Source organism: Pyramidobacter sp. C12-8, assembly GCF_002007215.1.
Classification (GTDB): Bacteria; Synergistota; Synergistia; order Synergistales; family Dethiosulfovibrionaceae; genus Pyramidobacter.
The window spans coordinates 1-47934 of record NZ_MUHX01000019.1; the positions used below are offsets into that span (position 1 = coordinate 1).

A 47934-nucleotide genomic window follows, 5' to 3' on the forward strand; every position below is an offset into this window, starting at 1 on the left:
AAAAATTTAACGGAAAATCTCCTGCAGAGATCTTTATCAACCTGTATGGCGAGGACGTATTGCATTTACTCGGACTCGAACTTATTCCGCCACAGGATATCTGTTTAAAGCGGACTCTTCTCGCCGGTAAATAACGGCTCCTTTTTAATTTCTTGATTGCATTAACTCTGAACTGAAAATTTTGCTTTCAGTTGAGGATCACTTTTGTATGCACTTTTTTCGGACAATTTCCTCGTAACAGCTTTTCATCCCCTTGAATTTGTTCCGTTAGCGCAATCTTGATCGTTATTATGTGTTCGTAATGACTGCTTGCTGCTTTTGTCCTGTCAAAGTAAATGCAACCCCGTCGCATTTACTTTGACGAGGTTGCATTTACTCTGAAAATTTACCCGCTGTGCATATTTGCCGGCCGTAATGTTCCACGTGGAGCTTTTTACTGCAATGTCCTGCAAAATCCGGGCTTTTCCCCTCGCGCAAAAATGCGGGCGCTGTCCGGGCCGGAAAAAAAGAGGCTGTCCCAAAAAGTCGATGGGAATGAAGACAACGGAGAGACGCACGTTGGAGCGATGGGAGCGTATTGATGAAGTGAAGGTCGTAAAGTCGAACTGACGAGTTTTAAGGGTTTCATCGGCGCGGAAAGCGGGGAGGAGCGATCATTGGAAAACGGTCCTAAGCTCTCGTTTTTGCCGTCGCGCCAGAAAATCTAATGAGGTTATCCTTGATGGATAGTAAGACGAGAAGTCTGTGATGCATGGGAATCTGAACTTGTTGATTTTGATTTTGACTAACATGTTAGCCAAAATCAAAATCAGAACTTTGCTTTGCGATTGTATTTGAATTATAATGATTTTATCCATGAAAGGGAGGTTATAGACTTATGATCAAGCGGGAGCGGTACATGGAGCGTATCCGGCCGTTCATCGGCAATGAGCTTATAAAGGTCTTGACTGGTTTGCGCCGTTCCGGCAAGTCCGTCATGCTTGAGCTGATTCAGGATGAGATCCTGAGAATGGGGGCTTCGCGAGAGCAATTTGTCTCAATCAACTTTGAACAAATGGACAACGCCGGACTCTGTACCGCCGAAGCGCTTCACGAGGAATTGAAACGCAGGATTTCCGGGATTCGCGGCAAGGCGTATCTGTTTCTGGACGAGATTCAGGAGGTCGAACGCTGGGAGAAATGCGTCAACTCCTGCCGCGTTGATTTCGATTGCGACATCTATATCACGGGCTCCAATGCAAAATTGCTTTCGGGGGAGTTGGCGACTTATCTCGCCGGTCGCTATGTCGAATTTGTCGTCTATCCTTTCTCGTTCGAGGAGTTTCTCGAGATGTCGCGGCAGAGAAATCCGGGACTGGGAGCTGCGGAAGCTTTTCGCAGTTATATCCAGCTCGGAGGCATGCCTTTCCTGACTCATCTGATCGAGAACAGAGAGGCGTGCGCTTAGTATCTTCGCGAACTCTACAACTCCGTGATTCTGAAAGACGTCGTGAGCCGCGTGCGAATTCGCGACGTGGATCTTCTGGAACGCATTGTCGCTTACGTTGTCGCCAACGTGGGACATCCTTTCAGCGCGTACGCTATTTCCAAATACTTCAAGAACGAGAAACGGGCCGCGGCTCACGATACGGTTCTGAACTATGTCAGAGCCTGCACGGATGCGTTCCTTTTCAACAGGATAAGCTGCGCGGACCTTATCGGTAAAAAAATTCTCTCGGTCAATGAAAAATATTACGTTGCCGATCATGGCATTCGCGAAGCTGTTTACGGTCAAAATATGAGAGACGTGGATCAAGTGCTGGAAAACATCGTCTGTACGGAAATGCTGCGCCGCGGCTACAGCGTCAACGTTGGCCGAAACGGTGCGAAAGAGATCGATTTTGTCGCCAGCAGGGGAGCCAGCAAGCTGTACGTGCAGGTCGCCTATCTGCTTGCCGGCAGGGAGACGGTCGAACGCGAGTTTGGCGCGTACAAAGGGATCCCCGACAATTTCCCCAAATATGTCGTTTCATCGGACGAGTTCGATATGGGGCGAGACGGCATCAAACACTTCAATATCCGTGACTTTTTGCTGATGAAAGAATGGGATTGAGCGCGTCGTCATAAAGGATCGCTTCGCGGCGAAAACGTCTGGAGGAGCGGAGAAGAACCGGTCGATGGCGCAAGCGCGAGGATGGGGCGCTGATTTCTTTCGGCGATCCGTTCTCGCGCTTTCATGTTTGCGGAGGCTGCCGACACATGTAGAACGGTGCGTCCCTGTCGCTGCGATCGGCGTGCATGGTTTTTCCTTATGGAGAGCCAAAGAGCGGGAGCAGACAGAATGCCGTGCTGATATGCGATCAGCAGATTTACTGTATCATTGGCGTTCAAAAACGAACGTATTTTTTGTGAACTTCTTCATAAAATATAAGAGGTCTCTCTTGATAAGAAAAAACAGTTCTGATAAAATAAAAAATAACTTATTGGGTTTATCGTTTCAATGAGGCTGAGAGTCGTGTTTAAGTGATGGGGAGGCCGGCGCGATGCGAAGCGGAAAACGCAGACGAAGAGGAATGACGCTTGTCGAGGTTCTGACGGCGCTTCCTCTTTTTGTTTTGCTGAGCGGCGGCGCCCTTTTCGTCATGCAGAATGCCGTCGAGTCCTTCCACCGCAGCGAGGATTATGTCTCAGGGGCCGGCTGGAGCAGCGCGGAACGCGTTTTCGCTTTTCTGGAAACTCCGGTGAAGCATTGCGGCGTCGGACTGCCCAAACGTTGGCAGGCGGATCTGTTTTCGCCCCCGCTGCCGCTGTACTCCATGCCGGCCTGGTCGCTCTGGCAAAAAAACGTTTCCGTCGGCGACTCCGTTGACGGATACGGTTTCCGCTCCGCCGGCGCCGGCTGGGGGAACACGCTCCGTCTCGTCTCCTGCATGCCGACGGGGAATGTCGTGCTGAAAGAGCTCCAGGCGGAAGCGAACGTTCCGGTGAAAAGTCTTTTTTCCGGCGCCGTCAAAGAGGAAAATACGACGGACGCCAGGCTGTCGGTCAGCTGGCTTTTGTTCCCGGGGACGGAGGTGCCGGTGCGGATCGTCCGCGAGGCGGCCGGCGAATCTCCGACGGTGACGGCGCGGGCACCCCTTGCCGTGCCGTGGGGAACGCCGGTCTGCCGGCTTCTGGCGATGAAGGTTTTCGTTAAAAATGGAACGGTCTATGTCGATTATCATGACGGCAGTCATGAACAGCCGATGTTTCATGGCGTGCAGGCGCTGGGGTTTCGCCTTGACGAAGAGCGGCGTCTGCTCGGCGTCAAAGTGCAGTTCGCCGCCGGAGAAAAGGCGCTGGAGGCCTCGCGGACATGGAAGCTCGGACTCTGAAGCGGCGGGGCAGCGCTCTGGCGGTCCTGCTGATCGTCGTCTCGGCCCTGGCCGGAATGCTGGCGCTGGAGTACGCGCGCTGGCGCGGGCTGCAGCGGAGCGTCGGCGATTCCATCCTGCAGGCGAAGCTTGACGCGGCGGCGCGGGACGCGCTTGAACGCGCCACGAGGTGGATTTTTCAGCGCAAACCGGAAAACCCGCGCGGAGGATACGGGATGATGCCGGTTTCACCTGCGGCCGGCCCGGAACAGCTGGAGATCGCCGTGCCGCCGGACATCGGACGGTTCTCCACGGCTGACGCGGAGGTGGAGAGTCGCGTTCAGTGGTGCCTTTTTACCGTTTCTCCCTCTTTGAATGTGAATTCAAGGGTCGCCGCGTATCCGCCCGCGGTGGGCGGGATGTGGCCGGACGGCGAGCCGCCGCTGTTTTTTCGCCAGTCGTACGCGCAGCTTCAGGCGAGGCAGGCGGGACGCCCGCTTTTTCAAAAAGGGGCCTGGCGCGTTGCGGTCACGGCGCGTCCTCGTTTACCGGCGGCGGACGCGCTTCATGCCGTGACGCTCGAGCGGGTTGTCCTGGTGGAACGATGATGCGGCCGGGATTTCTCGGATTTCTCGCGGTCCTGTTTTTGTTTTCGGCGGAAAGTCTGCGGGCCGAGGCGCCGGCGCTGCCGGTAAACCGGCGGGAACTTTCCAGTTTCTCGCGGAATTCGGAGTGGGAACTGACGGGGACGCCTTTGCTCTTCCGGGAGAACGGACGCCGCGGCGGTTACGTGCCGCTGCGGCGGGAACGCCCAAGTCCCTGCGGCGACGAGGGCAAGATACAAAAGCGTCTCTTCGGCGACGCGTTCGAAACGGAACGGATCATCTGGGAGTCGTCCGTCGGATCGCCGCGCCGGGTGCTCGTCGTGCCGTGCGGGCGCGACGGGCCGGCGGCGGGGGAGCTGCGCCCGCTTGGTGGGTACGACCCCGCGGCGGGAAATTACTTCGGCGTCGATGAAGCGCTCTGGGACGAGTGGCGCGCCCGGCTGCGGGACGCGTCGCCGGGCGCGCCGTTTCCGGCCGCCATGGTCGACGCGGAAAACTCTCTGTACGTCCAGACCGACGACGGGCTGATATGCGCCTTCGACGCGGCGACGGGAAAAGAACGCTGGGCTTTTGCGCCGCCGCAGCTCTGCTGGAAAACGCGGGCGGAGGCCCTGGCGCGGGCGAGGTCCCCGACGGAGCTGCCCTGGCTGACGGCCGGCGGTTTGACGGCGGAGCGGGTGACCGTTTCCTCGCGGGAACGGATTTTGCTGTGGGGCAGTTTGGGGCCGGGGGCCCGCGCCCTTTTCTGCCTCGACGTGACCGATCCCCTCGCGCCTTCTTTTCTTTGGGGGCGCGAGGATCTGGCAAACGGCGACTGTCTCTGCTGGGGCGGCGTCGAAGACGGCTGTTCGCCGCTCGGGTATGCCGCGGCGGCGCCGCTGGCGTTTCCCCTCGCCGGAAAATGGTCTCTGCTGGTGCCTTCCGGCGCCGGCGCGCGCGGGCGGCTGCTGAGCTACGACGCTTTGAGCGGGAAACTGACGGGGCAAAGCGAGGGCGACGGCGACGCGGAACTTTGCCTGCCGCCGCTGGCCCTGAACGATTCTTCCGGGCGCTTGCAGCGTGTGGCGCTCTGCGACAGCCGCGGCGGCGTGCAGATTTTTCTGCGCCAGGTGGAAGGTTTTCGTTTTTCCGAACGGATCGATCTGGAAAAGATAACGCTCTTCGATGAGTTGGATTTTTGTTTCGCGCCGATCCCCTGCCTTGTGCCCCGGGGGCTGTGGCTGGCTTTCGTCGGCGGGAACGGCGCGGACACTCTGGTCGCGGCCGCGCCGGCGGGGCTGAAAAGTCTGCGCTGGAGCGCGGCGCCCTGGCGCGGCAGCGGCTGGGGCTGGTGGCTGGAGCTCAAAGGTTTTCATGACGTCGTCAGCGCGCTTTTCTATGACGGGCTGCTCTACCTCTTGGGCCGGGAGGAGGAGCGCCGCGTTTTGCAGGTCGTCGATCTGACGCCCGGCAGGCTCGCGGCTGCGGAAACGCTCTCCGACAAGGCGGCCGCTCTGGCGGTCCGGGACGGCAAAGTCGTGGTGCTGGAAAACGGCGCGGACGGGCCGGCTGTCGTTCCCGTCTCGTCGGTTCTGCCGGCGCCGTCGTCGGGGATCTATTACACGCTCTACAGGTAAGGAGATGACGTCTATGACGCTTGGGGAAAGCGGCGCTCTGCCGCCGTCCCGCGTGGCGCTGGCCAGGCTGCATCCTGCGCCGGAGGCGCTGGGGCTGATCTCGTTCGAAACGGCGGCGCGGCTTTGCGTCCTGCCGCTGACGATCGCTGCCGACGGACATCTGCGCGTCATGGCGGAGGAGCCGCGGCGCCTGCCCTGTGCCGATGAACTGCAGACGCTGACGCGCCGGCGGGTGGAGCTGGTCCCCTCGACCGTTCCCGACCTCGCGGCCGAGATCCGCCGCGCCTATCAATTCTCGGGACGCATCGCCCGCCTCTCCGCGGATTATCTGCACGACGAGAGGAACGACGAAGCGGCGCCGGAACGTCTGGACGACGCTTCGCCGGTTTCCCGGATCGTGGAGAGCATGATCGCTCAGGCGATCGGCGAACGCGCCTCCGACATCCACGTCGAGCCGGGCGAAAAAGAGTCGCGGGTCCGTTTCCGCATCGACGGCCGGCTTGTGGACGCGGTCCGTTTTCCGGCGGCGATCCACCGGGCCGTGACGGCGCGCGTCAAGATCATGGCGGGGATGGACATCGCCGAAAGCCGTCTTCCTCAGGACGGCCGCATTTTACGGGACGTCGACGGGCGCAAAGTGGATCTTCGCATTTCCACGCTTCCCTCCGTCCACGGCGAGAAAACGGTCCTGCGCCTCCTCGACCGGGAGCGGGCGCTGCGCGGGCTCGAAGGACTGGGCTGCGAGGCCGCAGAGCTGGCGCGGATCAAGGATCTGCTGAAGGTCCCCAACGGCGTCATCCTCAACACCGGCCCCACCGGCAGCGGCAAGACCACGACGCTGTACGCCATGCTGGAGCGGCTGAACCTTGCCGAGTTCAACGCCGTGACCGTGGAAGATCCCGTGGAGTACGACATTTCCGGCGTCACTCAGGTGCAGGTCAACGAGCGCAGCGGGCTGACCTTCGCCGCGGCGCTGCGTTCCATCCTGCGCCAGGATCCCGACATCGTCATGCTGGGAGAGATCCGCGACGGCGAAACGGCGCTGCTCGCCGTCCGCGCCGCGCTGACCGGTCATGTCGTCTTGAGCACGCTGCACACCAACGACGCCGCCAGCGCGGCGCTGCGCCTGATCGACATGGGCGCGCCTGCCTTCCTCGTGGCCTCGGCGCTGCGCGGCGTGATGGCTCAGCGCCTGGTGCGCAAACTCTGCCCTCATTGCCGGCAGCCGTACGCGCTGCCCGAACGCGAATGCGAGCGCCTGGAGCTTCCGCGCGGCAGCGTGTTTTACCGGCCTGTCGGCTGCCCGCGATGCGACGGCCGGGGATATGCGGGACGGACGGTGATCTTTGAGGTCCTCGCCGTCGACGAAGAAATCTCCGCTCTGATCGCGCGCGAGGAAAGCGTCTCCAGGCTGCGCGAGGCGGCCGTCCGCAAGGGCATGAGGACGCTGGAGCGCGGCGGCATCGCCAAAGCGCTGGCCGGCGTGACGAGTTACGAAGAAGTTTTCGGCGCCATCGACGTGAGGTGATTGCCATGCCGGAACCTGATCTGTGGGCTTTGTTCGACGAAGCAGCGGAGCGCCGGGCCAGCGACGTTCATCTTTCCTGCGGCCGCGCGCCGTTGTTCCGCGTCGACGGCCGGCTCGAGGACGGCGGGCGCGCCGTGGTCGGCCGGGAATGGCTGCTGGCGTCCATCAGGCGGATGCTCTCCGCGGCGGAATGGGACGACTGGGAACTGAATAAAAGCGTCAGCGCCGCGCATGAATTCGGCGCTCCCTCCGCGCTGAGGCGATTCCGCCTCAGCTGCTTCTGGAGCATGGGCCAGCCCGCGGCGGCGATCCGGTTGATCCCCGCTCGAATCCCGGCGCCGGAACAGTGCGGTTTGCCGGCGGTTCTGAAAAGACTCTGCGCGAAAGGCCACGGCCTTTTGCTGTTCACCGGGCCGTCCGGGAGCGGTAAGAGCACGGCGCTGGCCTCTCTGGTCGACTGGCTCAACGGGACGTACCGCGTCCACATCGTGACGCTGGAAGATCCCGTTGAGTTCGTGCACGAGGGCAAACGGGCGCTGCTTCACCAGCGTCAGATCGGTCGCGATTGCCCGAGCTTCGCGGCCGGCCTGCGGGACGCTTTGAGGCAGGATCCCGACGTGATCGGGATCGGGGAAATGCGCGACGGCGAGACGATCTCCGCCGCCGTCACGGCCGCCGAAACCGGCCATCTGGTGCTGGCGACGTTGCACGCGCCGGACGCGTCCCAGGCCGTTGAACGCATCATCGACGTCTTTCCGGCGGCGCAGCAGGCGCAGATCCGCGCGCAGACGGCGCTTTCGCTGGCGGGCGTGTGCGCGATGCGGCTGGTCCCGCAGCGCGCGGGCGGCCGCTGCTTGGCCACGGAAATGCTCGTCGCCACGCCGGCGGTGCGGAGCGCGATCCGCGAGTCGCGCACGGCGCAGCTGAAGACGATGCTGCAAACGTCGCAGCGCGACGGCATGCACACGATGGAACAGTCTTTGCTGCGGCTCGTCGAGCAGGAGCGCATCGCGCCGGAAGCCGCCCTTGCCGGCGCGTTTGATGGCGAAGAGATGAAGCGTCTTCTGGACGGCCGGTCGATGACGTCATGAAATTCTCCTATCGGGCCCGGTCTTCCGCCGGAGAGCTGCGAACGGGCGTGGTCGAGGGCACGAACGCGCGGGAAGCGGCGCGGCTTTTGCGTCGGCAGAGCCTGCTGCCGCTTGCGATCGAAGCCGGCGCTTCGGAAAAAGCGGCGCGGCCCGCGGCGTCGCTCTGGCGTAAACTGCGCGCTATCGGCACGATCCCGCTGCTGCAGAAAGCGTTGTTTTTCCGGGAGCTGGCGCTCTTCACCGCGGCGGGAATCCCGCTGGGCGTTTCCCTGCAGCGGCTTGCGGAGACGAGCCGCTGCGTTCCGATGATCGAAAAGATCCGGCGGGTGTGCCGGGGAGTCAACGGCGGACAAGCCATGAGCCGGGCGATGAGAGACGGCCGTTTTGGCGAGCCGGTCGACCGGATGATGCTCTCCGTCGGCGAAGAGACCGGGCGGCTTTCCGAATCGCTGGAGCTTGTGGCGGAACGGTACGAGCGCCGTGAACGGCTGCGCTCCCAAATTTTTTCCGCGCTGACCTATCCGGCGCTGGTGTTGTTCTTCTCTCTTGCGGTGCTTTTGGTTATGTTCGTTTTCGTTCTGCCGAAGTTCCACGAGATTTTCGCGCGTCTGAAAATTCCCATGCCGGCGCTCACGGCTCGGCTTTTTTACGTGAGCGGACATCTTCCGCTGATCCTGTCTTTCCTGTTTGCCGGCTTGGCTGCCGCCGCCGGCGCGCTCTGGGGGCTGCGCCGGGTGCCCGGGGCGCGTTTGGCGATCGACCGTCTGCGGCTGAAGGTCCCCGTCGTCGGCGCGCTGCGGGCGAAAGCGGCGCTGGCGCGTTCGCTGCGCAGTCTGGGGCTGCTGCTGAAATCCGGCGTGCCGTTGCTGCGTTCGCTCGAGCTCAGCGCGGAAACTTCTCGCAACACCGCGATGGCCCGGACGCTGATGGAACTGCACGACGCCGCTTCCCGGGGAGTCGGCCTGGCGGCTCGGGCCCGGGAACTGGCTCTGCTGCAGCCGGTCACGGCGACTTTGATCGCGGCGGGGGAGCAGACTGGGAAAATGGACGAAATGTTGCTGCGGGCCGCAGAGTGGCATGAAAGAGCGCTCGACGAGGGGATCAAACGGCTGACGTCCGTCCTCGAACCGCTGTTGATCATCGCGGTCGGGCTGGCGGCCGCGGTCGTCGTCGCGGCGATCTTTCTGCCGATTTTGCAGGCGGTGCGGTCGTTCTCATGACGAGGGACGAGATGAGAAAAGGTTTTCTGCTGGTCGAGTGCCTGATCGCCGCGGCGCTCGCGGCTGTTTTTCTGCCTCTGCTGGCCTCCGCCTTTACGGAAAACCTGCACGCCGCCGTTGAGCTTCGCCGTCGTCAGGAAGCCTGGCGGGGGGCGCTTTCGTGCGTCGAGGAAGTGGAGGCGTTGGGGAAGGTCCCTTCGCCAGAGAAGCTGTTGGAAAATTTTTCCAGCGGCTTCGCTTCGTTTGACGTTTCTGTCGACCTGTCGCCTTCGACGGAGGGAAGGATCTGTACGGTCCTGGTGACCTGGCCGGGACGGGGAGAAACGCGCGAAGTCAGGCTGTCCAGGCGGATTCGCTGAAGCGGTGTGCTCGGGGAAGGAGCGGGACGATGCTGTGGAAACGGAGAACTGAACGCTGCGCGGGGGCGGCGCTGGCGCTGCGCGATCGCTGTGCGTGCTACGGCGAACTTTTGCGGGAAGGCGGACGGGCGCGGCTCGTCAACGCCGATAAAATCTCTCTTCCCGACGGGGTGGTCAGCCGCGGACATCTGGTGGACGGGGCGGCCCTGGGCGCGTTTCTGCGCAGAAAATTGGCGTTCCGCTGGGGCAGGCTCCCTTTCGCCGTAGGGATCCCGTCGGCCGACTGCATTTTTCAGCTGTTTTCCCTGCCGGCGGCCGATCTGGAAGAGGCGCGCGCCTCCATGGCGTGGTGTTTTTCCGATTATTTCCCGTTCGATTTCGGCGAAGCGCTGTTCGATCTCTGCGAGGCGGCCGCGCCGGCCGGCGCCCGGCTGAGCCTTGTGGGCGCGGCCTGTGCGAAGGCGCAGGTTGTGCCGTTTCTCGAAAGTCTGCGCGGCTCGCGGGGGCGCGTTTTCGCCGCGGAACCGCAGATCGTCGCCTCGACGCGCGCTTTCGCTTCCGTCATCGCCGCAGAGCGTTTCCTGCTGGTCATGGCACGCGAAGGTTCGCTGCACTGCGCGTTCGTCTCCGAGGGGAGCGGCTTGGTCTTCCGCAGCGTCGCCCTCCCGGCCGAAGAGTTTGCCTGGAATTCGCAGATGTGTTCGGAAATAAACAGGACCTTGGATTATGTTTCCGAAAACTTCGGCGGGACCGCGCCGCCGGTTTATATCGCAAAAGACGCCTCCGCGCCGGCCGCGCTCCCGTTCGGCAATCTGCGCGCGGCGGCGCGGGAGATCGATTTCGACGGAGTCTGTCCGGCGGCTCTCGTGCCTCCGGCCGATCCCGGCTGGTACGACGTCGTCGGTTTGCTGCTGAGGTTCGCTCATGAAGACTGAATTCAATTTGCTGCCGGCTTCCTATTTCGAGCCGGTCGAGCCGGGATGGAAGCGCTTTCTGCGCGAATACGGGGCATTTGCCGTGATGTTTTTGTGTTTTTTGCAGTTTTTTATCTGCGCGCTGACGCTGTGGCCGCGTCTGCAGTCGCAGTACGCCGCGGTTTTGGAAGCGGAGCGCGAAGCGGCGGCGGCCGCGGCGCGTCTGAGCGAAGTGTGCGGGGAGCTTGAAGCGCACGACGGTCAGCTCAGGGCCATGATCGAGCACGGGCAAAGCTCGGCGCCGGCGCTTGAAATCCTGACGGCGCTCGCCGGCGCCTTGCCGGAGACGGGGGAGCTGGAAGCCGTCGCGGCGGACCGGGAACGCTGTCGGATCGAGATCCTGTTCGCCGATCGCGAGAGCGTGGATCACGTCTTCGAAAAGCTTGCGCGTCTGCCCTACGCGCCGCTGCGAATCACGGAGCGCCGGCTTCTGAGCGGCGGAAGTCTGCTCCTGTGTCTGGAAGGAACGAGGCGGGGACGATGAAAAAACTCACGGTGACGGCGCCCGTTTTTCGCGGGCTGGCGGCCGTCGCGCTGATGCTTGCCGTGGTGTGGGCTCAGAGTCGGATCGTGTCCCGCATCGACGATCTGAAAACGCGCACGGTGGAGCTGCGGCTGCTCGCCGAGCGCCGCGGAGCCCGCGCAGAAACGCTGACGGCTCGGATCGCCGCTTTGCGGGAAGAGCGGGATCGTTTCGACAAACTGCCGATCGTTCCGGCAGACACGCCCGAAGATTTGAAGGCGGCGCTGGAACAGGGCGCGCTGGCGGCACAGGTCGAGTGCGCCGTGTCCCTGTCGCCGGATCCCGATCGGCTTGGGGCGGTGCGTCTCGAGGCGGCTTTGCGGGCGCGGGGGCAGGGCATCCGCGCCTTTTTGAGCGAACTGCTGGCGCGCCGCGAGTTTTTTTGCATCGACCGCGTGGAGGCGCGCCGTACCGGCGAGCGGTCGTTCGGCGTGGACATGACGCTGTCGGCCTTTTTGCGGAAGGGGGCGGCGTCGTGAGCGCGATTCCCGGCAAGATCAGGACGGCGGCCGGCGTTTTCTGTTGGGGCTGCGCGATCCTTTCGTTGATTTTCACCGTCTTCTGGCAGCGTCGGCTCTTTCGTCCCGCGAAAATCGCCGTCGCGGCGGCGGCGCCCGAGGAACCGGCGCCGGTCGCGCGGAGCACCGAACTGGAACGGATTCTGCAGCGGCGGCTCGACGTCCTGAAGCGGGCGGCGGCGTGGGACGAATCATGGGACGGCGGCGACGATGCTTCGCCGGATGGGATCCTGAATCGTCCCCTTTTGGCGCTGCGCGGCGTCGTTTCGTCCGGCGGCCGGCAGTGGGCAGCCGTGGCCGTCGAAGGGGCGGCGGGGACGGTCCTGGCCGTCCCCGGGCAATCGCTGAACGGCGTGAGGATCCTGACGATCGGGCAGACGGGCATGACCTGTCAGTGGCGCGGGCAAAAATTTTTCGTGCCGCTGGAATAGGAGGGGCGTATGAATCCGAAGAAGCATTGCGCGGCGCTTGCATTGTTCCTGTTTCCCCTTTTCCTGCCGGCGGAACTTGCGGCAGGAACGCGCGCGGAGCCCCGGCTCTGGGCGCTTCGCGTGGAACAGGCCGGGGATTCGCATATCGTGTTGTCCTTGGAGGGGCAGGCGTTGAAACGCCCAGAACTGGCTTACAGGAATGAAAATTCCCTGACGCTGGTGCTCGAAGGCGTGCGCTTCCCCGCGCTGAACTACGAGCGCGATCTCGATACGCCGCTGGTCCCTCATATCAAAGTGGAAGACTCCAACCGCAGCACGCTGATCACGCTTTTCTGCGAAGAGCCCTTGCAGCTCGGCGACGTCAGAGGGGCCGGGAGCGGCCGCATGCGGATCCGCTTCGCAAAAGGCGGGCGCGCCCGGGATCGGGAACAAACGCCGATTCTGCAGGAAGGCGGAGACGCCGGGCGCATTTCGTCGAAAAAGATCTCCATGAACCTGAAAGACTGCGATCTGGCGGACGTCTTCCGCCTCCTCGGCGCGATGGCGGACGTGAACATCGTCGTCGACGCCTCGGTGCCGCAGAACGCGAGGATGACGCTGGCCTTCAGGGAGGCCCCCTTCGCGGACGTGTTTCAGTTCGTGCTCCGTTCTCAGAATCTCGGCTTCAGCGTCGTTGGCCGGACCGTCGTCGTCGGCGCGAAAAATTCGCTGGGCCTGCTGACGGGGCGCCTGACGACCAAGAGTTATCACGTCGCCTATGCGGAGGCGCAGAAGACCGCGCCCCTGCTGAAAGACCTGGCGGAGCTCGCTTCGCCGGCCAACAGAGTGCTGGTCGACGAGCGCCAGAATCTGATCATCGTCACGGGAACGGCCTTTCAGCAGGAAAAAGTGCGGCGAACGCTCCGCCTGCTCGACGCGCCGGGACGGCAGGTGATGCTCAAGGCGCGCATCATCGAGGTGAACGACGACGCGAGCGACCAGCTCGAAACGGCCCTCAACGCCGTTTACGACTGGTGGTGGGGCAGTTACCAGAACGGCGCGCTCTCGGCGGGATTCGCGCAGAGCGGTCACAAGCCCGGCACGGCCGAGGGGCCGCTGGGGAATCTGGACACTTCCGCCAATCTTCCCGGCGAGATCGGCAGCGGCATCGTCCGGCTGGCCGGCACGGCGACGCGGATGCTGGATTTTCGCCTTCACACTCTGGTGGAACAGAAAAAAGCGCGCGTCCTGGCGGATCCTACGGTGACCGTGCTCGACGGCGAAAAAGCGACCGTGAAGCTCGTGGAAAAACTGAAATACGTGTCGCGGCGCGACGACGCGCAGAATCCGACCTACGACGACGAAGAAGTCGGCCCCAAACTGGAAGTGACGCCCCGGATCGGACGTGGCGGCATGATCACCGTCGGCGTCTCCCTGGCGACAGGCGAGGTGATCCAGTGGATCCGCGGCGGTCAGGGCGAACAGATCCCGCAGACGAACTCCCGCACCGTCGAAACGAAGATCCGCGTGCGCGACGGCGAGCCGTTCGTGATCGGCGGCCTGTTCAAGGAAAGCCGTTCGCGCACGCGCGCCGCCGTGCCGATTCTGAGCAGCATCCCGCTGATCGGCGAGCTTTTCAAAGCCAAACTCGATAAAAAAACGCGCAGCCAGGTCGTGATGATTTTGATCCCCTATATTCTTGAAATCCCCGACCTTGAAAAGAGCTTCTGAAAAAATGTCGCTGTGACCGTTCATTGAAAGAGCCGCTCGAAAGCTCCCGCGTCTTACTTTTCGGTCCGTTGCGCTGGGACTGCAGACCTGCCGGCGCGGCCGGAGCGCGTGCGCCTGACTGCGCGAATATAAAAGGCAATCCGGCCGCGCCGAGGCGCTGCGGACGGATTGCCATGTCCTTTTACAGGCGGCTTTTTCAGCAGGCGGGAGTCTTTGTGCTGTTTTTGAAAAGATTCAAAGTGGTTACAAAAGCCTAAAGCATCTGCAATTCTGTGAAAATGGACGCGGCGTGTATTTTTTTATGTGTGAAACGGCGGCTTTTCTGTTATACTTTTCGATGCGGATATATTTCGAAGGCGCCGCCGCGATCTTTTGAAAGCAGATCGCGAAAAAGGCGAAAATCGAAAGGACGATGACATGATGAGAATCGGAAAGAGAGCGAAAACCCTGACGTCGATACTTCTGATGTGCGCGCTGGCATTCTCGGGCTTTCCCGCGGCGGCCGTCGCGGCAGGCGCCGCGCCCGCGGCGAAGAGAGCCGCCCCTGCCGCGAAAAAAGCGCCGGCGGCGAAGAAATCCGCGAAGAAGAAAGACGCCGCGAAAACGAAGAAAAAAGCGCCGAAGAAAACCACCATTCCAAAGAAATACGCCGCGCAGATCCTGAGGGAACACGACGCGTACATCGAGGCGTTCATCAACGCGGAAATGGGCGCCAGGTATTACTGCAAACGGATCCACGACGCCATCTACCGGGGCAAAAAGACGCCTTCGCAGGAAGAACTGGACGCCATGGCGTACGAGGTGACGCGGCTGAGAAAGGAACTGAGTTCCGTGGCGAAGAGGTACGCCCTCAACATCCGCGTGGCGAAGAGGATGGCGGTGTCTTTCATGAACGAAGAGGAGCGGACGATGCTGGCCGAAGCGCTGAGCTTTCTGTTCGCGACTCCGGCCTATGCGGCGCCTTTCAACCTGTCCAGTCTCGACGGCATCGAGGCGGGACTCAACAGCATCGCGGACGGCACTCCGGATATCAACGTGCCGGCCGCCGAGATCGACAGGCTCCGCAAGGAGGAGAAGAAACGGCAGCGGGAAATGGAGGCCAAATATCCCCAGGCCCGAAAAGACCGGATAAAAGCAGAAATGGCGGACGCCCGGCTGGACGCGGCCATTTCTGGTACGCTTGGCTACGTCGCCAGAGCCGGCGAGGTGGCTGCGGCCGGAACCGCTGCTGTCGCAGGCCTCGCTCTTTTCTTTCTCAGCGCTCCGTCATTAGCACCCGCGGTGGCTGGAATGGTGGGTACTACTGCAGGCACGTATGGTGCAGTTTTTGTCGTTACCAGTGGGGTAGTGGGGAGTGGGTTAGCGGCGGGCGATTCGATTCTGGGTTTTGTCGATGTCGCGACTGATAAAGATCGCAGCACTGAACGGAAGGATTTTAAAAAGATAACCGTGGCAGTCAATGCCGTAAACGTGGTCCAAGGAGCGGTAACCATATCCTCGGAGACCGAGGCAATAAAAGCAGTCGTCGATGGTATAGGCTGGGTGCAAAGTTATGAGGACATGCTTGACGCTTGTGAGGATCCCAAGGCTCCCGGGCGCAAAGGGGCAAAAGCCGTCAAGCGCGCCGCGGAATCCGCCAGCGACGCGAAACGGGAAAACAAGGACAACGGCGGCCACGACGGCTGCGGGCACTGACCGACCACCGGCGGCTCTCGCCGCGGCGTTGTGTGGCGGCAGCCGGGTCTGATCGATCTCGCGTGCTGAAATAATGGGCGTGGGGCGCCGCGCGCAAAAAATTCCGCCGGCCGGTTTCGGGGCGAAGCCGCGCGGGCGCCGCCGCATCGATCTTGCCCGCCGACGCTTCCGGCACGAGTCGGTTCCTTTGACGCCGACGGGATTTGTTCCTGTGCGATATCGTTTTTTTGTTTTTCCATAACGCCGCGCCTTCATGGGCGCTCCCAAGCGGGCCTGCGCGCTTCCACGGGCCCGCTTCCCTTTTATGAACGGCCCCCGGTGCGTCCCGGCGGAATCGTCCGCCGTCGGAGCTTACGCGCGGCATTATCGTTGAACGACGACACACGCTCTTGCAAATGGAGTGAAAACACATTAGAATTAAACGTCATGGCTGTCTGCATTCGCGGCAGAGAAACAGATTCTCGGGAGGGTACGTAACAAATGGCTGATATCGTCGATACGAGTAAATTTTACCCTGGCATGAAACTGAAATGGCAGGGCGGTCTGTGGGAAGTGGTGGACTGTCAGCATCACATGAAGGGGCGCGGCGGCGCCGTGCTCAAATGCAAACTGCGCAATCTCGACACGGGCAGCATTTCCGAAAACAGCTTCGTGTCCGGCAACGATAAATTCGAACGCATCGTCTTTGACGAGAAACCCGCTCAGTACAGCTACAAAGACGGCGACCACTACGTCTTCATGGACATGGAAAGCTACGAGGAAGTCTATCTGACCAAGGAAGCTCTCGGTCCGGCGCTCAATTATCTGACGGACAATCTCGAAGTCAGTCTCGACATGTACGAGGGCAAGGTCATGGGGATCACGCTGCCCAACAGCGTGGTGCTGAAGATCGTCGACACGCAGCCGAACTTCAAGGGCGACACGGCCGCCGGCGGCGGCAAGCCGGCCACGATGGAGACGGGCTTGGTCATCACGGTGCCGATGTTCGTCATGAACGGCGAGAGCGTCGTCGTCGACACCCGCACCGGCGAATACGTCGAACGAGTGAAAAAATAATTGAAGTGTTCCACGTGGAACATTTTATATTTTATTTAAGAAGAACTGGAAACTGCGTCTTTCAGCCTGTACGGAAAGACTGTTTCGAACCTGTTTTTCACAAAGGAGAGATCCGCAATGAGCGCACGTGAAAAGATCGCCTATGTCAAGGGACTTCTCGACGCCGGCAAGCCGGAAGACAAGCTCGCGCTTTCTCTCTTTAATGCCGTCGTCGAGGCGCTGGAGGCGTTGGCGGACGAGAACGGCGAGCTGAAAAAACAGCTGGAGGAGCAGCGGAGCGCGGCTGACGACCTCTATTCGATCTGCGGCGAGCTCGACGCCGATCTGTCCGACGTCGAATCGCGTCTGGGCATCGACGAAGAACTCGACGAAGACGAAGCGTCTCTCGAAGACGATTACACGGAAGTCGCCTGTCCGTCCTGCGGCCTGCATTTTTACTGCCAAACGTCCATGCTTTCCCCCGACGATCACTGCGTTGAGTGTCCCGACTGCGGGGAAAAGGTCGACGTGGATTTAGAGGCGGAGGATCATGACGCCGATTGACGAGCTGGACCAGACGTCCGAGCCGCTCTACAAATCCGATTTCGACCTGGAACGCGCCGTAGAGGAAGCCCGCGAGGAGGACCCGAAGTCGACCGACGGCCTGCTCCACATCTCCGAAGACGTCGTTCAGGAAATCGCCCGTCGGGCGCTGGCGCGGGTTTCCTCGGTGGTGCCGGCGAACGCCGGCATGTCGGTGCTGGGACTGGGACGAAAAAATCCCGAGGGCGTGCGCGTTTCGCTCGAAGAAGGGACGCAGTCGCAGATCTCCGTCGACGCCTACGTCCTCGTTCGCTACGGGCTTCGTATTCCGGACGTGGCTTGGGATTTGCAGGAATTCCTGAAAAAGGAGCTGGAGAGTTCGACCGGCTACGAAGTCAAGGCCGTGAACATTTTTGTCCAGGGAGTTTATTTCGGCGAACAGGCCCCAAAAGAAGAGCAAGGAACGGGAGAAACTGGAGCAAAGGCAGCGGTGACCACTGCCGGAGAGTAACATAACAGCCGGCTCGTCTTCGGGCCGGCTGCTGTCGTAGAGAAAGGAGGCATGCGCGACGTATCAGGATTTTGGGCGTACGCCCTATGGATTTATCAAAGTGGATACGCAGGCGGTGCTCTCTCTCGTTTCCCGCCATCTTCCCCAGGGAGTCCAGTGCAGCGCGGTCAGACTGCGCGCGCACGATCGTTTGTGTCTTGTCGTGATCAACGACAAGCGCGAGTTCTGGAGCCGCGAGGACGATATGCGCCGCGCCAAGGCCATCACCGAGGACCTGCGCGCCATGGGGATGGAGCTGCCCAGATTGCAGTGGATCAGACAGAGCCGCTTTCTCGCCGAGTCGCCCTACCTGGAGCATTCTCTCTGCGGGCAGCCTGCGTTCTGGATCAACTGCGCCTGCGGCGTGTTTGCCTTTTTTGCCCTTTCGTGGGGAGGCTTTGCCGTTTACGTCGGTTTAGGATGCGGCACGTGGCTGCTTTCGTCGTGGCTTATTTCCGGCGGAGGCTGGGCCAAGCTGCAGAATCTTTTGCCCTTTTTGAAAAGAGGTCCCCAATGGTGACGAATAAAGACAACATACAGGAATCGCTTCATGCGGCGCGGGTGCGCCTTTTCCAAATTCTGTGCGCGCTGGATTCTCTGGGCGGAAAGAAGCTTGACCAGCGTGAGATCGAAGCGTTTCTGGAAGAGCTTTTCGTCGAGCCGGAAGCCGCGGCGGAAAACGGCGCTGAAGCTGAAAGCGGGGAAGCCGGCGCCGACGAGGAAATCGGGGTATCGCGGGTTCCCTTGGCGGCCTATCGCCGATCCTGCGAGCGCGCCTGTTCCGTGCGCGGCGCCCTTGCTGAGATCGACGCCTTGATCGGAACGTACTCGACCGAATGGAAGACCGAGCGCATGAGCCTGGTGGACCGCACGATCATCCGCCTGGCGCTGTACGAGGCCGTGATCGCGAAAAAAGTCCCGGTCGGCGTCGCGCTCAGCGAAGCCGTGCTGCTGGCCAAAGAGTACGGCAGCGACGATTCGCCTCGTTTCGTCAACGGCGTCCTGTCTCGTATCGTCAAGGGCCTTTCTCTGTTATGATCCGTTACGGTCCCGTTCGCGTCAAAAAAGACGCCGCGCCTCTGACCGTAGACGAGGTCGCTCTGCGGGTAAAAAATCTGCTCGACTACGACGAGACGCTCGCCCATCTCGTTGTCGAAGGCGAACTGACCGATTTCAAACGTCACGTCTCCGGGCACGTTTATTTCGTCCTGAAAGGGCAGAACGCTTCGATGCCCTGCGTGATGTTCCGCGGCGACGCGGCGGGGACGCTCCTCTGGCCGGCGGTCGGCGATCGCGTCGTGGTTTCGGGCAGCGTGCGGCTTTATGAGGCGCGCGGCGCCGTGCAGATCTATGCGCGTAAAATATATCCGCTCGGATTGGGCGCGGCCGCGAGAGCCAAAGAGGAGCTCCGTCTCAAACTGGAAAAGGAAGGGCTTTTCGCTCCCGCGCGCAAACGCTCCCTGCCGCGTTATCCGCGGCGCGCGGCCTGCGTCACCTCCGACACGGGGGCTGCCGTTCAGGACGTGATCCGGCAGTTCCGCACCCGTTTCCCCGCCGCCGAGCTGATCGTCGTTCCTTGTCTCGTGCAGGGCGTCCGTGCGGCCGAAAGCGCCGCCGCGGCGATGAGACGGGTTTCGGCTCTGGCGGGGGTAGAGGTCGTGCTTCTGGTGCGCGGCGGCGGCGCCAAGGAGGATCTCAATCCGTTCGACGACGAGGAGCTGGTGCGGGAAGTCGCCCGCTGTCCCGTCCCCGTCGTGTGCGGCGTGGGGCACGAAGTCGACTGGTCGCTGTGCGATCTGGCCGCCGACCGGCGCGAACCGACGCCGACGGCCGCCGCCGCGTCGGTGTTCCCCGATCGTATGCGGGAGTTGGGCGGCCTGGCGGAATGCGCGCGTCTTCTTCATATGCACGCAGACCACGGCCTGCGCAATGAAAGGCAGATGCTTGCCAGCCGTGAGGAAAACATGAGGAATTTTCTGGGGCGTCTGCTGGAAAACGCGGCGCAGCGTCTTGACGATCTCGACGAAAAAACGACGTTCCACGCGCGCGCCGAACTTCGACAGAGGCAAGGGCAGCTCGACGGATACGAGCGTTCTCTGAGGAATCTCTCGCCCGCGCTTCTGGCGCGTCGCGGCTACAGCCTGGTCATGAGCGGCGGCAGACCGCTGCTCTCCAGCGTCCAGGTGCGGTGCGGCGACGCCATCGTCGTGCAGACGCTCGACGGCGACGTGAAAGGGCGCGTGGATTCCGTGGAGCCGCGCGGCGTGAACGGAAAAGATGCGCATATACAGTGAAGGAGAATTCATGATGGATTATAAAATCGCCGATCGTTCTCTCGCTCCGGGCGGCCATGCCAAGATGGACTGGGCGTGGCGCTCCATGCCGGTGCTCAACGCCCTGAAATCGCGTTACGCCGCTTCGCAGCCGCTGAAAGGCGTGAAACTTTCAGCCTGTCTTCACCTGGAAGCGAAAACCGCCTGCCTGCTGCGGACGTTCAAAGAGCTGGGCGCCGAAGTCCGCGCGGCCGGCAGCAATCCGCTTTCCACGCAGGACGATATTTGCGCCGCTCTCGTCGATTCGGGCGTTTCCGTGTTCAGCCGCCACGCCATGAGCGGCGAAGAGTATCGCCGCTATCTGCGCGATACGCTGGCTTTCGGTCCCGCCGTCATCGCCGACGACGGCGCCGATCTGGTGGCGACGGTCCTTTCCGACATGAAGGATTTGATCCCCGCCGTCAAGGGCGCTTCCGAGGAAACGACCTCCGGCGTCAAGCGCCTGAAGGCCATGGAACGGCAGGGGATCCTGCCATTTCCGGTGATTTCCGTGAACGACGCTCACAGCAAATATCTTTTCGACAACCGCTACGGCACCGGGCAGTCGGTGTGGGACGGCTTCATGCGCACGACCAACATCCTCGTGGCGGGCAAGACCGTGGTCATCGCCGGTTACGGCTGGTGCGGCCGCGGCGCGGCCATGCGCGCCCGCGCGCTCGGCGCCCGCGTCGTCGTCACCGAGCTGGATCCGCACCGCGCGTTCGAAGCGGTCATGGACGGCAACGAGCTGATGACCATGGCCCAGGCGGCGCCGCTGGGAGATATTTTCCTCACGTTCACCGGCAACACGCACGTGATCAGGGCGGAACATTTCCGGCTCATGAAGGACAACGCGATCATGGGCAACGCCGGACATTTCGACGTCGAGATCGACAAGCAGGAGCTGGCGGCGCTGGCCGTCAGGCGCGAATCGGCGCGGACGAACATAGAGACTTTTACGATGCCCGACGGGCGCCGTCTCAATCTGCTCGGCGAAGGACGCCTGGTCAATCTGGCCTGCGGCGACGGACATCCGATCGAGATCATGGATCTCAGCTTCGCGCTCCAGCTCGAATCCGCTCTCTACGTGAACGAACACGGCCGCGCGCTCAAGGCCGGGCTGATGGACGTGCCGGCGGAGATCGACGCGGCGGTCATGGAGACGAAGCTCGCTTCCATGGGACTGTCCCTCGAGCGTATGACCGACGAACAGCGCGCCTATATGGCCGACTGGCGCGAAGACTAAAATGGCGATCCTGTTCCGCAACGTTTATCTTCTCGACGGCACGATGGAGCGCGCTGTGCGCGCCGATCTGCTCGTCGAGGGGGAACGCATAAAAAAAATCGCCGCCCCGGGGTCGTTGAGCGGCGAAAAATGCGAAGTGATAGACGGCAAAGGCGAAACGCTCCTTTTGCCGGGCTTTTTCAACGCTCATTGCCACGCGGCGATGACGCTGCTGCGCGGGCTCGGCGAAGAGCGCCCGCTGATGGAGTGGCTGGAACAGAAGATCTGGCCGCTGGAAGAGCATTTGACCGACGAAGTGGTCTACGCCGGCGCCGTTCAGGCCATGTGCGAGATGGCCACGTGCGGCGTGACCGGCTTTACCGACATGTACTACCATATGGATCAGGTCGCCCGCGCCGTGAACGAGCTGGGCATGCGCTGTTCCGTTTCCGTCGGCGTCGTGCGCGATCCGGCCCGCTTCAAACAGACGCTTTACCGCGATTTTGCGGAGATGCGGGGGCCGCGGATCATCAACAGCATCGATCCGCACGCGCCGTACACCGTGCCGTTCGAGTTCGTCAGCGAATGCGCCGCCGAGGCGAAAAGAAAAAATCTGCCCTTGCAGACGCATTTCCTCGAGGCGGAATGGGAGCGCGGCTACCTCTCCGACACGCTGAAAATGACGCCCGTCGAATATCTCGAAAAGACCGGCCTCGCCGCCGTACCGCGCCTGGTCCTTGCGCACGGCGTGCAGTTCAGGGAAGACGAGCTCGACTATCTGGCCGCTCACGACAACATCACCGTGGCGCATTGTCCGGCGTCCAATCTCAAGCTTGGCAGCGGCGTGGCGCCGGTTCCGGCCATGCTGGAGAAAGGCGTTCACGTGGCGCTGGGGACCGACGGCGCCGCCAGCAACAACCGTCTCGATCTGTGGGACGAGATGCGGCTCGCTTCGCTGATCCACAAGGGCGTCGGCCGCGATCCGCTGGCCGTTTCCTCGCGGCAGCTGATCGACTGCGCGACGTATCAGGGGGCGCGGGCGTTCGGTTACGAAAGAGTGGGGCGGCTCGCCGAGGGCTGGGCGGCCGATCTGACGGCCGTCGACCTGACGGCGCTCCATTATCTCGGCGCCGATGAGGAAAACATGTCCAGCTACGTCGTGTACGCCGGCGGTTCCGGCGACGTCAAACACGTTCTCTGCGGGGGCGGCTGGATCGTCAGGGATCGGGCGTTCGTCCCCCGTCCCGAGCGGGAAATCCGCGCGGCCAGTTCGGCGCAGCGCGCCTGGCTGCTGGCTGCAAAATCTTGAAGAATCTCCGGCAGCTCGCGCCGCCGTCATTATTTCTCTTAAAAATGTGCAGGAGGGAACATCCGTGCAGTATCGCAGCGGTAAGGAAATCCGTCAGTTGTTCGTAAATTTCTGGGAATCGAAAGGGGCTCACCATTACAAGAGCTTTTCGCTCGTGCCCGACGATCCCTCGCTTCTGTTCACCATCGCCGGCATGGTGCCTTTCAAGAAGTATTATCTCGGCCTCGAGGAGCCGGAATACGCCCGCGCCGTGACCTCGCAGAAGTGCGTGCGCACCAACGACATCGAGAACGTCGGCCATACCGCGCGGCATCACACGTTTTTCGAAATGCTGGGCAATTTCTCCTGGGGCGGCTATTTCAAGCGCGAGTCGCTGACCTGGGGCTGGGAGTTCCTCACGCAGGTTCTTGGACTCGACGGCGGCCGTATGTACGCGACGATCTACAAGGACGATCAGGAGGCCTTCGACATCTGGACCAAGGAGATCGGCATGCCCGAATCCCATCTCGTCCTCAACGGCGAAGACGAGAACTTCTGGTTCATGGGGCCGCAGGGACCGTGCGGCCCCGATTCCGAGATCCTCTACGATCAGGGAGAAGAATTTTCCTGCGGTCCCGACTGCCATCCCGGCTGCGACTGCGATCGTTTTCTCGAGATCTGGAACCACGTCTTCACGCAGTACGACCGGCAGGCCGACGGCAGCTTCAAGCCGCTGCCCCGCAAGAACATCGACACCGGCATGGGGCTCGAGCGCCTTGCCTCGCTGATCCAGGGCGTGCGCAACGACTTCGAGACGGATCTCTTCACGCCGCTCATGAAAAAAGCCGGCGATATCGCCGGCGTCAGGTACGGCGAGAACGGTCAGAGCGATCTGGCGCTGAAGGTCATCTCCGACCATGTCCGCGCCGTCTGCTTCATGATCGCCGACGGCATTCTGCCGGCCAACGACGGCCAGGGCTACGTGCTGCGCCGTCTGATCCGCCGCGCCGCCCGCTACGGACGCCTGATCGGCATCAACAAGCCGTTCATCAACGACGTGATTCCCGCCGTGATCGAACTGATGGGCGATCCCTACGCCGAACTCGGGGAAAACCGGCTCACCATCGAGAAGATCGTCGAGATCGAGGAGAACGGCTTCGGCAAAACGATCCGCCAGGGCAGCGAGCTGCTCGACGCCGAAGTCAAAGCGGCGCTCGAAAGCGCCGGAAAGACTCTCAGCGGCGCGGCGGCCTTCCAGCTGTACGATACGTTCGGTTTCCCGTTGGAACTGACTCGCGAGATCTGCGCCGAGCGCGGCGTGTCGGTCGACGAAGAGGAGTTCAAAAAGGAGATGGAGCAGCAGCGCGAGCGCGCCCGCAGCTCCAGCAAGCAGATCGCCAACAACGTCATCAAGGGGAACGTGTTCAACGCCCTGGCCAACGAATTCGGCGCCACGGATTTCGTCGGCTACGAAAAGAGCGAATGCAATACAAAGGTCCGCGCGCTCGTCAGGGAGGGACGGAAAGTCGACGCTCTCGGCGAAGGCGAGGAGGGCATGGTCCTCCTCGAAAGTTCGCCGTTTTACGCCGAGCGCGGCGGCCAGATCGGCGACACGGGGCTGATCAAGGGCGACGGCGTTCTCGCGGTCGTGAAGGACAGCACGTACCCCTTCGGCGAGCTGAACGTGCAGACGGTCGCCGTCACCAAAGGGACGCTTCGCGTCGGTCAGAGCGTCCTCGCGCAGGTCGACGCGGACCGGCATCTTGCCGTCGCCCGCAACCATACGGCCACGCACATCCTGCACGCCGTGCTCGGCAAGGTGCTGGGCGGGCACGTGCGCCAGAACGGTTCGCTCGTGTCCGACCGCTTCCTGCGCTTCGACTACACCCATTACGAAGCGCCGAGCCGCGAACAGCTCGAGGAGATCGAGACGCTCGCCAACGCGGCGATCCTGACCGACCGGCCGGTCACCACCGTCGTGACGGATCTCGAAGCGGCCAAAGCCAGCGGCGCCAAGGCGCTGTTCGAAGAGAAATACGGCCAGACCGTGCGCGTCGTCTCCGTCGGCGATTTCTCCAGCGAGCTGTGCGGCGGCACTCACGTTTCGTCCTCGGGCACGATCGGTTCTCTGAAGATCGTCAGCGAAGAGAGCATCGGCTCCGGCATCCGCCGCATCACGGCGGTGACGGGCATGACCACGGTGCGCCTGCTTCAGGAACTGAGCCGCACCGCCGACGAACTTTCCGCGCGCCTGGCCGTCAAACGGCCGCTGCTGATCGAAAAGGTCAGGGGCATGGAAGAGGAGATCAAGGAACTCAAACGCCAGATCGACGGGATGTCCCGCGCCAGACTTGCCGGCAGCATCGACGGACTGATCGCGAAAAAGGCGCTTGCCGGCGGCGCCGTCAACCTCTATATCGGTCGCGTGGACGGACAGGACATGGAGCTGTTGCGCGAATCCGGCGACAAGTTCAAGGACGGCGATCCCAAAGCCGTATTCGTGGTCTTCTCCAAAGCGGCGGAGGACAAAGTGCAGATCCTCTGCATGCTCGGCGAGGAAGCGCAAAAGAAAAAACTCCACGCCGGCAAGATCGTCAAGGAATTGGCCGCTTTGGTCGGCGGAAGCGGCGGCGGCCGTCCGAACATGGCGCAGGCCGGCGGCAAAGAGCCGGCCAAAATCGACGCGGCGATCGCCGCCGCGGTCGATCTCGTTGCGAAATTCATCGGAGCTTGACGATGCCCCGAATTATCTGCCTCGACGTCGGAACTGTGAGGATCGGCGTGGCAGTCAGCGATCCCCTGGGCATGTTCGCTCAGGGGATCGCTGTCTGGAAAGCGGAGGGGCCTTGGATGGACGAGCTGGAGCGCGCTTTCGAGCGTTACGACACAGGCTGTCTGCTCGTCGGGCTGCCGATCCGCGAAGACGGGACGATCGGCCCCTCGGCGCAGCGCGTGCAGGACGTGGTGAAGGCGATCCAGCGGCGCTTTCCCATGATCGCCGTGAAATATTGGGACGAGCGTTACAGCACCTGCACCGCCACGGGCTACCTGCTCGAAGGCAACGTGTCGCGCCGCAAGCGCAAACAGTCCGTCGACAAGATCGCCGCCGCGGTGATCCTGCAAAGCTATATGGATGCGAAAGGAGCTGACCGATTTTAGATGACGGAACCCAAAGCGCCCGTCCAGCAAATACCCGCCAAGATGACGCCGATGCTGGAACAGTACTTTTATTGGAAAAACAAATATCCCGACTGCGTGCTCTTTTTCCGCATGGGGGATTTCTTCGAGTGTTTCTTCGACGACGCCAAGCTCGTCTCGCGCGAACTCGACATCGCCCTGACCGCGCGCGACTCGAACAGGAACATGCCGATGGCCGGCGTGCCGCACCACGCGGTGGATCAATACGCCGCGCGCCTGATCGAAAAGGGTTACAAGATCGCCGTCTGCGAACAGATGACGCCGCCCGACGGACGCACGCTGGTGGAACGGGAGGTCGTCAAGATCCTGACGCCGGGGACTTTCATCCCTGAGGAAGGCCCCGTCAACTCGTCGCTGGCCTCGTTGCTTCTGGGACATGACCAGTGGACCGTCGGCTTTCTGACGCCGAGCGCCTCGACGGTGCAGGTGGGGACGTTTCCCCCGCAGGAAGCCTGGTCGGTGCTGCTGTCCTTTGCGCCGCGCGAAATTTTGATCCCGCGCGGACGGGGCTATCGGGAAAAGGTCGAAGCCCATCCGGGCTGGTCGTATTCCGAGATGTCGGCGGAAGATTTCGATCCCGAGATCGGACTGGCGCGGCTGTGCCAGCTGTGGAACGTCAATTCCCTCGAGGGTTTCGGCCTGCGCCGCGGCGACCCGCGCATCGGCGCCGTCAGCGCGCTGGTGAGCTACGCGGAGGAGACCAGTTTCTCGAAGGCGGCCCACATCAGAAGCATTTCCCAGATCCTGCCGGAGGGGTTCATGCACCTCGACTGGCATACGCAGAACAATCTCGACCTCTGGGGCGGCGAAGCGTCGCTGTTCGAGTGCATGAACGAGTGCGCCACGCCGTTCGGGAAGAAACTCCTTCACGATTGGCTTGCCCGTCCGCTCTGTTCGATCGAGAGGATCGACGAACGCCTGGATTCCGTTCAGGAACTGTACGACCACGAAGATGTCTCGCGTTCTCTGGCCGAGCTGCTGGGGAAATGCCGCGACGTGGAACGCGCCATCGCGCGCCTGCACATGAAAAGCGCCAATCCGCGCGATCTCGGCGCGATCCGCGACACGCTGGACGTACACCCGGAAATCAACGCGGCGCTGGGCGAAATGTGCCGTTCGGTCGCGTTGCCGGCTCCCGGCGAACTGGAGGAACTGCGCGCCCGGCTTGACAGATTCTTGCTGCCGGAACTGCCGCGCGCCCTGAGTTTTGGCGCCATCGCCGCGCCCGGCTGCGACGAGGAACTCGATCAATGGCGTTCTCTCGGCGACAGCGGCGACGCATGGCTCGACGACTTTGCGGAGCGGGAAAAAAAACGTATCGGCCTGACGAAATTGAAAGTCGGGTACAACAAAGTTTACGGATTTTACATCGAGATTTCCCGCGCCAAAGCGGAAAATGCGGAAATCCCGCCGGAGTACGTGCGCAAGCAGACGCTGGTCAACGCCGAGCGCTACATTTCTCCCGAACTGAAGGAATACGAGGAACGCCGCTTGCAGGCGGATTCCAAGATCGCGGAGATCGAGCAGCGCATCTTCGACGAGCTGACCGCGGCCTGTCTCGAACGGACCGACGCCATTCAGCGGCTCGGCCGCGCGCTGTCCCAGCTGGACGTGCTGAACTCGTTCGCGCGCACGGCGCGGGAACGCGGCTACTGCCGTCCCGAAGTCGTCGAAGAGCGGGTCCTCGAGATCCGCGAAGGCCGCCATCCGATGGTCGAACGGGCGCTGCGCGGCCAGCCCTGCATCCCGAACGACCTGAAAATGGATCTGACGCGGCGGACGGCCATCGTCACCGGGCCCAACATGGCGGGCAAATCGACGTATCTGCGCATGGCCGCGATTTTGCAGATCATGGCGCAGGCCGGCAGCTACGTGCCGGCGGCGTCTGCCTGCCTGCCGCTGACCGACCGCCTGTTCACCCGCATCGGCGCGCGCGACGAGCTGGCGCGCGGCAACAGCACGTTCATGGTCGAGATGATGGAGACCGCGAACATCCTCCACAACGTCACGGCCCGCAGCGAGGTCATCCTCGACGAGATCGGGCGCGGCACTTCGACGTACGACGGTATGAGCATCGCCTGGTCCGTGATCGAGTATCTGCACAACCTTTGCGGCGTCCAGCCGTTCGTGCTTTTCGCCACGCATTATCACGAACTGACGGATCTCGAAAAGACCATGCCGGGGCTTTTCAACCTGAGCATGGGCGTGGAGGAGACCGACGAGGGCGTGCGTTTTCTGCATAAAATACAGCCGGGACCGGCCGACCGATCCTACGGTATCGAGGTCGCCCGCATCGCCGGGCTGCCGCGGGTGGTGCTCAAACGCGCTCATGAGATCCTCGAGCGCCTGGAAGCCGAACCGCCGGGGGGGCGCGGCGATCCGAACCGTTTTGCGCCGTCGGCGCAGGTGAGCATGTTCGATCTTTCCGGTGACGCTTTCATCGAAGAGGTGGCTTCGCTCGAACCCGATCAGATGACGCCGCGGGACGCGCTCGACCAGATTTACCGGCTGGTCTCGCGGGCCAGAAAGCTGAGGTGTGAATGATGGGAATTCATCGACTGCCCGACGGGCTTTCGCGCAAGATCGCCGCCGGCGAGGTGATCGAGCGGCCGCTTTCCGTCGTCAAGGAACTGATCGAAAACAGCCTCGACGCCGGCGCGACGGCCATCGACGTGGAACTGGGGCAGGGCGGCAAGGTGCTGATCTCCGTGAAGGACAACGGCGGCGGCATCGTCCCGGAAGAACTGCCCCTGGCGGTGGAAAAACACGCCACCAGCAAGATCAGCAGCGAGGCGGACCTCGAGGCGATTTCCACGCTGGGGTATCGCGGCGAAGCGCTGAGCAGCGTCTGCGCCGTCAGTCACTTCGAAATCTACAGCCGTCGCTCCGAACTGACCGAAGGCGCTTCGCTGCACTATGAAAACGGCGTGCCCCGCGTCACGGCGGTGCCGCTGCGTCCTGGCACGACGGTGGTCGTCAAGGATCTTTTCTATAATCTGCCGGCGCGGCGCAAGTTCCTCAAGACGGCCGCGGCGGAGTTCCGCCGCATTTCGCGCCTGGTCCAGGACTACGCGTTCGCCTATCCCGCCGTCGCGTTCTCGTTGGTCCACGACGGCAAGAGCGTCTTCAAGAGTTCGGGCGGCGGCAGCGTCGAGAAATTGCTGGCGCAGATGTGGGGCGACGAACCCGAGATCCGCGCTTCCGCTTTCGAAGCCGCGGCGTCCTCCGTGCGGCTGTGGTGGCAGGATCTGGGGCCGCAGAGCCGCTTCCAGCTGATCTCGTTCGTGAACGGCCGCCGCGTCAGCGACGCGGTGATCCGTTCGGCGATCCAGGGTTTCCACTGGGCGACGCGCGGCAACTGGCTGGTCATGCTTTCGCTGCCGGCGGAAGACGTGGACGTCAACGTCCATCCGGCGAAGTCGGAGATCCTGTTCCGCCGTTCCGGAGAGGTGTACGATCTGATCCGCAAAGCGGCGGAGCGTCTTGCCAAGGGATTTTCCGACGCGCCGATCCGTGGGCGCGGCGATCGCATGCCGTTTTCTTCGCCTCCGTTCGACGCGCCGGCAGAATCTTTTTCCGTCGGCGGGCCGACGGCGCCGGGCGGTTCCACGGCGTGGCGCCGCCTGCCCGAACGCGAGCCGCATCCGTTTTCGCGCCTGGAAGAACCGGTGTTCCGCGCCGCGTCGCCGAACGCGTTCGCGGCGCGAGGTTCGCAGGAGGCGAGCGGCGAACGTCTGCCTTTCGCTTCCTATCGTCAGACCGTTTCGGTTCCGCCGTCTGGCGACATGTCTGCTGCGGAAAGCGCCGCGCCGGACGGGAAACTTTATCTCGCCCAGCTGCCTCAGGGCTATCTGGTCTTTTCCACGCCGGACGGGCTGCTGATCGTCGATCCTCACGCCGCCCACGAGCGCGTCAATTACGAACGGATCCTGAAGGCCTGCGCCGATCCGCGCGGGCAGGAAAAACTGATCATGCCCATTCCGCTGCCGCCGACGCTGAAGGACGACGCGATGGCGAACCGCGAAAAGCTGGCCGAGCTGAACTTCGCGATCGACGAGGACGGCTCTCTGTCGCAGCTGCCCATGCACGCCAAAGTCGCGGGCGTTTCGCCCGTCGATCTGCTGCGCAGCGCGCTGAACGCGATCGAGGAACGGCAGGAGCACTCTGACTCGCTGGTCAACGTCTTCGCGACGAAAGCCTGCAAGGCTTCGGTCAAGCTGACGACGCGGCTGGAAGCGGCGGAAGCCTATCAACTGCTGACCGAACTGGAGCGTTGCGACCAGCCCAACGCCTGTCCCCACGGACGGCCGACCGTACTGCGGCTGACGGGGAGCGCGCTGGACAAACACTTTGGGAGGTTGGGATTGTGAGCGGCGCGAAAAAAACGCCCATCGTCGCGGTGATCGGCCCGACGGCCGTCGGCAAGACGGCCATGAGCCTCGGTCTCGCCCGCGCGCTGAACGCCGAGGTGATCTCGGTGGACTCCCGCCAGGTCTATCGCTACATGGATGTGGGCACGGACAAGATCTCCCGCGAAGTGCGCCGGGAGATTCCGCACCATCTCATCGACGTAGCCGATCCCGATCAGGTCTACACGGCGTCCGATTTTACCGCTCAGGCGGCGGACTGCGTCAGGCGGATCATAGCGCGGGGGCGGGCGCCGCTTTTCGTCGGCGGCACGCCGTTCTATTATCAGGCGCTCTTCAGCCGGCTGCTGTCCATCGACGTGCCCACGGACGAAAAACTGCGCGCCGAACTTTTTGCCCTCGAAGCGGACGAACTGTACGAGCGGCTGAGGAATTGCGACCCCGAAAGCGCCGTCAGACTCCATCCCAACGATAAATTCCGCGTCTCCCGGGCGCTGGAGATCTTTCTCACGTCCGGCCGTCCGGCTTCCGACTGGTACGCCCGCGAGCGCCCGGCCGAATCGCCTTACGACGTGCTCTATCTGGGCCTGTTCAAGCCGCGCGATCTCCTCGTCGGCGGCATCGAACGGCGCGTGCGCCAACAGTTCTCTTCGGGCTACCCCGAGGAAGTGAAGTGGCTGCTCGACCACGGCTATTCCCCCGATCTCCCGTCGATGCAGGGCTTCGGCTATAGGGAACTGGTCCTGTTCCATCAGGGGCGGATGACTTTGGAAGAAGCGATTCGGGGCGATGTGATCGCCACGCGGCAGTTCGCCAAAAGGCAGATGACCTGGTTCAAAAAATTCGCGCCGGCTGTCTGGTGCGACCTGTCGCAGAAGACGCCGGCGGAAAACGGACAATGGCTGCTCGACCAGGCCAGAAAACACCTTGACGAGGCCTTGCGATGAAAGTGCTCGTCGCGGTGCCGACAGGATGGTGCTTCGGCGTCAAGCGGGCGATCGAATGCGTGGAAAAAGCGTTGGCGCAGGCGACGCCGGTCTATGCGATCGGCAGCCCGATCCACAGTCCGCAGGAGGTCGAGCGTCTGCAAAAGATGGGACTGCGCGTCGTCCAGTCGGATGCGGAGATCCCCGCCGGCGCGACGGCGTTCGTCCGCGCGCACGGGATCGCTCCCGACATTCTGGAAAATTTGAGGCAGAAGAACGTCAGCGTCATCGACGGCACGTGCCCCTTCGTGCGCGCGGCGCAGAACCACGCGCGGGAATTGTCCGAGGCCGGCTATCACGTTCTGATCCTCGGAAACGAGAAACACCCCGAGATCATCGGCATGCGGGGATATGTCCGCGGACCTTCGACGGTGATTTCGACGATTCCGTCACTTTTTTCCTCGACAATATTCAAATCGTCTGCTAAAATTCATAAATTGGGATTGGTATCTCAAACGACACAGGAAGAAAGTCTCCTCGCCGAAGCGGCCAAGGCGGCCCTCGGCGTGGCCGACGAGCTCAGGATCTACAACACCATCTGCCGTGCCACGATCGAACGCCAGCAGGCCGTGAGACGGTTGGCGTCTCAGGTCGACGGCATGATCGTTATCGGCGGATATAACAGCGCCAATACCGGCAAGTTATGTCGTATCGCGCGCGATTCGAACTGCGACGCAGTGTGGATCGAGCACGCCGGTCAGCTTGACAGGAGGTGGGTGCTGGAGAAACGGGTTATTGGTATTGCGGCCGGGGCGAGTACGCCTGACTGGCTTATCGAACAACTACATAACGCGATTCATAACATCGCAGGACGTCAGGGGGATGTCAGGAATGAGTGAAGAAGTTAAGAACCAGGTTGAAGAAGAAAGCATGGATATGGCCTCTCTTATGGCCCAGTACGACGCGACTTCGGAAGAGATCGCGCGCGGCAAGGTCATCGAGGGCACGGTGGTCGAGAAGACCGAGGGCGGCTGGCTTGTTGACGTAGGATACAAGTGCGAGGGTTTCCTGCCCGAACGCGAGTGGACGCACCACATCCTTGTCGACGACAAGCCCGCTCCCGAAGTCGGCGACAAGATCGAGGTCCAGGTGACGAGCAAGCGCGACGGCGAAGAAGCCCAGCTTCTCGTCAGCCGCTGGCGCTGCGAGTTCGATCGCCGCTGGGCGGAGCTCGAGTCCAAGGCGAAGGCCAACGACGTCATCACCGTCAAGGGCATCCGCAAGGTCAAGGGCGGCCTGATGGTCAACTGCTTTAACCTCGAGGGCTTTATCCCGATCTCGCACCTTGCCGAGGAAGGCCGCGGCGTCAATCCCGGCCGCTTCGAAGGCGAAGAGTTCCAGGTCCGCCTGCTCGAGATGGACAAGCGCAAACGCCGTTTGGTCCTTTCCCGCAGGAGCCTGCTCGACGAGGATCTGTCCGCCAAGCGCGAGAAGTTCTACAGCGAGGTCAACGTGGGCGACGTGCTCGACGGCACGGTCAGCAGCGTGACCACCTTCGGCCTGTTCGTCAACGTCGGTCCCCTCGACGGGCTGGTGCATGTCAGTGAAGTTTCCTGGCAGCGCAGCTCGAAGTCCCGCGAAACGTATAAAAAAGGCGACGCCGTCAAGGTCAAGGTCATCGGCATCGACAGGGAAAACAACAAGATCAGCCTCAGCATCCGCCAGGCTCAGGGCAATCCCTGGGACACGGTGATGGAGCGCTGGCAGAAGGATCAGCAGACCAAAGGCGTCGTCACCAACGTCACCGATTTCGGCGCCTTTGTCGAGGTGGAACCCGGCATCGAGGGACTGATCCACATCGGCGACCTGAGCTGGAGCCGCATCAAGCATCCCCGCGAGGTGCTGCACAAGGGACAGGAAGTCGAGACCATCGTGCTCGACATCGATCCCGAAAAGAAGCGCATGAGCCTGGGCTACAAGCAGCTGCACGATCCCTGGAAGGGCATCGAGGAACGCTACGCGAAGGGACAGGACATCACCGTCAAGGTCGTGCGCCTGGCCGACTTCGGCGCGTTCGTCGAGATCGAGAAGGGCGTCGAGGGCCTGATCCACATCAGCCAGCTCAGCACGCACCGCGTCGAAAAGCCCGGCGACGTGCTCCAGGAAGGTCAGGAAGTGACCGCCCGCGTCCTCGAGGTGAATCCCGCCGAGCGCCGCATCCGCCTCAGCATCAGCGCCATCGAGGCCGGCGAGAGGGCCGCCGAGCGCGGTAAGAATGCTCCGACTCAGGGTGAAAAGGCGCCTCGTCATGAAGGTTCGATCTCCAGAAGCGAAAGAGCTCCCAAGCCCCGCCGCAAGGCCGAGGCGGAAAAATTCTCCGGCTTCAGCGAGGACACCGGCGTGACGCTGGGCGACCTCTTCAGCGGCATCAACCTCGAAGAAAAGTAACGCACCGTACAGAAAGAGCCGTCTCGCGAGAGATGGCTCTTTTTTATGACTGCTTCGTGAAAAAGCGTCGCGAATATTTCGGGCGGCGAAAACAGGTGCAGAAAAAGCGCAAAACGGCTAGAATAGAAACAAAATATTGTGGGAGGAACATGTGATCCGATGCAGCTGAAAATCGTAGAATTTCCCGATCCTGTTTTGAGACGGGCGACTCGGCCCGTGACCGTTTTCGACGAGGCGCTGAAGGTCTTTGTGGACGAGATGACGATCGTCATGAAAGACGACGACGGCGTCGGCATCGCCGCGCCGCAGGTCGGCGTGTCCAAAAAAGTGGCCGTGGTCTGCTTTGAAGGCGAACGCTACGTGCTGGTCAATCCCGTCATCGTGGAGGCGACGGGGACGCAGCGGGGCGAGGAGGGCTGCCTGAGCTTCCCCGGCATTTTCGGCGAGATCGAGCGCGCCGAGCGCGTCGTGGTGGAGTGTCAGGACGAAACGGGCGCCAGGCGCCGGCACGAGGCGGAAGGTTTTGTCGCCCGCGCGTTCCAGCACGAGATCGAGCATCTGGAAGGCAAGCTGCTGATCGACCATTTCTCGCCGATGAAGCGGGAACTGATCCGCAAGCGGCTGATGAAGAGGAAATGATGGCGAAGATCTGGTTTTTCGGGACGGGCGGCTTTGCGGCCCGCTGCCTGGAGGAAATCGCCCCGGAGTGCAGGCCGCAGCTCGTCGTGACGGCCCCGCCGAGCGTTGCCGGCCGCGGGTTGAAGGCGCGAGTCACGCCCGTGGAGGAAGCGGCGCTGAAGCTGGGACTGCCGCTTCGCCATGCGGCCGCGGTGAATCGCGACGCAGATCTGATCCGGCTTTACGAAAGCGAGAAGCCGGAGCTGATCCTGGTGATCGACTTCGGCCAGAAGGTCGGCGAGCCGTGGCTGCACGGGCCGCGCTGCGGCTGCATCAACATCCATCCTTCGCTGCTGCCGCGTTATCGCGGCGCGGCTCCCGTGCAGCGGGCGCTGATGAGCGGCGAGACGGAGACGGGGGTGTCCCTGTTCCGCCTGGTGGAGAAGATGGACGCCGGCCCGGTGTGGCTGCAGGGGCGCTGCCCGATCGGTCCCGAGGAGAACGCCGGCGGGCTGCTGGAACGCATGGCCGTGGCGGGGGCCCGCCTCTTTACGGAGAACGTCGCTTCGCTGCTGAACGGGACGGCCGCGCTGACGCCCCAGGACGAGGCGCTGGCGACGGTCGCCGCCAAGATCGACAAAAGCGAAGCGCGGCTCGATCTTGCGCTCGGCGCGCAAAAACTCCATGACCTGGTGCGGGGCCTGTGCCCGGCGCCGGGCGCGTACGTGACGTTCCGCGGCCGGCGCGTGAAGATTCTCGAGACCCGCGTGGCGCCGCATCCTGACGCCGGATCGGGAAAAATTTTCGCCGCGGGCGGCCGGCTGTTCCTGGGCACGCCGCAGGGCGCCCTGGAACTGCTGACGGTCCAGCCGGAAGGAAAAAGGCCGATGGCGGCGGGCGACTGGGGCAAGGGGCTGCGCCTCGAAAAAGACGAAACGCTCGACGCCTGACCGATCAGCGGAGATTTTTTGACGGGAGGTCATCCTATGGAACGCTGTCTTTCTTCCAAACGCCTTTACGAGGGCAAGATCCTCAACCTGCGCGTCGATCAGGTGGAAGTGTCGCGAAACGGCCGCCGCGCCACGCGCGAAGTGGTCGAGCACCGCAGCGACGTGGCCGTCCTGGCGCGCGACGGCGAAGGGCGCTTTCTGCTCGTGCGCCAGTTCCGCTATCCCTTGAACGCGGAGATCATCGAAATCCCGGCCGGGGTGATGGAGCGCGGCGAGGAGCCGCTGCAGTCGGCGCAGCGGGAGCTGCGCGAGGAGACCGGCTACCGGGCCGCCAAATGGACGCCGATGCCGGCGATTTACTCGTCGCCGGGCTTTTCCGACGAAAAGCTGTTCGTCTTTCTGGCCGAAGAACTTGCCTGGGATCCTCTCCGTCCGGACGACGACGAGGACATTGCGCTGCTGCGCTTCGACGACGAACAGGCGCGCGCGCTGCTCGATTCGAGCGAACCGCAGGACGCGAAGACGCTGATGGCGTTGGCCTGGTACTTTGCCCGCGCCAGGTAATTTCCCATAAAAAATGGTATGATAGGGAACGGCGCAAGCCGTTCCTTATTTTTATCTGGAGGCGAACGAGTATGCCCGTATCCTTCGAAACGTCGCGCGCCGCTTTTGAGGATTATATCTTGCTGGAGCGCGGGCAGAGCAAAAACACGGCGGAAACGTATCGCCGCGGTCTGGAGCTCTGGCGCGCCTACTGCGAAGAGGCGGGGCTGGACCCGCTCGACGTTGCTCAGGAAGCTCTCTCCAGCTTTATCCGTGCGCTGAAGAGCCAGGGACGCGCCAGCTCCTCGATCCAGCTGATCGTGGCCGGCCTGAGGAGTTGGGTGAAGTTTCGCGTCCTCAACGGCGACCTGCCGATGGGCACGTGGATCCCGGTGCTGCCGGCGAAGTCGAAGAAGCTCCCCAAGATCCTCACCGAGGGGGAGATCCAGCGCATCCTCAACGCCTGCGACGGTCCCAGTTATTACGACTGCCGCGACCGCACCGCTCTGGAAACGCTGGCCAACTGCGGCATCCGCGCCAGCGAGCTGTGCGGGCTGAAAGTCGGCTCGCTGAATCTCGACGACAAGAATCTGATCGTCCTCGGCAAGGGGAGCAAAGAACGGCAGGTCCCCTTTGCCGAAGATCTGAAAAGACAGTTTCAGGTCTATCTGCAAAAGCGGCAGGAGTTTCTCGACGGCGACGAGACGGAGAAGATGCTGTTCCTCTCTTCGCGTCGGGAGCCGCTGAGCCGGGTCGACCTGTGGCGGATCGTGCAGAAGCGCGGCAAGATGGCCTCCGTTCCCGAGGAGCGCCTCTTTCCTCACGTGCTGCGCCATTCCATCGCCACGCATCTGCTGCGCCGCGGCATGGACCTGCGCACGTTGCAGGAGTTTTTGGGGCACAGCTCCATCGCCACGACGGAGAAATATCTGCATTTCGATCTCGAACTGCGCGACGTGTACGACCGCGCCCATCCTCGGGCCTGACGGACGCCGAGCGCAAGAAAGGAAGAATCCCTATGGACATGAAAGAATACGCCCGCCAGGTGACAGAAGCGCTGGAAGCGATCAAAGCGAAAGCGGGCCGCGTCCCCCGGGCGGCGCTGATCCTCGGCTCCGGGCTGGGCATGCTGGCCGAAGCCGTGAAAGACCCCGTCGTCATTCCCTACGCGGAGATCCCGCACTGGAAGACATCGACCGCGCCGGGGCACGCCGGGCGCCTCGTCTGCGGGGTCCTGTCGGGCGTGCCGGTGGTGGTCATGCAGGGACGCCTGCACTGCTACGAAGGCTACACGCCGCAGGAGACGACCTTCCCGATCCGCGTCTTCGGCCAGTGGGGTGTCAAAACGCTGCTCGTGACCAACGCGTCCGGCGGCATCAATTACGAGTACGCCAACGGCGACATCGCCCTGATCACCGACCATATCAACCTGACCGGCATGAATCCGCTGAGAGGCGCCAACAATCCCGAGTGGGGAGCGCGTTTCCCCGACATGAGCGAGCCTTACAGCCGCCGCCTCGTCGCCCTGCTGGAAGAGTCCGCCAAATCGCTGGGGCTGCTGACGCGCCGCGGCGTCTACATCGGCCTGGCCGGCCCTTCGTACGAGACGCCGGCCGAGATCCGCATGGCCCGCGCCATGGGCGCCGACCTCGTCGGCATGTCCACCGTGCATGAGGTGATCGTCGCCAACCACATGGGCATGGAAGTCTGCGGCGTCTCCTGCGTCGCCAACCTGGCGGCGGGCATGCGTCCCGTCAGGCTGTCGGAAGAAGAGGTGCTCTCCGAGATGGGGCGCGCCGCCGCGCGCATTTCGGCGCTTGTGGGCAAATTTTTCGAGCTGCTGGGCAGGGCGGATTAAGCCGAAAGGGTAAAATGGGATTCCTGTTTAAGATCGTTCAGCGCCTCATCGTGCCGCTGCTCTTTCTGGCTTTGATGCGTTCTTTTTTCGCCGACCTGTTCCGCCGCATGGGAAGCGGCGGCGGTCCGCGGCGCGACTGGCCGCGCGGCGGGGAAAGCGGGCGCGGCTTTGCGGATCCCGCCGCGCCGGGCGGCGCTCCGCGTTCGCCTTACGAAGTTTTCGGCCTGCCGCGCAGCGCCGGCGACGACGAGATCCGCGCGCGTTATCGGGAACTCATCTCCAAATATCATCCCGACAAGTTCGCCGGTTTGAACGACCCCGAATTCACGCGCCTGGCGGCGCAGAAATTCGAACAGATCCAGGGCGTCTACGAGGAACTGAAACGCCTGCGCGGCATGTAAGCCGCCGGGCCGTTTGAAATCCGCCGCGCAAAAACGTCCGGAGTTCTGTAAAAAAGCGGCTTGCCTAAAGAGGGAGAATAGAGTAAAATACTCCACGTTGCGGAGGCGGATGCAGTCCGGTGGCTGCCCCGGGCCTCAAACCCGCGTGAGGGGCGATTCTGATCGTCCTTGGTGTGTTCGATTCGCACACGCCTCCGCCATAACGAGAAAATCAATGAATCAAAATAAATCGCGAAGCCTGTAAAATGAGGGCTTTGCGATTTTTTTTTGTTGTCTGGAGAAATACTTGTCAGTGCCGGTATCAGCGGAGAACGATTGAATCTCGCCAAAGCTCTGCGGTCTTGTTTCTCATGCGCGGGAGGCAGGATATTTCTCGTCCTGCCCGCTTCAATTCGTGCGTTGGGGGGTGACGACGGCAGGGGAACCGCGCAGCGCCGCACCGTCTTTTTGTTTCCCGGCCCCGATGTTCCGTGAGAACCGGCGTCGGAAACGTTCCCGGGCTCATCGGCCCGCGCACAGCTTCTGCAAATATCTTCGCAGCGTCGAAACTTCCGGCAGGTCGGTGTTTTTCTCCAAGCAGATAAAATCCAGCGACGCGGTTGTCGACGGTGACAGGGGCACGGCGGCCACGCCGAAATAGCTGGCGAACGATTTTGGGCCAATGATTACGCCCTTGCCGCTCCTCAGCAGGTCCATGTTCGTCTTCATGCTGTCGGAGCGGTAGAGGCGGTTGAGCGTGAAGCCGTGCTTCCTGCACAGATAGTGCAGCGTGCGGTCTTCTATCGTGTTTTCTAGGCTGGTGATGATGGCGCAATCCTCCAGTTCGGAAAAGCGGAATTCATTTTTTTGCGCGCGAGGATCGCTTCGGGGGAGCAAAATGCACTGCGGCTCTTCAATCAGCGTCCAGCTTGCGAACTGTTCCGCACCGTCGAGCAGCGACGGCGGCGGTAAACGGTCGAGCGCCAGGTCGAGGGCTCCCTCGCGCAGGTCGCTCAAAAAGTCGCGGCCTGCTTCGGTAACGAACGACACTTCGATCTCGGGGTGGTTGTCGAGAAACGCGACAATCTTTCTGAACAGTCGGTTGGAATACACGCGCGCCCCAAGGCCGATGCGCAGGACGCGCGCCACCGTCGTCCCGCTGATGCGCGATTTGAAGTCCGCCCATGCGACGGCGAGCGGCCGGGCAGCCTCGCAGAAGGCGCGCCCGCTCGCCGTCAGCGTTACGCCGCGTGTGGTGCGCTCGAACAGCCTGCAGCCCAGCTCCGATTCCAGCGCCTTGATCTGAAGCGACAGCGCCGGCTGTGACACGAACAGTGCCCGCGATGCCGCCGAGAAGTTCAAGTGCTGTTCCACCGCCAGCGCGTACAGGATCTGCGTGATTGTCACCACGATCCCCCCTTTGTGCCGTGGTTATTTGTTTTTCTTATAGCGCCATTATAGAAAAGTATTTCCATTTTTTCAAGCTTTTTTATAAAATACAAATAACATCAAAAATAATATATTCGCAAAAAACAAACGGGGGGATTCAAGTGACAAAGCAGCTGATGTCGGGCAACGAGGCCGTCGCGCGCGGGGCATGGGAAGCCGGCGTGGCGTTCGCTTCGGCGTATCCGGGCACTCCGAGCACGGAGATCCTGGAGAACGTGGGAACGTACAAGGAAATCGTCGCGGAGTGGGCGCCCAACGAAAAGGTGGCCATGGAAGCGGCCATCGGCGCGTCGATGGGAGGCGTGCGTTCGATGGCGGCGATGAAGCACGTGGGACTGAACGTGGCGGCCGACCCGATCTTCACGTTCGCCTACATGGGTGTCTCGGGCGGCATGGTCTTCGTCACCGCCGACGATCCGGGCATGCACAGTTCGCAGAACGAGCAGGACAACCGCAATTACGCGCCGTTCATCAAGATTCCCATGCTGGAGCCGTCCGACTCGCAGGAGGCCAAGGACATGTTCCGCGACGCCTTCGACCTGAGCGAGCGGTTCGACACGCCGGTGATGTTCCGCATGACCACGCGCGTGTGCCACTCAAAGTCGTTGGTCGAGCCGGGGGAACGGCATCCCTTCGCCGCCATCCCCTATGTCAAGAACCGCGCCAAGTTCGACGACGTGCCGATCGCGGCCAAACGCAACCGCCTGAAGATGCTCGAGCGCGACCGCAGGCTGATGGCGCTGTCCAACGACTGCAAGTACAACCGCGCCGAGTACAGCGGCAGCAGGAAAGTCGGCATCGTCACCAGCGGCGTCTCGTATCAGTACGCCAAAGAGGTGTTCGGCGACGCCGTATCGTACCTCAAGCTGGGACTCACCAACCCGCTGCCCATCGACCTGATCCGCGAGTTTCGCGCCCGCGTCGAGACGATGTACGTGATCGAGGAGCTCGACCCGTACATGGAAAACCAGATCAAGGCGGCCGGTATCGACTGCATCGGCAAGGAGAAGATCCCCGCCATCGACGAACTGAACCCCAACATTATCCGCAAGGCGCTGCTCGGCGAAGAAGCGCGCGGCGTACAGGGCGATCCCAAGCTCGTCGTCCCCCGTCCGCCCGCGCTCTGCGCCGGCTGTCCGCACCGCGGCTTTTTTTACGAGGCGGCCAAGCGCAAGGACACCGTCATCGTCGGCGACATCGGTTGTTACGCCCTCAGCGGCAACGAGCCGCTCAACGCCAAGGACCTGGCCAACTGTATGGGTTCCGCGTTCTCCGTCGGCCACGGACTCAGCAAGGCGTTCGCCCTCAGCGGCCAGGACAAGACCGTCGTTGCCTGCATGGGCGATTCCACGTTCTTCCACACTGGCATCAACGCGCTGGAGGAAGTCATCTACAACGACTCGCACCTGATCTGCTGCGTCCTCGACAACCGCATCACCGGCATGACCGGGCATCAGGAGAATCCCGGCACCGGCTACACGCTCAAGGGCGAGCCGGCCACCATCATGGATATCGGGACGATCGTCCGCGCCCTCGGGCTCGAGCGCGTGCGCACCGTCAACCCGCTCCGTCTCGACGAGATGAAGAAGGCCCTCGACTGGGCCTATACGGAAGTGCGCGAGGGCCCCGTCGTGCTCATCACGCGCTGGCCGTGCGTGCTCAAGCGCCTGTCCGCCGAGGATCGTCGCGAGTTCCGCATGACGCCGGCGCAGTGCACGATCGACCGAAAAAAGTGCATCGGCTGCAAGAAATGCTTGTCCACCGGCTGCCCCGCGCTCTCGTTCGACACGTGCGAGAGAAAGGCCGCCATCGATCCCATGCAGTGCGTCGGCTGCACCGTCTGCGCGCAGGTCTGCCCCCAGCAGGCCATCGTGAAAGGAGCGAAAAAAGCATGAAAAGGCCCGATACCCAAAGCGTCATCCTCGTCGGCGTCGGCGGACAGGGGACCATCCTCGCCAGCAAAGTGCTCACCACCGGCCTCATCGACGCCGGCTACGACGTGAAGATGAGCGAAGTCCACGGCATGAGCCAGCGCGGCGGTTCCGTCACCACGCAGGTGCGCTACGGTCAAAAGGTTTGGTCGCCCCTCATCGGCCAGGGCGAAGCCGACGTGCTCGTTTCCTTCGAGACGATGGAGGCGATGCGCTGCCTGCCGTTCCTCAAGCCCGGCGGCAAAATCATCGTCAACACGTATCGGATGCCCCCGTTGCCCGTCCTCAGCGGCGAGTGCGAGTATCCCGACGGCATCGTCGACGAGCTGAAAAAGCGTGCCGACACCCTCGCCATCGACGCCGTGAAGATCGCCTCCGACCTCGGCATGCCCCGCGGCATGAACGTCGTGTTGCTGGGCGCGCTGATTTCCGCCATCGGCGTGGACGGAGCCGACTGGACGCAGGCGCTTCGAGGCTGCGTCAAACCGAAATTCTTCGAGGATAACCTGCGTTGTCTCGAAGCCGGGCTGAACCTCGCCGCCGCGAAAGCATGATGAACGTTTTCGACGAGTACCGGGCAAAACTGCGTACGCCGCAGCAGGCCGTGTCGATCGTCAAAAGCGGCGACTGGGTGGACTACACCACCAACGTCGGCTTCCCCGCGCTGTGCGACGCCGCCCTTGCCGCTCGTCGCGAGGAACTGACGGATGTGAAGATCCGCGGCAACCTCATCTTCGGGCCGCTGCGCACCGCCGAAAGCGACCCTGCGCGCGAACACTTCACCTACAACAGCTGGCACTGCTCCGGTTACGAGCGCAGGTTGTGCGACCGCGGACTGTGCAGCTACATCCCCATGGTCTTCCGCAACCTCGCCTGGTACTACCGTGAGTTTTTGACCGTCAACGTCGCCATGATGAGCGTTGCGCCGATGGACAAGCACGGATATTTCAACCTCTCGTGCGCCGCCGGCGTGGGACGTCCCATCCTTGAAAAGGCCGACGTCGTCATCCTCGAAGTGAACGAGTCGTTGCCCGTCGTCTACGGCGGCTTCGGCGAGAGCGTCCACATCAGCGAGGCCGACTTTGTTGTCGAAGGGCCGCACGGCCCTTTGCCGCAACTGCCCGCTCCCGTTCCAACGGTCGAAGACGAAAGAATTGCCGCTCACATCGCGAAATATATCCAAGACGGCGCCACGCTTCAGCTTGGCATCGGCGGCATGCCGAACGCCGTCGGCTCGCTCATCGCAAAGTCCGGCCTGAAAGACCTCGGCATGCACACCGAACTGTGCGGCGACGCCTACCTCGACCTGTACGAAGCCGGCAAGCTGACCAATCGCCGCAAAAGTTTTCAGCGCGGCAAAGGCGTGGCTGGCATCATCCTCGGCACGCAGAGGCTGTATGACTGGGTCGACCGCAATCCCGGCGTCGTCGTCGAGCCGCTTGAGTTCATCAACGATCCTGCCGTGATCGCCCGCAACGACCGGATGATCTCCATCAACAGCTGTATCTCAGCCGACCTCTACGGCCAGGTAGGCGCAGAGTCCGCCGGCCTGCGCCACATCAGCGGCACCGGCGGACAGCTCGACTACCTTACGGGAGCCGCAATGTCGAGCGGGGGAACGGCCTTCATCTGCATGACCTCGTCGTTCATGACCCAAACCGGCGAGCGCAGGTCGCGTATCGTGCCGCACTTCTGCGGCGACATCGTCACCGACCCCAGAAGCCAGGCTTACTTCATCGTCACCGAATATGGCGCCGTCAACCTGGCCGGAGCTTCCGCGTGGGAACGTGCCGAGCGTCTGATCTCGATCGCCCATCCCGACTTCCGCGACGAACTCATCGCCGCCGCGCGGAAGCAGAACATCTGGCGAGCGAGCGCGAAACGATAAAAGTTTTTTCAAAAAAGCAGAACAGCGTCTGCCGTGCGTATCTTCATTGCGCAGCAGACGCTGTTTACTTTATCCGCAAAATGAGCGCTGGAACGTTATTAGAATATAATGTATACATCAAAAATCTTCCTTACTCTATTACTTCTGCGCACTTCTCCTAATCTGGATTTTGTTTTTCTTTCGTCAGCAGTACGTTTCGGATGAGGGAAAAGAGGTGCTTTATCTCCTTTTCGTCAGTACAACAAATACAAAGTCGCCATTTGCTCGCTTTCGGTCATTCTTCTTTTCGCCGCGACTACGGCGGGCGAGGGCTGTTTTGCTAAAAAGGACAGTAAGAAAGCAGTAACTCTTTTCAGACTTACTGCGTGTGTGCCGCTATGGGAGGCGGCGGTATTTCATTTTCATGAAGAGAGGGTGGCAGCGCTTTTGACTGTCGCCCTTGTTCTTTTTAATGAAAAAAACGGAAGATCGTCAAATTCACATGGTTTGTCCCTTGGGGTTTTTCAGCGCAGCGGGATTATTGGCGACGATTCTTCCAACAATCTGACACTTTCCCAATTCTGAGCAGTCGCCGCATGTCGTCACGCCTTTTTTCAATGCACACTGGCGAATACCGCAAAGGTTATCGCAAAATACGGTTTTAATCCCTTTAACGCGGCAGCCTTGACAGTTGATATGTTCAGGCAAAATGGGAACATTATTCAACTCGGCCTATGGTTTTGCCATTTTTTCACGCAACGCCTGATTGTCATTGAGTGTCGCAAGATATGCGTTGCACTTTTCGCAGTCCAACCCGCAGTATGCGATCGTATCCCTCACAGCTATGCACCTCCTGGAGGTCCGGCTTGTCTGGTGACTGCTCCTGTGCCGTCAGTCGCATTTCTCGATATTTACAGTGGCGATCGCGGATCGACCGGCGCCCCCGGTAATGAGATCTTGCGGCGCCGGTATCAGCATCATAAACCCCTCTCTGCCGTATCGTCGCTCATAGCCCTGCGCATATTCCTCTTCCACGGAGATATGCTGTACCTGACCGACAATCATTGAGGTGATTCCCGCACCGCTTAAATCCCGCGTTTCTTTCAAAGTACATTCCATATTTATGAATGCCTCTTGAATGACCGGCGCGCGGATCGTTTTCGCATGGGAAAGCGTGAAATCTCCTACGGCAAATTCATCCGTTTCCAAGTCATTGTGGTTAATGGTATCTATCAATCTGTCATAGGAGCTTATCGGCAGAAAATCGATGCAAAAGCATTGATCCCTTTGGATGTTTGCATAGGTATGCGTGTGCTGGTACACATTCCCCATCACGGCGAAAAAAGCGGTCTTATCTCCGTGAAAGCAGCTCCACGAATGAAAGCAGACATTCGGCTTTCCATTTCCCTTCCATGTGGTGATGGCAAACAAAACCGTTGGTATCCCCGCGGTCGTTTCAAAGTGTGAAAACAGTTCGAATTCCTCTGGATACGAGGGCTTGAAATACTGGGGAAAATCTTTTCCGATCTCTATTTTCATGACTGCCCCTCCCATAATGATACCGATGTATCTTTTTACATCCTCTTCTCAAAACGAAACCTCCCGTCCGGAAACTGCCCGTCCATCTCTTCCTCCGAATCCGGAGTGTTGGGATCGGGATGATGGCTGTTGTAAAACTCCACGATATGGAAGCCGCACCGGTTGACGTAGAAATGGATATTTCGTCTCTCGAAAGAGGGCGTGACGGTCTCCCAGAGGGCCACTTGCGGGTGCCGCCGCTCTACCGCGCACCACGCGGCATAACCGATGCCCCCGCTGTGGAGGTGCGGCGAAACGGACAGCAGGTCCAGACCGCCGCGTTTTCCGTCCACCGCGATCACCATGCTGCCGACCTTCCGACCGCCCAGCATGATCCTATAAACCTCGCCACCATCAATGGCCCGTTCAATCGTCTCGCGGGAGATGATCTCTCCTTCTTCTTCGAAATGATCGTCCTGGCGGCCGAATTCCTCTAGCGCACCGCAGTTGAACACTTCCTGATTGTCCAGTATAAACTGCTCCCGGTCATCCAAAGTCAGCGGCATAAGCGTAATATCAGCCATGGTATCACCTCGATAAACGGGATTCAGCTCTCCGATAACCATTCGTCCTTCGATATGCATGTTATGTGCTCTGTCCGAAGCACTCCCTCTATTGCACATGGGACATTTTCCGCTGTGTGATGGTAATGAAATCCACACTTTTCCTGAACCCGCTTTGACTTTATGTTTCCGTCAAAATACCCGTACCATATTCTTTCGAGATTCAGTTCTTCAAAGCCATGTCGCATAAGCTCTCGAACCGCCTCCGGGATAAGCCCCCGTCCCCAATAAGGAACGCCGATCCAGCAGCCGATTTCGCCTTCTGTTTCGGGAATACCGATATTGCTGGCCTTGCCAAGCATTAAACCAATACTCCCAACTGGACGCCCGGTTTCTTTTAGAACCACTGCATAAGTCTCCGGCGCAGACAGAATGCCGCGGATGATTTCTCTGCTGTTTTCCACGTCCGTATGAACAGCCCATCCGGCTATCGGGCCAACTTCAGGATGACGTGCATAACTGTATAAATCTTCTGCATCCGCTTCCTCCCAAGGACGAAGTACCAGTCTTTCCGTTTCTAAAATCATCCTGTCATTCCTCCTCAAACCTCGATTTTGTTCAATCGGGCGTTGCCTGTTAGCTTTTTCAATATAGCACAGAAATATGAACGTCTCTCTACTTCCGGCCTCCGAACGTCGCGGAATAGCGAGGCCTTCTGCTATTTTCTTGTTTGCTTCTTTATCATATGCGGGCATTCAAGAGCGGAATCGGCAGGCGAACGGCTCGCTCTTTGCGATAGCGAAGGCTCGATCTATTTTTTTTGCAGATACATTCGACGAGCATCCTTTGTGGATAGCGCCCTCTGCGTTGAAAGGAGCGTTCTCCTGCGATGGACCATACGGTGGGTGGCGGCGGCGTTCATTCTGCCTATCGCGGTAGGGGTACTATAACGTTTTTTACAAGGCCCGGTATAAGATCGCTCTGAATTTTGCTGCAATCTCGCATACAGCGGTTCACAGAACGGCGTTTCGGTTATAGAATAATAAATTGTGAACGGGGGAGGGGGAGCGGAAATGAACAGAGAGGCGGATATTTTTCTTCCGGCGGAGAAGGGCTACGTGGTGCTCGACGTCGAATCTCAAGGCTACGTCCGGTTTTGTCCGATCGAAATTTCCGCGGTCCGCTTCGCTCCTGACGGGCAGTGCCTTGACGCGTACAGCTCCCTTGTGCGCCCGCGGGTGGCGCGGGTGTCTCGTTACGTCTCCGATCTGACCGGCATTACCACCGACATGGTGCGCCGTGCGCCGCTTCCCCGTGAGGTGATCGGCTCGCTCCGCGATTTCATCGGCGATAGCGTGATTGTCGGGCATGCGGTGGCGGAAAACGATCTTCCCATTATCGATCACTTTTGTCAGGAGCTTTATCACGCCCGACTTGAAAACGTGTACGTAGATACTTTCTACTGGGCTCAAGCGCTCTTTCCGGCGCTGGGGACCGGACATTACAACTTGAAAGCGCTGGCGGAGCATTTTGTGATCGACGCGCAGACTTTTCATCGGGCCGAGGCCGACTGCCGCACGACCGCCCGGCTGTACCAGATCCTTCACGACGCGGCGCAGAGGTTGCCCGACGCCGAAAGGATACAGGTGCTGCACGATTTCGCCCATAAGAACGATCCCAAGAAGCCGATCCGGAAGAGCGCAAAGGGGACGGCGAAAAAGACGTCCGGTAACGTTATCGATTACAACAGCCTTCCGGTTTTCGAGGCGGGCGACGAAAAAGCCGCGGTAATCCACCTGTGGCACGCAAGGAAGCAAATCTGCGCCGAAGTGCGTTTCGCAGGCAGCGTCCCCGACGCGGCCGACAAGTTTATGGACCGCCATCGCGAGTGCCTTTGGCAAGCGTATTTGCCGAATCTGCGCGTCGCCGACAACATTTCGCTGCCCGTGCTGACGCAGCTGTGGAAGATCCTGCGCGCGCAGGGGTGCCGTCTGTACCGGCGGTCGGACGTCAGGTTCGAGGGGCTGGAGGCCCATGAAGCGAAAAAAGAGGGCGCCGCCAAAAATCGCTCCTGCCGCAGAAAACGGAAAACGGAGCCATCCATAGCGGCTTGCACCGGGTCGGATTGAGCGGGAGAAAAAGGATTTCTTCAGTTCGGCATTTTCCGACAGGAGGCGATTTTCCGCTGTCAATAGCTAATAAAAATGTCACCATAACTGCTCATTAAAAAAGTCACCCCATCACACTCCCATCACAGCAAGACACCTCGAAAGAACTCCCCATCGTGCCGCCATAACAACGTCTACGCGAACGTACGTTTATCCCGACATGTGCTATGATATCCCTGCCTTTTGACGACGCCACGCCGCCATGGGTGGTCCGGAGCGGGCTTGTGCGCTTTCACAAGCCCGCTTTTCCGTTTCTTTGCCGATGCCTCATCGGAGTTGACTCGTTTTTGACTTTCAACCTCCTTCATCTCGATCCGTCTGCCCTTGGAAACACCCCAGATCCGCCCGGTCGACGTTTCACGCACCTCAACCGTCGTTTTGGCCATCCCGAGGCAATCGTCCGCCGCCGGAACGTACCGACGACCTCCATAGGAAATCATGCCGCCGTGATCCGTCCTGCGAGATTCGCGACGCGCAAAGAGAAAATCCAAATCGACTTTTCCTTCCGGCTTCACATAAACGTCCTCTCCCTCAGCCGGCGTGACGGCAAACTTCCGATTGTGCCTGGCGATGAGCTTGGGCAAAACCTCGTTGG

Annotated in this window: 44 protein-coding genes, 1 tRNA gene and 2 pseudogenes; 41 read left to right on the plus strand and 6 right to left on the minus strand. The window is 61.3% G+C overall.

From position 1 onward, the window contains the following. The first annotated feature begins 877 nt into the window (after positions 1–877). The 37 genes from B0D78_RS13235 (at position 878) to B0D78_RS12830 (ending at position 38064) form a co-directional block, all read left to right on the plus strand. Positions 878–1447, plus strand: a complete 570-nt coding sequence (locus B0D78_RS13235) for an ATP-binding protein (RefSeq protein WP_205948277.1) — start codon at positions 878–880, stop codon at positions 1445–1447. Positions 1448–1471: 24 nt separating this feature from the next. After that, positions 1472–2092 carry an ATP-binding protein gene (locus B0D78_RS13240; RefSeq protein WP_205948278.1) on the plus strand — a complete coding sequence of 207 codons (621 nt, stop codon included), beginning with the start codon at positions 1472–1474 and terminating at the stop codon, positions 2090–2092. A gap of 460 nt (positions 2093–2552) precedes the next feature. Further along, positions 2553–3353 carry a hypothetical protein gene (locus tag B0D78_RS08025; protein WP_078016458.1) on the plus strand — a complete coding sequence of 267 codons (801 nt, stop codon included), beginning with the start codon at positions 2553–2555 and terminating at the stop codon, positions 3351–3353. After that, the gene (locus tag B0D78_RS08030) at positions 3335–3940 is read left to right on the plus strand and encodes a hypothetical protein (RefSeq protein ID WP_078016459.1); all 606 of its coding nucleotides are present in this window, start codon (positions 3335–3337) and stop codon (positions 3938–3940) included. Before B0D78_RS08025 ends, B0D78_RS08030 begins: the two co-directional genes overlap by 19 nt. Further along, entirely contained in the window at positions 3940–5553 is a 1614-nt protein-coding gene (locus B0D78_RS08035; protein ID WP_168170065.1) for a PilC/PilY family type IV pilus protein, read from the plus strand. Before B0D78_RS08030 ends, B0D78_RS08035 begins: the two co-directional genes overlap by 1 nt. A gap of 13 nt (positions 5554–5566) precedes the next feature. Further along, the gene (locus tag B0D78_RS08040) at positions 5567–7081 is read left to right on the plus strand and encodes a GspE/PulE family protein (RefSeq protein ID WP_078016461.1); all 1515 of its coding nucleotides are present in this window, start codon (positions 5567–5569) and stop codon (positions 7079–7081) included. Positions 7082–7086: 5 nt separating this feature from the next. Continuing rightward, positions 7087–8172 (plus strand): type IV pilus twitching motility protein PilT, encoded by a 1086-nt coding sequence (locus tag B0D78_RS08045; RefSeq protein WP_078016462.1) that lies wholly within the window; start codon positions 7087–7089, stop codon positions 8170–8172. After that, entirely contained in the window at positions 8169–9392 is a 1224-nt protein-coding gene (locus tag B0D78_RS08050; protein ID WP_078016463.1) for a type II secretion system F family protein, read from the plus strand. Before B0D78_RS08045 ends, B0D78_RS08050 begins: the two co-directional genes overlap by 4 nt. A gap of 11 nt (positions 9393–9403) precedes the next feature. Next, positions 9404–9751, plus strand: a complete 348-nt coding sequence (locus tag B0D78_RS08055) for a type IV pilus modification PilV family protein (protein ID WP_143521788.1) — start codon at positions 9404–9406, stop codon at positions 9749–9751. 29 nt (positions 9752–9780) lie between these two features. Beyond that, on the plus strand, positions 9781–10686 hold the full coding sequence (pilM, locus tag B0D78_RS08060) for a type IV pilus biogenesis protein PilM (protein ID WP_078016465.1): 906 nt from the start codon (positions 9781–9783) through the stop codon (positions 10684–10686). Beyond that, the gene (locus B0D78_RS08065; RefSeq protein WP_078016466.1) at positions 10676–11209 is read left to right on the plus strand and encodes a hypothetical protein; all 534 of its coding nucleotides are present in this window, start codon (positions 10676–10678) and stop codon (positions 11207–11209) included. Before pilM ends, B0D78_RS08065 begins: the two co-directional genes overlap by 11 nt. Further along, positions 11206–11727 (plus strand): hypothetical protein, encoded by a 522-nt coding sequence (locus B0D78_RS08070; protein WP_078016467.1) that lies wholly within the window; start codon positions 11206–11208, stop codon positions 11725–11727. Before B0D78_RS08065 ends, B0D78_RS08070 begins: the two co-directional genes overlap by 4 nt. Further along, the gene (locus tag B0D78_RS08075) at positions 11724–12197 is read left to right on the plus strand and encodes a hypothetical protein (protein ID WP_078016468.1); all 474 of its coding nucleotides are present in this window, start codon (positions 11724–11726) and stop codon (positions 12195–12197) included. Before B0D78_RS08070 ends, B0D78_RS08075 begins: the two co-directional genes overlap by 4 nt. A 9-nt stretch (positions 12198–12206) precedes the next feature. Beyond that, complete coding sequence (locus B0D78_RS08080; RefSeq protein ID WP_078016469.1) at positions 12207–13907, plus strand: secretin N-terminal domain-containing protein; 1701 nt, start codon at positions 12207–12209, stop codon at positions 13905–13907. A gap of 417 nt (positions 13908–14324) precedes the next feature. Continuing rightward, positions 14325–15602 (plus strand): hypothetical protein, encoded by a 1278-nt coding sequence (locus tag B0D78_RS13245; RefSeq protein ID WP_205948279.1) that lies wholly within the window; start codon positions 14325–14327, stop codon positions 15600–15602. A gap of 480 nt (positions 15603–16082) precedes the next feature. Continuing rightward, complete coding sequence (gene efp / locus B0D78_RS08095) at positions 16083–16658, plus strand: elongation factor P (RefSeq protein WP_078016471.1); 576 nt, start codon at positions 16083–16085, stop codon at positions 16656–16658. Between the two features lie 117 nt (positions 16659–16775). Beyond that, a complete protein-coding gene (locus tag B0D78_RS08100) occupies positions 16776–17201 on the plus strand; it encodes a CD1247 N-terminal domain-containing protein (protein WP_078016472.1) in 426 nt (141 codons plus the stop codon). Beyond that, a complete protein-coding gene (locus B0D78_RS08105) occupies positions 17188–17691 on the plus strand; it encodes an Asp23/Gls24 family envelope stress response protein (RefSeq protein ID WP_078016473.1) in 504 nt (167 codons plus the stop codon). Before B0D78_RS08100 ends, B0D78_RS08105 begins: the two co-directional genes overlap by 14 nt. Positions 17692–17791: 100 nt before the next feature. Then, complete coding sequence (locus B0D78_RS08110; RefSeq protein ID WP_078016474.1) at positions 17792–18250, plus strand: hypothetical protein; 459 nt, start codon at positions 17792–17794, stop codon at positions 18248–18250. Then, a complete protein-coding gene (gene nusB / locus B0D78_RS08115; RefSeq protein ID WP_078016475.1) occupies positions 18244–18768 on the plus strand; it encodes a transcription antitermination factor NusB in 525 nt (174 codons plus the stop codon). Before B0D78_RS08110 ends, nusB begins: the two co-directional genes overlap by 7 nt. Beyond that, positions 18765–20024: an exodeoxyribonuclease VII large subunit gene (gene xseA / locus B0D78_RS08120; RefSeq protein ID WP_078016476.1), complete on the plus strand. Its 1260-nt coding sequence runs from the start codon at positions 18765–18767 to the stop codon at positions 20022–20024. Before nusB ends, xseA begins: the two co-directional genes overlap by 4 nt. A gap of 13 nt (positions 20025–20037) precedes the next feature. Continuing rightward, complete coding sequence (locus B0D78_RS08125) at positions 20038–21288, plus strand: adenosylhomocysteinase (protein WP_078016477.1); 1251 nt, start codon at positions 20038–20040, stop codon at positions 21286–21288. A gap of 1 nt (position 21289) precedes the next feature. Then, entirely contained in the window at positions 21290–22576 is a 1287-nt protein-coding gene (locus tag B0D78_RS08130) for an amidohydrolase (protein ID WP_078016478.1), read from the plus strand. Between the two features lie 64 nt (positions 22577–22640). After that, positions 22641–25289, plus strand: coding sequence for an alanine--tRNA ligase (gene alaS, locus B0D78_RS08135; protein ID WP_078016479.1), 2649 nt, complete (start codon positions 22641–22643; stop codon positions 25287–25289). 2 nt (positions 25290–25291) lie between these two features. Beyond that, positions 25292–25714, plus strand: a complete 423-nt coding sequence (ruvX, locus tag B0D78_RS08140) for a Holliday junction resolvase RuvX (protein WP_078016480.1) — start codon at positions 25292–25294, stop codon at positions 25712–25714. Continuing rightward, positions 25715–28297, plus strand: a complete 2583-nt coding sequence (gene mutS, locus B0D78_RS08145; RefSeq protein WP_078016481.1) for a DNA mismatch repair protein MutS — start codon at positions 25715–25717, stop codon at positions 28295–28297. Next, entirely contained in the window at positions 28297–30123 is a 1827-nt protein-coding gene (gene mutL, locus B0D78_RS08150; RefSeq protein ID WP_078016482.1) for a DNA mismatch repair endonuclease MutL, read from the plus strand. The genes mutS and mutL overlap by 1 nt, the downstream gene beginning before the upstream one ends. Continuing rightward, positions 30120–31067, plus strand: coding sequence for a tRNA (adenosine(37)-N6)-dimethylallyltransferase MiaA (miaA, locus tag B0D78_RS08155; RefSeq protein ID WP_078016483.1), 948 nt, complete (start codon positions 30120–30122; stop codon positions 31065–31067). The genes mutL and miaA overlap by 4 nt, the downstream gene beginning before the upstream one ends. Next, complete coding sequence (gene ispH / locus B0D78_RS08160; RefSeq protein WP_078016484.1) at positions 31064–31945, plus strand: 4-hydroxy-3-methylbut-2-enyl diphosphate reductase; 882 nt, start codon at positions 31064–31066, stop codon at positions 31943–31945. The genes miaA and ispH overlap by 4 nt, the downstream gene beginning before the upstream one ends. Further along, on the plus strand, positions 31938–33494 hold the full coding sequence (locus tag B0D78_RS08165) for a S1 RNA-binding domain-containing protein (RefSeq protein WP_078016485.1): 1557 nt from the start codon (positions 31938–31940) through the stop codon (positions 33492–33494). The genes ispH and B0D78_RS08165 overlap by 8 nt, the downstream gene beginning before the upstream one ends. 159 nt (positions 33495–33653) lie before the next feature. Continuing rightward, complete coding sequence (gene def, locus B0D78_RS08170) at positions 33654–34133, plus strand: peptide deformylase (RefSeq protein ID WP_078016486.1); 480 nt, start codon at positions 33654–33656, stop codon at positions 34131–34133. Further along, positions 34130–35062: a methionyl-tRNA formyltransferase gene (gene fmt / locus B0D78_RS08175; protein ID WP_078016487.1), complete on the plus strand. Its 933-nt coding sequence runs from the start codon at positions 34130–34132 to the stop codon at positions 35060–35062. The genes def and fmt overlap by 4 nt, the downstream gene beginning before the upstream one ends. 36 nt (positions 35063–35098) lie before the next feature. After that, on the plus strand, positions 35099–35626 hold the full coding sequence (locus B0D78_RS08180; RefSeq protein WP_078016488.1) for an NUDIX hydrolase: 528 nt from the start codon (positions 35099–35101) through the stop codon (positions 35624–35626). 71 nt (positions 35627–35697) lie between these two features. Next, positions 35698–36591, plus strand: a complete 894-nt coding sequence (locus tag B0D78_RS08185) for a tyrosine-type recombinase/integrase (RefSeq protein ID WP_078016489.1) — start codon at positions 35698–35700, stop codon at positions 36589–36591. Positions 36592–36623: 32 nt separating this feature from the next. Then, on the plus strand, positions 36624–37463 hold the full coding sequence (locus B0D78_RS08190) for a purine-nucleoside phosphorylase (protein WP_205948280.1): 840 nt from the start codon (positions 36624–36626) through the stop codon (positions 37461–37463). Between the two features lie 14 nt (positions 37464–37477). Then, positions 37478–37864: a J domain-containing protein gene (locus B0D78_RS08195; protein WP_078016490.1), complete on the plus strand. Its 387-nt coding sequence runs from the start codon at positions 37478–37480 to the stop codon at positions 37862–37864. 101 nt (positions 37865–37965) lie between these two features. Next, positions 37966–38064 (plus strand) — tRNA-Sec (locus B0D78_RS12830). 301 nt (positions 38065–38365) lie between these two features. On the opposite strand, the gene B0D78_RS08200 is transcribed toward B0D78_RS12830, so the two are convergent. After that, a complete protein-coding gene (locus tag B0D78_RS08200) occupies positions 38366–39250 on the minus strand; it encodes a LysR substrate-binding domain-containing protein (protein WP_143521790.1) in 885 nt (294 codons plus the stop codon). 143 nt (positions 39251–39393) lie between these two features. Between B0D78_RS08200 and iorA the strand changes: the two genes are divergently transcribed. Genes iorA through B0D78_RS08215 form a run of 3 tightly spaced genes read left to right on the plus strand, consistent with a single transcriptional unit; the run spans position 39394 to position 43111 of the window. Beyond that, positions 39394–41187 carry an indolepyruvate ferredoxin oxidoreductase subunit alpha gene (gene iorA, locus B0D78_RS08205; RefSeq protein WP_205948281.1) on the plus strand — a complete coding sequence of 598 codons (1794 nt, stop codon included), beginning with the start codon at positions 39394–39396 and terminating at the stop codon, positions 41185–41187. Further along, a complete protein-coding gene (locus tag B0D78_RS08210; RefSeq protein WP_078016492.1) occupies positions 41184–41777 on the plus strand; it encodes an indolepyruvate oxidoreductase subunit beta in 594 nt (197 codons plus the stop codon). The genes iorA and B0D78_RS08210 overlap by 4 nt, the downstream gene beginning before the upstream one ends. Continuing rightward, positions 41735–43111 carry an acetyl-CoA hydrolase/transferase family protein gene (locus tag B0D78_RS08215; protein WP_240496146.1) on the plus strand — a complete coding sequence of 459 codons (1377 nt, stop codon included), beginning with the start codon at positions 41735–41737 and terminating at the stop codon, positions 43109–43111. Before B0D78_RS08210 ends, B0D78_RS08215 begins: the two co-directional genes overlap by 43 nt. 477 nt (positions 43112–43588) lie before the next feature. Here the strand turns inward: B0D78_RS08215 and B0D78_RS08220 are convergent. The 4 genes and pseudogenes from B0D78_RS08220 to B0D78_RS08235 form a co-directional block, all read right to left on the minus strand. Beyond that, positions 43589–43930 (minus strand): annotated as a pseudogene (locus tag B0D78_RS08220) (DUF3795 domain-containing protein). Positions 43931–43981: 51 nt separating this feature from the next. Beyond that, positions 43982–44629 carry a flavin reductase family protein gene (locus tag B0D78_RS08225; protein ID WP_078016494.1) on the minus strand — a complete coding sequence of 216 codons (648 nt, stop codon included), beginning with the start codon at positions 44627–44629 and terminating at the stop codon, positions 43982–43984. Positions 44630–44664: 35 nt separating this feature from the next. Continuing rightward, positions 44665–45192, minus strand: a complete 528-nt coding sequence (locus tag B0D78_RS08230; RefSeq protein WP_078016495.1) for a GNAT family N-acetyltransferase — start codon at positions 45190–45192, stop codon at positions 44665–44667. A gap of 23 nt (positions 45193–45215) precedes the next feature. Next, positions 45216–45758, minus strand: coding sequence for a GNAT family N-acetyltransferase (locus B0D78_RS08235; protein WP_078016496.1), 543 nt, complete (start codon positions 45756–45758; stop codon positions 45216–45218). Positions 45759–46244: 486 nt separating this feature from the next. Here B0D78_RS08235 and B0D78_RS08240 point away from each other — a divergent pair, with 486 nt between their 5' ends. Beyond that, positions 46245–47300 carry a 3'-5' exonuclease gene (locus B0D78_RS08240; RefSeq protein ID WP_078016497.1) on the plus strand — a complete coding sequence of 352 codons (1056 nt, stop codon included), beginning with the start codon at positions 46245–46247 and terminating at the stop codon, positions 47298–47300. A gap of 173 nt (positions 47301–47473) precedes the next feature. Here B0D78_RS08240 and B0D78_RS08245 read toward each other — a convergent pair. After that, positions 47474–47934: pseudogene (locus B0D78_RS08245) on the minus strand (hypothetical protein); the annotation flags it as partial.

Coding starts and splice junctions, on each gene's coding strand:
- B0D78_RS13235 (WP_205948277.1), top strand. CDS start 878: ATGATCAAGCGGGAGCGGTACATGGAGCGTATCCGGCCGTTCATCGGC.
- B0D78_RS08025 (WP_078016458.1), top strand. CDS start 2,553: ATGACGCTTGTCGAGGTTCTGACGGCGCTTCCTCTTTTTGTTTTGCTG.
- B0D78_RS08030 (WP_078016459.1), top strand. CDS start 3,335: ATGGAAGCTCGGACTCTGAAGCGGCGGGGCAGCGCTCTGGCGGTCCTG.
- B0D78_RS08035 (WP_168170065.1), top strand. CDS start 3,940: ATGCGGCCGGGATTTCTCGGATTTCTCGCGGTCCTGTTTTTGTTTTCG.
- B0D78_RS08040 (WP_078016461.1), top strand. CDS start 5,567: ATGACGCTTGGGGAAAGCGGCGCTCTGCCGCCGTCCCGCGTGGCGCTG.
- B0D78_RS08045 (WP_078016462.1), top strand. CDS start 7,087: ATGCCGGAACCTGATCTGTGGGCTTTGTTCGACGAAGCAGCGGAGCGC.
- B0D78_RS08050 (WP_078016463.1), top strand. CDS start 8,169: ATGAAATTCTCCTATCGGGCCCGGTCTTCCGCCGGAGAGCTGCGAACG.
- B0D78_RS08055 (WP_143521788.1), top strand. CDS start 9,404: ATGAGAAAAGGTTTTCTGCTGGTCGAGTGCCTGATCGCCGCGGCGCTC.
- pilM (WP_078016465.1), top strand. CDS start 9,781: ATGCTGTGGAAACGGAGAACTGAACGCTGCGCGGGGGCGGCGCTGGCG.
- B0D78_RS08065 (WP_078016466.1), top strand. CDS start 10,676: ATGAAGACTGAATTCAATTTGCTGCCGGCTTCCTATTTCGAGCCGGTC.
- B0D78_RS08070 (WP_078016467.1), top strand. CDS start 11,206: ATGAAAAAACTCACGGTGACGGCGCCCGTTTTTCGCGGGCTGGCGGCC.
- B0D78_RS08080 (WP_078016469.1), top strand. CDS start 12,207: ATGAATCCGAAGAAGCATTGCGCGGCGCTTGCATTGTTCCTGTTTCCC.
- B0D78_RS13245 (WP_205948279.1), top strand. CDS start 14,325: ATGATGAGAATCGGAAAGAGAGCGAAAACCCTGACGTCGATACTTCTG.
- efp (WP_078016471.1), top strand. CDS start 16,083: ATGGCTGATATCGTCGATACGAGTAAATTTTACCCTGGCATGAAACTG.
- B0D78_RS08100 (WP_078016472.1), top strand. CDS start 16,776: ATGAGCGCACGTGAAAAGATCGCCTATGTCAAGGGACTTCTCGACGCC.
- B0D78_RS08105 (WP_078016473.1), top strand. CDS start 17,188: ATGACGCCGATTGACGAGCTGGACCAGACGTCCGAGCCGCTCTACAAA.
- nusB (WP_078016475.1), top strand. CDS start 18,244: ATGGTGACGAATAAAGACAACATACAGGAATCGCTTCATGCGGCGCGG.
- xseA (WP_078016476.1), top strand. CDS start 18,765: ATGATCCGTTACGGTCCCGTTCGCGTCAAAAAAGACGCCGCGCCTCTG.
- B0D78_RS08125 (WP_078016477.1), top strand. CDS start 20,038: ATGGATTATAAAATCGCCGATCGTTCTCTCGCTCCGGGCGGCCATGCC.
- B0D78_RS08130 (WP_078016478.1), top strand. CDS start 21,290: ATGGCGATCCTGTTCCGCAACGTTTATCTTCTCGACGGCACGATGGAG.
- ruvX (WP_078016480.1), top strand. CDS start 25,292: ATGCCCCGAATTATCTGCCTCGACGTCGGAACTGTGAGGATCGGCGTG.
- mutS (WP_078016481.1), top strand. CDS start 25,715: ATGACGGAACCCAAAGCGCCCGTCCAGCAAATACCCGCCAAGATGACG.
- mutL (WP_078016482.1), top strand. CDS start 28,297: ATGGGAATTCATCGACTGCCCGACGGGCTTTCGCGCAAGATCGCCGCC.
- ispH (WP_078016484.1), top strand. CDS start 31,064: ATGAAAGTGCTCGTCGCGGTGCCGACAGGATGGTGCTTCGGCGTCAAG.
- B0D78_RS08165 (WP_078016485.1), top strand. CDS start 31,938: ATGAGTGAAGAAGTTAAGAACCAGGTTGAAGAAGAAAGCATGGATATG.
- def (WP_078016486.1), top strand. CDS start 33,654: ATGCAGCTGAAAATCGTAGAATTTCCCGATCCTGTTTTGAGACGGGCG.
- fmt (WP_078016487.1), top strand. CDS start 34,130: ATGATGGCGAAGATCTGGTTTTTCGGGACGGGCGGCTTTGCGGCCCGC.
- B0D78_RS08180 (WP_078016488.1), top strand. CDS start 35,099: ATGGAACGCTGTCTTTCTTCCAAACGCCTTTACGAGGGCAAGATCCTC.
- B0D78_RS08185 (WP_078016489.1), top strand. CDS start 35,698: ATGCCCGTATCCTTCGAAACGTCGCGCGCCGCTTTTGAGGATTATATC.
- B0D78_RS08190 (WP_205948280.1), top strand. CDS start 36,624: ATGGACATGAAAGAATACGCCCGCCAGGTGACAGAAGCGCTGGAAGCG.
- B0D78_RS08195 (WP_078016490.1), top strand. CDS start 37,478: ATGGGATTCCTGTTTAAGATCGTTCAGCGCCTCATCGTGCCGCTGCTC.
- B0D78_RS08210 (WP_078016492.1), top strand. CDS start 41,184: ATGAAAAGGCCCGATACCCAAAGCGTCATCCTCGTCGGCGTCGGCGGA.
- B0D78_RS08225 (WP_078016494.1), bottom strand. CDS start 44,629: ATGAAAATAGAGATCGGAAAAGATTTTCCCCAGTATTTCAAGCCCTCG.
- B0D78_RS08230 (WP_078016495.1), bottom strand. CDS start 45,192: ATGGCTGATATTACGCTTATGCCGCTGACTTTGGATGACCGGGAGCAG.
- B0D78_RS08235 (WP_078016496.1), bottom strand. CDS start 45,758: ATGATTTTAGAAACGGAAAGACTGGTACTTCGTCCTTGGGAGGAAGCG.
- B0D78_RS08240 (WP_078016497.1), top strand. CDS start 46,245: ATGAACAGAGAGGCGGATATTTTTCTTCCGGCGGAGAAGGGCTACGTG.